The sequence below is a fragment of the Paraburkholderia sp. GAS32 genome, from assembly GCF_050434225.1.
GTDB lineage: Bacteria > Pseudomonadota > Gammaproteobacteria > Burkholderiales > Burkholderiaceae > Paraburkholderia > Paraburkholderia madseniana.
Genome location: NZ_JBNPVS010000052.1, coordinates 1 through 57,671, shown reverse-complemented (window position 1 = coordinate 57,671; position 57,671 = coordinate 1). Strand labels below are relative to the sequence as shown.

Below are 57,671 nucleotides of genomic sequence, written 5' to 3'. Positions count from 1 at the left end.
CCGAAATTGGCAGTCGCCTGGATCCTGGCGAACCCGGCAATTACGTCCGTCATTCTCGGTGCGAGCCGAACCGAGCAATTGACCGACACGCTCGCTGGCGCTGACTATAACGTCCTACCGGAACTTAAGACGAAGCTCGACGACCTCTCTGCAGAGTACGGTCGCGGCGACGCAGCGCGTTAGAGGACTACGCAAGAGGGACGAAATTGGTCCGGGTTGGGAGGTCTTCGACTTCCTATTTTCCTCAAAGTAAAGGATTCCATTCATGGGAACGTATATCAAATTGACTGCCGACGACGGCCACGAGTTGGGTGCCTATCGCGCCGATCCAGCGGGGGTGCCCAAGGGCGGCATCGTTGTCATTCAGGAAATCTTCGGCGTCAATCACCACATTCGCTCAGTCGCCGACCGCTTTGCTGCGCTCGGTTACGTCGCGATTGCGCCGGCCCTGTTCGATCGCATTGAAGCGGGGTTCGAATGCGGCTATTCGCCGGAGGAAGTGCAGGGCGCAATGCGCTTTGTCGCCAATCCACCGATCCAGGCCTGGATGTTAGACGTCGCTGCCGCACGTAATGCGATTGCCGACGTCGGCAAGATCGCGGTCACCGGCTTCTGCCTTGGGGGAACGCTGACCTATGGCGCGGCGGTCAATCTGCCGGGCTTCTCGGTGGCAGTCGGTTATTATGGCGGCCAGATCGTTAGGATGGCAGATCAGTCCCCGAAAGTCCCGACTATGCTGCATTTCGGTGAGTTGGACGCGCACATTCCAATGAGTGACGTCGAGACGATCAAGTCGAAGCAACCGACGGTCGACGTCTACACTTATAACGCTGATCACGGCTTCCAGTGCGATGAACGCGATAGCTTTGCCCCCGAAGCAGCTCAAATCGCTTGGGGGCGCACCGTACGCTTCATCGACAGTCATATGTAAGATCGACGTCCTTCTCCTCGTAAAGAGATCATCACATCTGCTTCAGCGCATGGATCATCTTGAGGGCGACGTGATCGGTGTGAGGTCCAAACACGGCGCAGTAGGAATTCGACCACTTGGCCGCCCAGCTTGCCAGTTGCTCCCGTGACGAGGATTGTGGTCATCGGGGCTTTCCAGGCAACGGATTCCGCTGGCGCGTCGACCTGCTCAAGCTTGCCGCCGGGAAGCCCTGTCGGGTCTTCGGAGCATTGAGTATTGTGTAAGGGAAAACTGGTGGAATCGCGCTCACCCCGTCGAGTAATCCCGTCTACTCCTGCGGGCTAACTTTCACTGCTCTCGCATAGTATCTAGGCTAGCAATTTGGTGACGGCGTCGACGAGGTCGTCTTGCAGATCATCCGGTTGTTCCATCAGGCCGGTGACATACGCACCATTGATGATCAGCATTATCTGAGATGCAATGCGGCCGGGATTGTCGACGCCAATCCGGGCAACTATGGTTGCAAGCTTCGCACGCATTTCCTCCTTGTTGCCGCGGGCAACGACGCGGCCAGGATGGTCATTGTCGGGAAACTCCGTTGCTAGGTTAAGGAAGGGACAACCACGATACGTCCGGTGCGCGATCCGTTTCGCGATACCGGATAGCAGTGCGTCCAACAACGCGCGCGGGTCATCCGCGTGTTGCTTTTCAATGCGATCCCACCATGTCCAGAACGACCGATCCTGTTCGGCGGCGACCGCCGCGATTAAGGCGTCTTTGGATTCAAACAGGCGATATAGGCTTGTTTTTGATACCCCGGATCGCTCGACAACTGTGTCAATGCCGATGGCGCGGATGCCCTCGCGGTAAAACAACTGGCTTGCTGTCGCCAGGATGCGCTCGCGAGCACTGACTTCGCCCTTTAGCGGTGCTCCCCTGCGGGGGCGCGCTCGTGCCTCCATATCCACATCCTTTTCCTGTTCCGATATCTCGCTTCACAAAGTAACAGACCGGTGCCAACTAAGCAAAGTTGCGTACAGGTACGTTACATTATAGCACAATGCCACCAGCCGCGACAGGCTGCCGCTACATTTCGCCCTTGCGCCGATAGTTCTTGCCTCGACTGATACGACAATCTGCAATCGTTAAAACTAATTGCGGGATGTCGTACTAGGCGTCTGGCGGTCGAAGTCTGGCAACTACCGAGCCGAGCAACGGGCCATTCTGCAACGAGCGCGCACTCAACGAATATCTGGTCGGTTAGTGTGGTTCGACCGTCCGCCGCTTGTACGACAACGCTCGCCATTGCCCAGGCGTAACCCCGAATGCGTTTTTGAACTGGCGGTTCATGTGGCTCTGATCGGAAAATCCACAGCGTATGGCTGTCGCCATCAGCGGCTCACCATCGGCAATCATGGCTCGGGCTTCGCCCAGACGTCGGCTGACGAGATAACGATAAGGACTCGTTCCGCACAGGGAGCGAAAGTGTCTTGCCACCGTATATCGATCCAGGCCGGTCGCATCTTCGAGCATTTCCGACGACACGACTTCCGACCAGCGAGCATCCAGCAGTTCTCGCGCCCGATTCACTGCAACTTTGCATGTTGCAGTGACAGGGCGCTTACGGACGCTCCTATCGTAACTTGCGAGTGTTTCTGCCAGCGATATCATGAGCTGGTCCGTCTGAAGGTCTTCCAGCCGCGAATCGAGGTCGCTTAGTGCGGTGGTGAGCGCAATGCGTATCCTGGAGTCGTCCAGAACGGCTTTCCTGATTACTGGTAGGTGACCTTGTCTATCCTCTAGCGCGTCAAGGACGAGCCTCGGTTCCAGATACATCATCCGGTACAGGAAACCTGCCTCGGTCCCTGCACGGCCGTTATGCGGCTCATCCGGATGGATGATCATCACATTCCCCGGGACGCTATCGGCCCGACTTCCGCGGTAGTCGAAACACTGAACTCCGTGGAGAGTCACCCCCATTGCATACGTGTCGTGACGATGCAGTTCATATGCGTGACCTGAAAAAAAGGCCTCGATTCTCTCGATTCCCGCCCGGCTCTGTCCCACGCGCACCCAGTCTCGTCTTTCGAAAGTGCACGATTTTTCAAGGTTTCCCATGTCTGCTCCGGGAGATTATTGCTTGTACCGTAGCATACAAAGATTTGCCGCGAAGTGCAGGAAGGTCTCTTCTGGGCACCAAACATCGCGGAGGTTTCCTAGCTGTGATTGCTTGCCCGACGGTCAGATTTTACGTAGGTATTGATCCGACCAACGGCCTCTCTCAAGCGTTGCGTATCGGTACAAAAGCTGAAGCGAAGGTAGGTGGGAAAGTCTCCAAAATCAATGCCGGGTGCGACTGACACGTGTGTTTCTTCCAGGAGTTCTTGACAGAACGCATAGCTATCCATAGTAAATCGTGACGCATCTGCGAAAACATAGAAGCCGCCCTGAGGCGGATGCGGAACGAGGAAGCCGGCTTCCTGCAGTGCAGACAAGAGCGTATCGCGCCGTTCTTTTAGTATTTCGCGACGTGACTCACAGATGGATAAAGTTTCCGGGGTGAAACACGCCATCGCCGCTTGCTGGGAAATCTCTGGCGGCGATAGGTACAAGTGCTGCGCGAGGACGTCGATAGCATCGACAAATGCCGGAGGAACGATTACCCAGCCAAGACGCCAGCCAGTCATCGAAAAATATTTCGAAAAGCTATTGATGACGAATGCGTCGTCTCGGTATTCCAAAGCGGTATGGTCAGCCTCTTCGAAATGCAGGCCATGATAAAGCTCGTCGCTGATATAGCTGCCACCACGACTTGCTGCGAGGTCCATCAAGGCCTTCGCGTGTTCCCATGGAATGACTGCGCTTGTCGGATTCGAAGGGGACGCGATCAGGATACCTCTGGTTTCTGGAGTCCATGCCGCACCGCACTGCGACACGCTGGGCCATATCTCGTCTGCCGTTTCTGATTTCAGGGTGATAAGCGTACCGTTTGCAACGTTCGCAAAGACTCGGTGCGACGGATATCCGGGAAAAACAGACAACATATTTTGTCCCTGGTCGAGCAGTGCGGCTATAACCAGCCACAGGCCCGCTGAAGACCCTGTGGTGACAATGATTCTCGAAGGGTCAATAGACACTCCATAGCGCGACTTGTAAAAGCTCGAAATTGCCTGACGTAACTCTGGTTTGCCGGCGGGTTCAGTGTATCGCCCTGATTGCCCGGATAACGCCGCACGCGCGGCGGCTAGCACAGGTTCTGGCGTTCCGAAGTCGGGCTCACCGACATCGAGGCGAATGACGTCTTTACCCGAGGCAATGAGCGATTTGGCCCGACTCAAAAGGGAGAGGGTCCTGAACGGCTCGATGGTGGTTGCACGGGAAGCTAGTTTGGGGTCGCGATTCATTGTCTTCTGAGTTCCGGATGGCAGCGAAGTCGACGGCAGCGTGAACGTCGTCTTCAGATTTCAGGGCATCGTAAGAGAGTCTAGCGATCATCGTTCTCACGGGTCAAAGGTGACTGAATCGACGTGTTGTTTCACGCACGATCGTTCAAGACTGGGCTGCCCTGTTTGAGTAAAGTATGGCGACTATTGGTTCCGTCCAAAACACCCACGCGGCGTTGTGTATATCGGTCGGGCAAGCTGAATTTGACTGAGGAATACCGCGAGACCTGACAAGCCAGTTATAGTCTGGGCAACACACTTTGCCATCCTTGTAGGTGCTGGCGCCGACAGTTTCAGTCGGTAGCGATCGAAGAGCTGTTCTGGGTTCGCGGCGCACAGATTGATGCTCTGCCGGAAGGCGGATTCGCTGACTTGGCCGATATAGTCAGATATCTGGTGACCATCTACACCGGCTCACGTGGCCAATGCACCCGTTTCGTTTCGATTGCATGTTTGACGCCAGTCGACTGTCGCGCATCGTGCCCGTCATTGAGTCTAATTCCGAATATGTACTCAGGGAACCATAAAAGTTTGTCATGCTGTCACACATCGTGTCTGTGTCTTTGTTCGAGCGGGCAGCGAGGGAGGGCTGCTTAGTGGCCAATCGCTTTACATAGGGTGGCCTTTGAGGAACGGTTGGCGTCTCGATCAGTTTTCTAGCGCCTACATTCTGATGTCTCGACGCTGCCACGTCGCTCGCTATGTTCCGGTTCAGAATGAATCCGTGGACGACCAGCCTGATGATGCCGGTACCTCGTTTTGACCTACGAAGTGAATTGCCCGAAACTCTCTTGTACTCACCTCTAATTCAAGGGGAAACTGATGGATCTGAAAATTGCAGGACGTACCGCATTGGTCTGTGGTGCAAGCAAAGGTTTGGGGAAGGGTTGCGCGCTCAGCCTCGCTATGGAAGGCGTCAATCTTGTCATTGCAGCAAGAGGAAGAGATGCGCTCGAGTCGACGGCTGAGGAGATTCGCAAGCGGACTGGAGTAACTGTCCATACAGTTGTTTGCGACATTACGACACCTGAAGGACGCGAAGTCGCATTGAAGGCCACGCCGCACGTCGACATTCTCGTAACGAATGCAGGCGGCCCGCCGCCTGGGGATTTCCACGATTGGCGGCGCGACGACTGGATCAAGGCCGTCGATTCGAACATGATCGCTCCGATCGAACTCATCCGGCAGAGCATCGACGGTATGATCGACCGGCGCTTCGGACGTATCATTAACATTACTTCTAGTGCCGTCAAGGCACCGATCGCGTTTCTGGGCTTGTCGAACGGCGCCCGGGCCGGGCTCACAGGGTTCGTGGCAGGACTGTCGCGGCAGGTTGTGAAGCACAACGTCACTATCAATAATCTGCTGCCAGGTCCTCACGCTACTGATCGGCTCGGGGCTGCGTCGCAATCAATCGCCACGTCGACTGGCAAAAGTATCGAGGAGGCAGAGCAATATCTTCTCGCACAGATTCCCGCGGGACGGTTTGGGCTGCCCGATGAGTTCGGCCTAGCATGTGCTTTCCTGTGTGGAGCCGGAGCCGGATATATAACGGGCCAAAACCTGCTTCTGGATGGTGGTGCGTATGGCGGAACCTTTGGTTAGTGCCTCGGCCTCGACTTTGGTCACCATCGATAGATCAGCACCATCTTGCATGGGAGCGGAGTAAGTGCACTGCGTGGGACCAAGGTAATGCGCTGAAGCGCGAACTTCGATCAATACGATACGAGCGGTCGCCGATGATGGGGCGCGCTTCGCGATCTGGCTCGGACCACCCGGCGTGCGTAGATTTACAGTGACTTTCGGCGTGTCCGCCGGGCGCCCACGGATCTTGATGGGAATTGCGTGCGCTGACCTTTCTCGGCTGCTGGAGTGAATAAGTAGCTTATTTCCGGCCTTCGAGCATGCAGGCGCGTTGACGCGCGTTCTATGCCTCTGTACTTATCACCGGGCGGTCTTACCGCCATCGACAGTGACGATCTGGCCAGTCACGGACGCCGCCGCGTCGGACACGAGAAACAAGATGGCGCGGGCGACATCGTCGGGCTTGCCGATCCGGCTAGGCGGGAGCGTCGACACGAGCAACGCCTTGCGCTCCGCCGTGCCGGTGAAACGATCGAGCATGCCGGTGTCGGTCGGACCTGGCGCGACTGCATTGACGCGAACGCCCATCGCAGCTCCTTCGAGCGCTGCCGACTTGGTCATCCCGTCGACCGCATGCTTGCTGCCGACGTAGACCGATGTGTGAGCCGCGCCCTCGTGCACATAAGTTGACGACACATTGACGATGCTACCGCGCTTCAGTGGCTGCATTGCGCGCAGTTCGTGTTTCATGCTGAGCAGCGTGCCCAACATGGTATCGAAGGTCACTGCATAGCTTTCCGCCGTCTGCTCGACCATGAGACCTGGCTGGCCTTCAGTGCTGGCGTTATTGATCGCCGCGTCGATGCGGCCGAAGCGCGAAACGGTCTGGTCGATGAGGTTTCGGGCATCGTCGTCATGACGGACGTCGGCACGGATAAATGTGGCGTCCAAGCGACGTTCGCGCAGCTCGGCTTCGAATGCCTTGCCTTCCGCTTCGCGACGGCCCGAAACGACGAGACGCGCCCCGCTGTCAACGAAAGCGAGGGCAGTAGCGTGACCGATACTTGTAAGCGCGCCGACGATCAAAATAATTGACTTGTCCATTTTCGATGCCGCCCAAATACGGGTTATGAACATTAGCGAAATTAACGAAAGCGATCTCAGACCGATGCGGTGATGGGGCGGAGTCGCGGCGCTGCCCAGTCGCCGATCAAGTGGCGTCTGTTTCGATTTCTTGCTTGACAAAGTAACAGGTCAGTACTTACCATTAATGTAACGTACAGGTCTGTCACGTTATAGGATAAATGACAATGTGGGTGATTGAGGCGGAAACTTTTTCGGGATATGACGCGTTGCGGAAGATCGACTTACCTAAGCCGCAACCGGCGAAGGACCGGGTGTTAGTTCGCGTGACTGCCGCCGGCGTCACGCCGCTCGAGTACACGGTCCTGTCAGGTGGACACCCTCGGGCCAAGGCACCGCTGGTGCTCGGCAATGAGGGCGTCGGTGTCATTGAGGATGCAGGTGACTCCGGGCTCAAAGTGGGAAGCCGCGTGATGTTCACTGGACCCTACGGCGTTGGTGAAAATGGCACATGGCAGGAATGGCTGTTGGTGAAACCGGAACATCTGGCGTCGCCTGATACGATCGCGGACGTCGTGGCGGCTAGCATTCCAGTGGCCTATCTGACGGCGCAGATCACGCTGGGGCAAGCCGGATTCAAACCGGGCATGACGGTGCTGGCTCCGGGAATTGGTGGCTCGGTCGGCAACGCAACCTATCAGCTCGCGCGGGCGCAGGGTGCCGGTAAGGTGATCTCGACGGCTGGCAGCCCAGAGAAAGCCGCGAGAGCACGCGAACTCGGCTTCGAGGACGTGATTGACCTCAGCGCGGAAGGTCTTGCTGATGGCGTTCGCAGGATCACGGGCGACAAGGGCGCCGATATCGTCATCGAGAGCATCGGTAGCACCGTGACGAGTGAGGCGTTGAGCAGCCTGGGCCTTGGCGGTGTACTGATCACACTGGGCTATTCCGCTGGGCGCAAAACCACCATCGACGTGACAGACCTGATCTGGAAACGCGCGCGGATGGCAGGTTTCTCTCTGTTTGCCCAGTCACCGGCTACGATCGCCGATGCGTGGCGCGAGATCATCCCGCTGGTCGTCAGTGGATCCGTCAAGCCAATCGTGGATCGGATCTACCCCTTCGCGGAAGCGGGCGAAGCTTTGCGCCATCTAATCGAGGATCGGCCTTTTGGCAAAGTCGTTCTGATGGGGTGATCGGCACGGCGGCAACACATCGTGCAATGAAATGATGATCGCGGGAGCCATCGGCGCGCACCACTACGAATGCGCGGTCATAGCAGCATTTGCGTGAACTTTCGGTAACTTGTCATCGGATGCAGTCTAGCGGCTTTGTGGCTGCCTGTTGTATCCGCTGACAGGGCGATTCACGAATGCCGCGCACCAAGTTCGGGCGATGCTCGCTGCAGCATGGCTGCGAGTTTCGCTCGCCGTTACTGCAACTTACGGTCGATTCGAAAGTCGTCAACGCGGAGAGCCCGGCCGACTCGTCAGTGGGACCTGCGTCCGGCGCGAGCCACTGCCGGTCGTAGTGGTCATCGACGGAAACAAAGGGGCAATCAATGAGTGACATCCTGGTAGATAAGAAATCGGGCTTGCTGACGATCACGTTCAATCGTCCCGACAGGAAGAACTCGATGACGGCGGCGATGTATGAGGTGCTCGTGCGAACGCTAAGCGAAGCTGCGGACGACGCACAGATTCGTGTTGTTGTCTTGAGTGGCAATGAGCAGAGCTTTTCCGCAGGGAACGACCTGGGCGATTTCGTGACGAATCCTCCCAATACCGCCGATGCGCCTGTATGGAAGTTTCTGCGTGCGCTCAGCGTCTTTCCGAAGCCTGTGATTGCCGCAGTGTGCGGCGCAGCTGTGGGAATCGGCACGACGATGTTATTGCATTGCGATCTCGTGTTTGTCGGCGATAACGCGAAGTTCAGCTTGCCGTTTGCTAGCCTCGGCGTTTGTCCAGAAGGTGCGTCGACCCTGCTGTTGCCGAAGCTTTTCGGCTATCAGCGTGCAGCACGTGCACTTTTGATGGGTGAACCGTTCGATGCGCAGTTCGCACTGGAAATGGGACTCGCGAACCAGGTCCTGCCAGCGGCCGAAACGCTGGCGTTCGCACAGTCTGAGGCCGCGAAACTAATTGCGAAGCCGCTGTTTTCGGTAGTAGAGACCAAGCGATTGATGAAAATGAGCGAGCGCGCCGCAATCGAGGCTCAAATGAGTGAAGAAACGGCAGTGTTCGGTCGAATGATTACCGCCGGCGCAGCGAAAGAGGCAATCGCCGCATTCAGTGAGAAACGCAAGCCCGACTTCAATGAGTTCTGAAACAGTGCAAGAGATCATGACTTCGAATCCCACATCCCCTCTCTATCTCGAGGATCTCTCAGTCGGAGATCTGTTTACGAGCGGTAAGTATCGCGTAAGCGTTGATGAAATCAAAAGCTTCGCCCGGCAGTATGACCCTCAGCCTTTCCACCTCGACGAGGAAGCGGCCGAACATACTTTCTTTGCCGGATTGGCAGCAAGTGGCTGGCACACCGCGGCCATTACGATGAAGCTGCTCGTCGGCAGCCTGCCTATCGCGAATGGACTGATCGGAGCGGGAATGGAGATCAGTTTTCCAAAACCCACTCGACCCGACGACGAACTTCGTGTGGAAGTCAGAATCATCGCCATCAAACCCTCGCGCTCCAAACCCGACATGGGTATCGTTACGATGCAATCTGACACGCTCAATCAACACGGTGAACTAGTACAGAAAACCGAGGCGAAAATGGTTGTCTTTCGTCGCAAGTCTGTCTAGCCGACTGTGTCGTAACGGGCTACTTCCGCGACAGCTTTTACGGCGCCAAGAAACGGGCAGGCAAAGGCGGCGCTGCAGGAAATTCCGTCACCGCCCGCCGCTCAAGCATGCGTCGATTCGCAGGTCGAGGTGGTGACGTAGTCGGTGACGAACTCGGGCATGTACCGGGGGCAAGACCACTAGTCTGGTGGTCCAAGAATATGATCGACGAACTCAGTGGCCAGAGGAATATCGAGAAAACGTGCGATTTGTACGATCTGCCCGTACAACATCCATTGCCCGTGATGGATACCGCAGCCGCGTTCCTTCGCCGCCTTGAGCAGGGGGGTGTCGTCATCCCGGATGACTGCCTCGCAAACGAGCATGCCCGGACGCAGTCCATCTGGAGATAGGGGCAGGGCGTCTGTGTCACGAAGGCCAAGCGATGTCGCATTGACGACAACATCGAAGCCTTCAGGGTTGTCGTCTCCCATGCGTATGGGAGTCGTCGGAAATGCGCTCGTCAGCGTGTCGACGAGCTCCGCGGCCCTGTCTGGCGAGCGGTTAAAAACGACGAATTCAGCAGGGCGTTCGGCGGCGATCGCATGGGCCATCGCCTTGCCGGCGCCCCCGGCGCCGATCTGCAGTACATGTTTGCCCACCAGCGAATGGCCGCGGTCCTGCAAGCCGGCTATAAAGCCGTCGCCATCAAAATTGCCCCCTACCCACCAACCCTTGGCATGATCGAAGCGCATGGCATTGACGGACCCGATCAGATGGGCTGCGTCGGTGAGCTTGTGGCAGGCGGCCGCCACAGCTTCCTTGTGCGGAATGGTGACGATGAGGCCACGCAGGTTTTGTAGCGTAGATACACCATTGAGCCATGCCTTCAGTTGGGGTGGCTTGACGTGAAATGGCACGCAGACGGCATTCAGGCCTTGATTGGCTGCTGAGGCGTTGAAGAGCTGCGGCGTGCGCACATGCGAGACAGGGTGGGCGATGAGGCCGACAAGATGGGTGTTGCCGTCGATCTGCATGCTCGGCTCCGGGCGTGTAGTGGTGGGCAAGGGCAGGTCGGAAGACTAGATGCCTGCCATACAGGTGTACTTGATCACCAGATATTCGTCGATCCCGAAATGCGAGCCTTCGCGACCTACACCGGATTGCTTGACCCCGCCGAAAGGCACCACTTCATTGGAAATTAGGCCAGTGTTTACGCCGACCATGCCGTATTCGAGCCGTTCGGATATGCGCCAGACGCGTCCTAGGTCGCGTGCGTAGAAATAGCTCGCTAGACCGAACTCGGTGTCGTTCGCCATCGCCACGACTTCATCTTCGGTCTCGAAGCGAAACAGCGGGGCCAGAGGACCAAAGGTCTCCTCCCGCGCCACCAGCATGCCGGGTGTCACGTCGGCGAGCACAGTCGGTTCAAAAAACGATTCGCCGAGCGCATGACGCTGTCCCCCACTGAGCAGCCGCGCACCTTTGCCGAGCGCGTCAGAGATGTGTTCCTCAACTTTGGCCACGGCTTTCTGATCAATAAGCGGGCCGATATTTACCCCCTCTTCCATGCCGTTGCCAATCTTCAACGCCCGCACGGCGGCGACGAGTTTAGAGGCGAACTCGTCGTAGACCTTGGTATGGACATACAGCCGGTTGGCACAGACACATGTCTGGCCGGCGTTGCGGTACTTCGACACCATTGCGCCTTCAACGGCAGCGTCGAGATCTGCGTCGTCGAACACGATGAAGGGCGCGTTACCGCCCAGTTCCATCGACACTTTCTTGATGGTAGCGGCGCTCTGTGCCATCAGCGTGCGTCCCACTTCGGTGGAGCCCGTGAAGCTGAGCTTGCGTACGAGCGGGTTCGTAGTCAATTCCCCCCCGATCGCCTGCGCCCCGCCGGTGACGACAGATAGCACGCCCGCTGGTATCCCGGCGCGCTCGGCGAGCATTGCCAATGCGAGGGAGGTGAGCGGGGTTTGCGATGCTGGCTTGACGACCATCGTACACCCGGCCGCGAGCGCGGGAGCCGCTTTGCGGGTAATCATCGCCGCAGGAAAATTCCACGGAGTTACAGCGGCGCACACGCCAATGGGCTCCTTTGTGACCACGATTCGTTGATCGCTGAGCGGCGCGGGAATGGTTTCGCCATAGACGCGCTTGCCTTCCTCCGCGAACCATTCAATGAACGATGCCGCGTAGGCGATTTCGCCCTTGGCCTCGGTGAAGGGTTTGCCTTGCTCAGCCGTCATGATTCGCGCCAGGTCGTCTTGGTTCTCGAGCACCAGTTCGAACCACTTGCGCAGCAACGCTGCCCGTTCTTTGGCTGTGCGTGCTCGCCACGCGGGGAGCGCGCGGTTGGCGGCTTCGATGGCCAGGCGAGTCTCGGCTGCGCCGAGCGACGGCACAATGCTGACGCGTTCACCGGTTGCGGGATTGGTGATTTCGATATGCCGCTCGCTGTCGATCCATCGACCGTCGATGTAGCATTGCTGACGTAGTAGGGAAGAGTCTTTCAGGTTGAGCATGGTAAGTGTCCGATGCAAGGGGCCGAACTGGCCCGTTAAGGAAATAATGCGCCACAAGCGATGCGGGCTCAGCCGGCGATATAGAGGCCGCCATTAACGTGTAGCACCTCACCGGTGATGAAGCTCGCCGCATCACTGCACATGAAGCCAACCGCCGCCGCGACTTCGCGTGGATAGCCGAGACGCTTGAGCGGTGTCTGCTCGACCGAATCGGTGCCGCGCGTTGCGATTAGTGCCGTGGTCATCGGGGTGTCGATGATGCCGGGTGATACGGCATTGACGCGTGTACCTGGACCCAGTTCGCGGGCCAGGCTCCGTGTCAAGCTGAGCAAGCCGCCCTTGGAAGCCGAGTAATGCGCGTTGTAAAAGGCCCCTCGATGCGCGGCGACAGAGGTAAGGTTGACAATCGCGCTGTTCGCGCGCAAAGCCGGAATTGCTCGACGACACAGATAGAACACGCTATCGAGGTTGATCGACAGTGTCCGGCGCCACTGTTCGTCAGTCATTTGGTCGACGGGTTGTGTTTCATAGACGCCTGCCGACGGCACCAGGAAATCGATGCCACCGAAACATCGTTGCGCGAGCTCGACAGCTTGAGCAGCGTCGTCGGGTTCGGTCGCGTCCATGCGCAGCGTGACGACGCGTGCGGTATCCGATCCAAGCTCGGCGGCGAACGCGTTTAAGCCGGCCCCGTCGAGATCGGTGAGGACCAGGTTCGCGCCATTTGCGTGAAACAGCTTCGCGATTTCGCGGCCGATACCGCCGTTCGCGCCTGTCAGCAGCAGAGTGCGTTTGTCGAAGTTATACATGCGCATCCAATGACGTTGGATTAAACCAGGCGAGTCGAACTTCAGATATGCAGCGCGCGTTCGTACGCCGCCAGCACCGCCTCATGCATCGCCTCGGACATCGTCGGATGCGGCAGAATTGACGCCATCAATTCTGCCTCGGTTGTTTCGAGCGTTCGCCCGATGACGAAGCCCTGGATCATTTCGGTGACTTCGTCGCCGACCATATGCGCGCCGAGTAGCTCGCCGCTGGCATCGTCGAAAACGACTTTCACGAAGCCGGTGGTCGAACCCATAGCAATCGCTTTACCGTTCGCAGCGAAGGGGAACTTGCCCACCTTGAGCTGGTAGCCGCTCGCCTTGGCCTGTGCTTCGGTAAGACCCACGCTGGCCACTTGCGGGTGGCTGTATGTGCAGGCGGCGATCTGTTTCGGTTCGAGCGCATGCGGCTTGAGTCCAGCGATTGCCTCAACACAGATCACACCTTCATGGCTGGCTTTGTGCGCAAGCCATGGCGGACCCGCGACATCGCCGATTGCATAAACCCCCCGTTCGTCGGTGCGACTGAATGCGTCGGTAACGATATGGGTCTTCTCAACCTTCACCGCGGTGTTCTCCAGACCTAGGTCTTCTACATTGCCGACAATGCCTGCGGCGACCAGCACCACGTCGACCAGGACGTGCTCGGGCGGCTTGCCCTGAGCGCCTTGCAACTCGATGTCCCAAGCCATGTTTTGGCGCTCAGCTCGCTTTACGGCGGTGCCCGTGCGCAACGCAATGCCGTCCCGGCTCAGTCGAATGGCCACCTCGGCAGAAACTTCGGAGTCTTCCACCGGAAGGATCCGCTCGGCCATCTCCACGACGGTCACTTCGACACCGATCGCATGATAGAAGCTCGCGAACTCGATCCCAATTGCTCCAGCGCCGACAATCAGCATGCGCTTTGGGACACTGGGCGGCGCTAGTGCATCGCGATACGTCCAGACTGTTTTGCCGTCTGACTCAAGTCCTGGCACTTGACGGGATCGCGCACCGGTGGCGAGGATGATGTTGCGCGCCGTTAGCTTTGCCACCGAACCGTCCTGGTCGGTGACCTCTATTGAACCTCCACCCGTCAGTCGGCCGTGACCGGCCAGGACTGTGACGCCGTTTTTCTTCATCAGGTGCGCCACACCCTTGTTGAGCTGGCCTGCGACCGCACGCGAGCGAGCCACCATTGCAGGCAAGTCGGCCTGAGCCGTGCCAACCCTGACGCCAAATGCTTCGGCGTTCCTGGCCTGGCGGAGCACGTCGGCAGAGCGCAGCAACGCCTTAGTTGGAATGCAGCCCCAGTTTAGGCAGATGCCGCCAAGCTGCGCTTTCTCGACAAGCGCCGTTTTCATGCCGAGTTGCGTTGCGCGGATAGCGGCGACGTAGCCGCCTGGTCCACCGCCGATGACAATTAGATCAAATGGGGGATAGTTCACGTCGTTTTCCTCAGATCAACATCGACAGCGGGTTTTCGATCGACCGCTTGAAGGCCGCCAGCCATTGTGCGGCGAGTGCGCCGTCAATCGCGCGATGGTCGACAGACAAAGTGCAGCGCATGACTTGAGCTCCCTGGACGACGCCGTCTTCGATCACTGCCACGGCCTGAGTGGCGCCCACGGCAAGAATCGCCGCCTGCGGCGGGTTAATGATCGCGGAGAATTCCGCCACCCCATGCATGCCGAGGTTGCTGACGCTGAAGCTGCCACCCTGATACTCATCAGGTCGCAGCCGCGTGGCACGCGCCCGCGCGGCCAGATCGGCGATCTCGGCGCTGATGACGGCAAGTGACTTCGTTTCGGCCGCGCGTACGATTGGTGTGATTAGGCCGGCGTCAGTCGACACGGCGACGGCAACGTCCGCGTGGTGGTACCGGCGCATTGCGGCGTCGGTCCAGCCTACATTGGCTTCAGGTACGTCGCGCAGCGTAACAGCTACCGCGCGCACAATGAAATCGTTGACTGAAATCTTGCGCGGTGCAGTAGCGTTAATCTCGGCACGCAGGGCGAGTAGCCGTTCCATCCGGCAGTCCACCGTCAGGTAGAAGTGCGGAATGGTGGACTTGCTCTCCGTGAGACGCTGCGCAATGGTTCGGCGCATGCCGCTATGCGGCACTTCGGTGAAGTCTCCCGCCGGCTGAAGTGCTGATGTCGTTGGCCGGACCGGCGGTGCAGGTGCTGCTGTCGAGTGGGCCAGATCGATGTCGCGTTTAACGATGCGTCCATTAGGACCGCTGCCCTTCAGCGTACCGAGATCCAGCCCCCGCTCAGAGGCAAGACGGCGTGCGACGGGGCTGGCGAACACGCGTGCCGGGGACGTTTGTGCGGCCGGCGCTGCCGCCCCGGAGACCAACGCTGAAGAGGGCGTGACCTCAGCCGACACTTCGCCGACGGCGGCGGGGGCATTAGACGCATTTGGGGCCGCCGAGGCGATCAGCGCGTCAATGTCGACATGAGTTTCGCCGTTCACCAGAAGCACGCCGATCGCCGCACCGACTTCCACGTCCTGACCGGCCCGGATTAACTGGCGGCCCATCACGCCGGCAGTATCCGCGTTGAGTTCGACCACGGCCTTGTCGGTTTCTATCTCGGCGATGCAATCGCCAATCGCGACCGGATCGCCTTCGCTCTTGGTCCACGCCTGCAGCGTGGCATGGGTGGCATTAGCCGCCACCTCGGGCATACGCAAAAGGGTGGCCATCTCAGTCATGCCTCGCAACGATAGTGGACAACTCTAGATCCGACCGGTAGGCCGCGATATCCGTGTACTGGACGAGTTCGAGCACGTTTCCTTCCGGGTCGCGGCAGAATGCTAGGTAGACTCCCTCGCGGACGCCGACGCTCCGTGGACCGGTCATGAATTCGACACCCGCACCGATCAACCGGTCAACCACGGCCTGGATATCATCCAGGATGAAAGTCAGGTACATCGTGTTGGGCTTGTCGAGGATGTAGCCGGTTACCGTTTCGGCAGCGGGCGCTTCGTTCGGGGCGAGCAGCTTGATACGTTCGCCATAGGTGGTCTGCAGGCGCACGACTGTGTAGCCGCTCGCATGCATGGCCGCCTGAATGGCTTGCTGGGGTGACACCACGGTTTCGCTGACGAACGCGAAGCCCAGCACGTGTTCGTAGAAGTGCCGCATGCGCGAGAGGTCGCGAATCGCAATGCCGACTTCGAGGGGAACGAGCATGTTAATAATCATAAGCAATCCTTAGTTTGTTTGATTGGGTGAGGTCAGGCCGCACCCTTGTCGCGCATCACGAGTCGCAATCCTTCGACGACTTCCTCGGTGCGCGCGGCCGCTGCACGTTCCAGTACTTTCGAGATGCTGGGCGACGCTTCTGCACCCGTGACGCGTTGCACCGGCTGATCCAGCCAGTCGAAATAGCGACGCTGGATTTCGTCAGCAAGCCACCCGCCATATGATGTGCCACGGGCGCCTTGCTCGACGATCAATACGTTGTTGGTCTTCTGAAGGCTTCGTTCGATTGTGTCCCAATCGAGGCTCGCTCGGTCCAGCCAGCGCAAGTCGATCACGTCGGCATCGATACCGGTCTGTTCTACGGCTTCGAGCGAATGACTGACCATCGACAGATAGGTAATTAGCGTGAGCTCCTTGCCGCTGCGCCGCACGGCGGCCCGGCCGACCGGCAGGTGATAGTCAAAATCTTCCGTCGGCCCGACGCCGGCGGCGTTGTAGAGATCTACATGCTCTATTACGAGCACCGGGTCCTTGCAGGCAAGGGCGGTGTTCAGCAGGCCGACGTAATCGAACGGAGTCGAGGGGGCGACGATGCGCCAGCCCGGGTTCGTGGCAAAAACGCCGGCCGGGTCCATCGAGTGCTGCGAGCCGTAGCCGGTACCCATGGCGACCTTGGTGCGCAGCACCAGCGGGACGTCGCTCTCTCCGCCAAACATATGACGCGCCTTGCCAATCTGGTTGAATACCTGGTCGGCGGCCACCCACATGAAGTCCGGATACATGAACTCCACTACCGGCTTGAACCGGCCATCCAGCGCCATGCCACCGCCCAGGCCGACAAACGCGTTCTCGCTGATTGGTGTTCCAAGCACACGCTCGGGGAAGCGCTCACGCAGACCCCGCGTCGCGCCATTGGTGCCACCCTTGAGCCGATGCACGTCTTCTCCCATTACGACGACGGCCGCATCCGTTTCCATCCGGCGACCCATCACATCGGCGACCACGTCGATGAACTTGCGTTCCGCCAGTTTGCCTGTGAACGTGTCCGTGTCTTCGAAGCGCAGTGTCTCCAGTTCGTGGAGCTCGCTGCGGATACCCACGTCGCGGAAGTCGGGGCTCGGCCAGAGTTCCGGACGGATACGGCGCTTGCCTGCCTTGCCTGACGGATCGGCCTCGGTTAGTGCGGCCGTCGCCGCGCGCATCGCCTCCTTGACGCGCTCGCGGAGCGCCGTCACTTCCTCGGAGCTAATCAATCCGCGCTCCTGCATGCGGCGTGCGACTAGGTCCAGCGGGTCGCGGGCACGCCACTGCTGTTCTTCTTCCTTGGTGCGGTAGCCGAAGGCGCTTCCAGGGAAGGGACCATTCTGATGGAAGAAGCGATACACGTCCGCTTCGATTAAGGCGGGCCCTTTGCCTGAGCGCATATGAGCAAGTGCCTGCTGCATCGCCAGATAGACGGCGAGCGGATCCATGCCATCGACCTTCCAGCTAACGATGTTGAACCCCAATCCGCGTGCCGAAAGACGTGGCTCTGCGGTGGCCTCTTCTACTGTGGTTGAGACCGCATAACGGTTATTTTCGATGAAGAAGCACAGCGGCAGCTTCCAGGCGGCGGCGAGATTCATCGTCTCGAGCACAGAGCCAATATTGACTGCGCCGTCGCCGAAGTACGTTACCGCAACGGCATCAGTGCCAGCATGCTTGTGTGCCCATGCGGCGCCGGCAGCGAGCGGCACGCCGCCGCCGACGATTGCATTGGTGCCCAGCGCGCCCGCTTCGGCCCACTGAAGGTGCATCGAACCGCCTCGTCCTTTGCAGTATCCCTGTGCAAGTCCAAGAATCTCGGCGAGCGTGCGTTGCAGCAGCGTTTGGATGTCCGGCGCGAACGATGCGAGCGGATCGATGCCGTGGGGTGCCAGATAGCCGAGCGCTTTGGACAGGAATTGGTGGTGGCCGCGATGCGAGCCATTGATGTGGTCAGCGCCGCTCAATCCGAGAATGGACCCGGCTGCGGCACCTTCCTGGCCAATGCTGGAGTGCGCCGGGCCATGGACCAGGCCCTCAGCTGCAAGTTCCAGAACGGCTTCTTCGAAACCACGGATCAGGCACAGGTGGCTCAGCAGAGTGCCGAGGAGGATTGGGTCGGCGTTGGCCCAGTCCTCCTCGGTCGTACGCAGTTCGACCCATTCGGCAGCGGGGCGGAGGGCAGTGCATTCAGACATTGGAAAGTCCTTGATTAGCAATCACAGTTCGGGGTAGTGGAGAGCGGTTCAGAATCCGTCGGCAGCCCAGCCGCCGTCCGAAACGAGCGCGTGGCCAGTAATAAACGCAGCCGAATCGGATGCGAGAAACAGCGCGACTTCGGCCATCTCGTCGGGTGTACCGAGGCGCCGCAAGGGGGTGCGCTCGAGCAGAGTGGCATCGTCGAGCGCGTGCGTTGTGATCAACGTGTCGACCAGCGCAGTGCGTGTGTAGCCTGGGCAAACTGCATTGACGCGGATGTTGTGTTCGGCCCATTCGACCGCGAGACTTTTTGTCAGCGAGACCACACCGGCTTTCGCCGCGCAGTAGGCCAGTCGGTTGCGCGCGGACAGCAGGCCCCACATCGACGCGGTACTCAGGATCACGCCGCCGCCTTGCCTGACCATGCGGCGTGCCGCTGCTTGCGTCGTATAGAACACGCCGGACAGGTCGATGTCGAGCGCACTGCGCCACTCCGCGGGCGTCAGTTCTAGCGACGGCTTGTTCATCGAGATGCCCGCGTTGTTGAGCAGAATGTCGATTCGCCCGAAGCGCGCTTCTGTCGCAACGCAGGCTTGCTCCACGGCAACATCGTCGGTGACGGATGCTCGGATTGTCTCCACCTCGAGTTCTGGATAGGCCGCCTTCAGTTCAGCGCGGGTCGCAGCCAAGGCGTCCACATCCAGATCGAGCAACATCAGGCGAGCGCCATGCCGCGCAAAGCCTTGGGCCATCGCACGGCCGATGCCACTTGCCCCGCCCGTATTCAACACGACTTTGCCGGCGAGCCCGGGATAGTGTGCCGCGGCAAAGGGCTGCGCGCTCGGATGTCCGTTTGTGAAAGCAATATTCATACGGCTAACCAGTCCTTGAGCAGTTGTGTGTTGGAGGTAACTTGGTCGGGGGTACCTTCGAAGACGACACGGCCGTGACCCATCACGCAGACGCGGCTCGCCACTTTCAGCGCAATCGCAAGTTTTTGTTCGACCAGCACAACCGAAGCGCCGCGGCGGTGAATGTCCGCGATGGCTTCGCCGACCACGGCGACAATCTTTGGCGCCAACCCCTCGGTGGGCTCGTCGATCAGAATGACAAGTGGATTGCCGAGCAGCGAGCGGCACATGGTCAGCATCTGCTGCTCGCCGCCGGACAGGTTGCCGGCTTTCGTGTTGCGCCGCTCCTTCAGGCGCGGGAAGTAGTCGAACATCTGCTCGACGGTCCACTTGGGGGCGTCTACGGTTCCGCGCTGCTCGCCCATGCGCAGGTTCTCGTCGACAGTCAGGTTGACGAAGATCTCACGCTCCTCGGGTACATAGGCGATACCGTTACGGCAAATCGTGCTGGGGCGGGCACCCGCGATATCGCGGTTAAGGAGGCGGACCCGTCCGCGCGTCGGCGGCACTATTCCCATGATCGCTTTGAGAGTTGTCGAGCGGCCAGAACCGTTGCGGCCGAGCAGGCTCACCACTTCGTTGTGAGTCACCTGGAAATCGACACCATGCAGGATGTGGCTTTTGCCATAGTGTGCGTGCAGTCCCTCGACCGAGAGAAGCTCGTTCTGCCCACTCATGCGCCAATCTCCTCGCCCAGATAGGCTTCCTTCACCTGTGCGTTGTTGCGAATTTGATCCGGTGTACCGGTGGCGAGAATCTCGCCATAGACGAGCACACTGATGCGGTCGCATAGCGAAAACACCACGTCCATATCGTGTTCGACGATCAGCACCGTGCGTCCTTGCGCGATCTCGCGGATGAGTCCCGTCGTGTAACTGGTTTCCTCGTGCGACATGCCCGCCATCGGCTCGTCGAGCAGGATGACCTTGGGATCGGATGCCAGTGTCATGGCGATTTCGAGCGAGCGTTGTTCCGAGTAGGGCAGTTCGCCCGCGATGGTGTCGCTGCGGGCGGCAAGGCGCACCTGTTCCAGCAGGTGCATGGTTTCGTCATGCACTTCACGTAGCCGGTGTGCGAATTTCCAGACTGTGTACTGCAATCCGCGGCGTTGCATGATGGCGAGGCGCAGGTTCTCGAACACGCTCAGGCCTGCGAAGATGTTGGTGATCTGGAACGAACGCGCGAGACCCCTGCGGTTGATCTGGTGGGGGGGGAGGCCGTGAATCGCCTCGCCCTCGAACAGGATCTCGCCCTGCGTGAGCGGGAGCCGGCCGGAGATCAGGTGGAACAGTGTCGACTTGCCGGCCCCGTTAGGTCCAATCAACGCATGTTTTTCGCCAGGGGCCACGTCGAGGTTCACGCCGCGGATGATGGCGATGTCGCCGAACGATTTGTGTAGCCCGCGCAGCGAGAGAATGGATTGACCGTTCATGCTGGATTCCTCCGAGCTTGAGCGGATGTGCTCGCAGTGGCGGCGTGGGGCAAAGCCAAGGCGTTTTTCACGCACAGCCAACGGCGTTTACCGACCCGCGCGGCGAGAACGCCAAGCGCGATCAGCAGCAACGGGACAATCCAGGTTAGCGGGGAAAGTGGTGCCCAAGCGCGGCCAAACACCGCGATGGGGGGCCAACCACCGCCGTTCAACGCGGCCAACGAGCGGTAGTCCTGGGAGAAACAACGCTGCAGCAGCTCGACCACGAAGATCGTCGCGGTGGCGATGGAGGTCGCTCCCAAAACGAACAATCCGCCAACCGGCAACGACGCGCGCGTGCCGTAAGTTTTACGGTTAGCTGACCAGAGCTTGATAAGCCCGGCGATGCCGGTCGGCGTGAACAGCATCACCGCCACGAACATGATGCCCTGATAGAGCAGCCATGAACGTGTCAGGTCGGACACTGCGTAACCGAAGAAGGTCATTGCCGCGGCGCCTAGTGCTGGACCCAGGAAGATCGTGACGCCGCCGATATAGCAATTCAGGACCGCTGCCGCCGAGACACCCGAATCGAATACCACATAGTTGGCGCCTTCCATATTGATTGCCTGCAGGGCGCCGGCAAGGCCGGCGAAAGTTGTGGATACTGCGAAAATGACAACCGTCAGGCGATGAACGTTGTATCCGAGAAAGCGCAGGCGGTTTGCGTTTTCACGCACGCCGAGCGTCAGGCGTCCAAGCGGGGTGAGTGTGAACAGGTACAGTAGCGCGACTGAAAGGAACACCCATCCGAGGGTGAGGTAGTAGATCTGGTTGCTCGTGCCGAAGCTCAAGCCCCACGCAGGCAATCGCGTGGTCGACAGTCCCGACTCACCGCCAAAATAACTCGTCAGGTGCGGTGCGAGCGAGTGCAGAAGTTCAGCAAGCGCTAGCGTCATCATTGCGAAATACACACCGGAGCGCTTGGTGGCGAACCAGCCGACCACGATGCCAGCAATCAGACCCATTGCGGCACCCGCCAACGGCAACAAGGGCGTTGGCAGCAGGCCTTCCCCTCCGAGGGCATTCATGGCGTGCACCGTCGCAAAGGCGCCTAAGCCGAAATAGGCTGCATGGCCGAACGAAAGCAAGCCACCTTGGCCGCTCAATACATTGAACGCGCAGGCGAAAAGCACGGCGATCAGCATCTGGATCGACGCGTTGACGAGCGACTGCGACACTGCTAGTGGTAGTGCGAGCAAGACAACAATACCGAGCAGTAAAAGGAATCTTTGAAGTCCAGTCATGCTTATTCCTTTTCGCCCAGGAGTCCGGACGGGCGCAACAGTAAAATCAACAACATCAGCGCGAACGGAATGGTCGCGGCCATGCTGGAGAGTTTCAGCGTTAGGAGTCCGCCGACGCCCTCAGCCCAGACACGCACATCGACAAGGGCTAACAGATCAGCCAGACTGCTATCGACGCCGACTGAGAGGGAGGTGACCAGACCAATCAGCAGCGAGGCAAGCATCGCGCCTTCCAGCGAGCCGAGCCCCCCCACGACCACAACGACAAACACCATCACACCGAGCTCGAGTGCCATGTTCGGACTGGTCGTATAGAACGCGCCGGCGACCGCCCCCGCGAGTCCGGCTAGTGCCGCGCCCACGACGAACACGCTCATGAACACCAGTGGAACGTTGTGCCCAAGTGCCTCCGCCATGCGCGGCTTGTGCATCGCGGCGCGCACGACGATGCCGACGCGGGTGCGAGTCAGCAACAGGTAGATAAGCGTGAACATCGCGATTGCAACGATGCCCATGAACACGCGATAGAAGGGATAGGAGATAGCGCCGACGCTAAACGCGGCGAAGTCGAGCGATGATGGGATGCGGTAGTCGACCGGGAAGTTGCCGAAGAACAGCTTGATCAATTCGGCGATGATAAAAGACAGGCCAAAGGTGAGTAGCAATTCGTGTGCGTGGCCGAGATGATGCACGCGTCGTAGGAAAAAACGCTCGACGACCACCCCGACGAGTCCTACCAGCAAAGGCGAAATCGCGAGCGCGCCCCAGAAGCCGATAGAGCCCTGCAGCGTGTAGGCAAAGTAGGCACCGAGCATGTAGAACGACGCGTGCGCGAAGTTCAGCACGCCCATCATGCCGAAAATCAGTGTGAGCCCGGCCGCCAGCATGAAAAGCAGCAGGCCGTAGATCGTGCCATTCAGCAGTGAGATGATGAATTGATCCATGAGAGATTCCTTGAGACGAGCCGGCACATTGCGTGTGATGCCCCTCAGTCAGGACGCGGCATTTTGCAGCTTGCTTGGGTTGACGTGGCGGCTTCGGTGGCGGTGAAGGTCCTGATGGGTTGGAAACCCATGTCGGTACCGTCTACCTTGTACTTTGCATTCTTGCTGACGATGGACACGACCATAGGGAGCAGCACTTGGTGGTCCGCTGCACGCATGGTCATCTCGCCGAGCGGCGTCTCGAGCGTGGTCTTTTCGAGCGCTTTGGCCAGCGCGGTGGTGTTGAGCTTGCCGTCTTGTGGTTTCACAGTCTTGAGCGCTTCGCCCAGAAACTCGACGCCGAAGACGGCTTGGGGCTCGATGAACACGGGCATATGGCCTTCCCTCGCCTTGAAGTCGCTGGCTAGTCGCTCGCCTGCGGCGCCGCCGGCTTCGGCGTTGAAGGGATGAGCGACATAGTCGCCGAGCGCGACTTCACCGGCGTTGCCGAGATTGCCTGGTTGGTCGAGAAAGACGGTCGCAAAGCGCACCTTCAACCCCGACGCCTTGCTCGACTTCATCAACAGAAGTAGATCGCCCGACCAGTTTCCGGTGATGACGGTGTCGGCTTTGGAAGCCACGATTTTCGTGACATAGGGCGAAAAGTCCTGGATCTTGTTCACTTCATGCAAGGTCTTCCCGACGACCTCGTAGCCTCCCAAGGTGGCGTACTGATCGATCGCCTTCTCCATGTCGTCGCCCCAGGAGTAATCCTGGTTGATAGAGTAAACGTGGGTACCAAGCGCGTTTAGCGGCTTCATTGCTTTCACCAGCGCTTTGACACGAATCTGTGCGTTGCTGGCGAACTTGAAGCTATAAAAATTACATTTCCCTCCGGTCAACTCCATCGCTTCCCCACCGAGATTCAGGAAGATGATTTCCTTGCCTGGGCTGCGCAGGTTGAACTTACGGACATCTTCTGTGAGCTGCCCAGACACGGCGGATGACGCTCCCTGCAAAACAATCTGCGAGCCATCAGTGATGGCCGACTTCAATTTGTCCGATGCGCCTGCGGGGCCGCCTTGGTTGTCGTACTCAACGAGCGTGAGCTGTTCGCCGCTCCATCCCCCTGACGAGTTGATCTGTTCGATTGCGTAACGGGCAGCCGAACGGAACATCAGGCCGGTGGAGGCCTGGGGACCAGACAACGTTTCTACCAATGCGATCTTCAATGGCGCAGGCCAGGCCTCGCCCGCCAGCAGCGGGAGCGCTATGCATGTGGCTAGGTGAAGGGAGGTACGGAGACCACTCATCTATTTCTCCTGGGTTCGGGGAGTGGGTGGAAAGTTTCAGATCAACTGGTACGACAGGAGGTAAAAGTGGTCGGACAGGTGAAATATAAGTATCCGAGGGGGGCGACGTCAACCTCATCTGTCTGCTCTTAGGGTAAACCATGAACCTTGATTTAAGTTACTGGTAAGGATCTCCGACTGAAGCGCGGCAGTGCGATCAATCCTGTGTGGGGAGGGCGCTCCGTTCATGATCTGCCTTACGTCGGTCAGGAACGGTTAGTTTTGTCAGGACAGGAAAGTCGTGCTACATTGACCTGTAAGACCAATTTGGCGAGCTCAGCGGCGGTGTTCTCGGTGAATACCGATGGAGCCCATAGTGATGTCAAGGACGATCTCAGTGGCACTCAAAAATCTAAAGCAAATCGAACAGGGTTCATTTCGGGTCGAACCGAAACACCTGCCTGACGAGGTCGCCGCACGGCTGACCCAGGCAATTCAGACGGGCGAGTTTGCCGTCGGTGATCGACTACCGAGCGAACGTCTATTGTGCGAACAATTCTCGGTAAGCCGTGCCGTGGTGCGGGAGGCGCTGTCTCAACTGAAGTCTGAGGGGCTTGTTGCATCGAAGGTAGGCAGTGGCGTGTTCGTGACGGAGAGAAATCAACGTCAAGCGTTTCGGATGCAGGATGTTGCAATTGATGAAAAGGACTCTCTCGCAATGGTGATGGAACTGCTCGTCACCATTGAAGTAGCATCGACGCGCTTGGCTGCGGTACGTCGCACACCCGAGGATCTCAAACGCATCCGGCGCGCGTTGATTGGGATGGAATACGAAATCGCCAATGACCGTCTAGGCGACAACGAAGATTTTGCCTTTCATCAGGCGATCGTCGAGGCGACCCACAATCCGCATTTCCAGGCGCTGAGCGAACACCTGGAGCACGGCGCACGTCACGTGATCCGTCAGGCACGCAGCAATACAAAGAGTCATCATGCGGATCTTGTGGAGGCAGTGCAGCAGGAGCACAAAGCAATATTCGATTCGATCAGTGCAGGCGACGCAGATCAGGCTGAACTGGCTGCTGAGACGCATCTACGTAATGCTGCCAAGCGGATGAACATTTACCTGAAGGGCTGACCGAGTAGGAGTAGCAAGCACCGCTCATGGCGACTGGTTCTGACCAATGTTTTCTGGCGTCCTGTTACCGCTCTTTCGTCGGAGGGGGAGCTTCGGGTTGAGGGTGCAAGTCTTGTTACGTGAGAAGGTTGGTAGTTGAAGTACTGCTCCGCTGGAGCATGAAGATCGTTGCGGCGTTGGGGACCTTTCATAGGTCGTCATGGAGAAGAAGGCACTTTGCGTACGGTGGGTTGAGTAAACCGATTGATGAGCGACCGAGCCTCGACGTCTAGCCGTAGCGGGCCTGCGATGCATGAACGAAGTCGCGATACCTTGTTGTCTGTCGTGCGGGAATGTCGTAGAGGAGAGAGGAATGGACCTTCGGCAGCTTGAGTGTTTTTTTGTTGTTGCCCAGGAACTTCACTTCGGTCGTGCCGCGGAGCGGCTGTATATGGGCCAGTCGTCTGTGTCGGAGGCGATTCGCAGTCTTGAAAAAACTGTCGGCGGCCCGCTGTTTGAGCGGAGCAGTCGGCGTGTTGCCTTGACGCCGTTGGGGGAAGTTCTGCAAGAGGGCGCCGAATCGGCGTTTATTTCAATCAAGACGTCGATAAAGGATTGTAAGCGTCTGGCCGCCGGCGAGCTGCGAAAGCTCAAGTTTGGCTTTCTCGGAGGTGGGCTCTACGAGCTTCATCAGCCATTGGTCGCCGAGTTCGCCGCCTTGTTTCCCGGTGTTGAACTGGACTTTGTTGAGCTATCTTTCGTCGACCATTTCTCGGCAGTGGCGTATGGGTCCGTCGACGTGGCGTTTTGCCGCTTGCCCTTGGGTGCGCCTGGTTTGACCCATGGCCCTGTTTTGATGGAAGACCGCAGGATGTTGTGCCTGCCAAACGACCACCCGCTTGCCTCACGCGAATTCGTTGACGGAGAAGCGCTGGCAGGTGAGCGCCTGGTGAAGATGGTCCCCGGCGCCGTAAGCCAGGAATGGCGGGACTTTCACCTTCCGCATCGTACGCCTGCAGGCGCGCCGATAGGCGAAGGTCCGGTCGTGCGAACACTCCGTGAAGCCATGGCAGCTGTTACTGGCAAGCAGGCGCTCATGATGTTGACCAAGCGAGCCGCAAGCTACTACCCCACCCCCGGTATTAGCCTTGTCGAGATAGATCTGCCTTCCATCTCATCCTCTCTCGTATGGAGAAGAGACGATAACAGGCCGATCATCGGAAAGCTCGATGCGCTTTTGGCGAAGCTGGCCAGGATTTACTGCCCGGTGACAGAACCGTTGGTTCAATGAACGTCCCCCGTTTTATGTAACTGGCGCAGTTCTCTTTTTTATGTACGCCCATAAAAAAGCTGCGGAAAATCTTGCTTTGACAAAACTTGTCCTAGTGCCGATCGATCGGAAAGTACGATCGATCGCGATAAAAAAGACGCTTGTTCTAAATTGCCCACGCTCGGAAACTACGCAGTAAGCAGGCCGCACGCTTTGGATTGTCACGGCGGGGCACCGGTGCCCGTAGAGCGTTACGTTCTCCTCGTTCACAGAACCCGAAGTCGTTGAGACAGGGGGCAGCGAAGTGGCCGTAGCCGCCGTAAGGGAAAGCATTCAGATTGAGTTTTCCAATCAAAGGAGACGACATGCCAGAACTGTTTGACCCGATCCAGCTGGGCGATATCAAGGCTCCAAGCCGCATCATCATGGCTCCGCTGACCCGCAGTCGTGCGTCGCGCGAACACGTGCCGACAAAGATCATGGCGGACTACTACGCACAACGCGCGTCCGCCGGTCTGATCATCGCCGAGGCAACCGGGATCAGTCGGGAAGGATTGGGATTTCCGTATGCGCCGGGGATCTGGACGAGCGCCCAGGTCGACGGATGGAAGACCGTCACCGACGCGGTCCATCAGGCAGGTGGGCGCATCATGTCCCAGCTATGGCACATGGGTCGCTTGGCACACCCGAGCTTTCTCGGCGGAGCACAGGCGATTTCGGCGTCGGCGACCGTGGTGGCCGGGGCCGCTTACACGTACGAGGGGAAGCAGCCTCAGGAGTACGCGCGCGCGCTCGAGATAAGCGAAATACCCCGCCTTCTCGACGATTACCGGGCAGCAGCGGAGAACGCATTGAAAGCCGGATTCGATGGCGTCGAAGTGCATGCGGGAAATGGCTATCTGCTGGATCAGTTCCTGCGCGACAGCTCAAATCTGCGTACGGATGCCTATGGTGGAAGTATCGAGAATCGCATCCGTTTGCTAAGAGAGGTAACAGCCGCGGTGATCGAAGTGGCGGGTGCGGGTCGGACTGCTGTGCGATTTTCGCCTAACGGGGAGATACTCGGCGTCAACGACAGCGACCCGCATGCGCTATTTTCTGCGGCAGCCGAAGCGGTCTCGGAACTCGGTATTGCCTTCCTCGAACTTCGTGAGCCTCCGCCTGCGGAACTGCTCCCCAACCCGACGGCCGGCGCGTTGCGGACCGCTGCGGAAGTGCCGCCAGTGGCGCCGGCAATCCGGGCAGCATTCAAGGGCACACTTGTGCTTAATTCCGACTATGACCAGGCTCGGGCGGAAGCGACGCTTGAGAGCGGGGAGGCGGATGCGATTAGCTTTGGTCGCGGCTTCATCGCGAATCCGGATCTGCCTCGTCGACTGCGCGAAAACATTCCCCTGAGTGCTCTCGATCCCAAGACGCTGTACACGAATGGTGCCGAGGGATACTCCGACTATCCGTTCGCTCTTGAGGATGTCCGCGCGTAGGAGGTTGAGCGAGGATCACCGTGTCCCCAATGTGACCGCTAATTTCGGGTTACTTTGCCGCCGGTAAGCTTCCGTTCAAAGTATCTCGTTCCGCTTTCATGGATGAAAAATTTGCAGACCCGTTCGTAGCAACAAGGCGACTTACAGGTTCATTGCCAGGTAATGCCAAAAAACCTAGGAGATATGGTTATGACTGCCCTCGACAGCTGGCGCGACTTCATCATGGGATCCCACGACCATAGTGCGCTGGGAGACCTGTTGCATCCCGACGCGGTGTTCGAAAGCCCCGTCGTGCACACGCCGCAGCGCGGACGCGATATTGTGTTCAAGTACCTGACGACTGCGGACAAGGTAATGGGCGGCCCGGGTTTCAAATACCTCAACGAGTGGCGTAACGATAAAGGAGTGGTGCTGGAGTTCGAGGCTGAGATCGAAGGCATCAAGATCAACGGCGTCGACATCGTGACCTTCAACGACGATGGAAGCCTAATCACGCATTTCAAGGTCATGGTTCGCCCCCTCAAGGCGATCAATGTACTGCACCGGGTGATGGGCGAGGAACTGGCGAAGTTGTGAGGCGAGAAGCGCGCCGCACGCAGTGCCAGAGGTGGGACGCACTTGCTCATCCCGCCGTCTGCAAACCGTGCGCCGGACTAACGGACGTATCAACTAGGGGCCCAAATGGGAGCTGTGAATAACATGGTCGATCTCACTATCGAGGATGGGATTGCGATCATCACCGCCGACAATCCGCCGGTGAACGCGCTTGGTCATACGCTGCGCGAGGGGCTGATGATGGCCCTTGGGGTGGTGACCGCCTCCCCTGCCGCAAAGGCGATCGTGCTTTCTTGCAAGGGACGCACCTTTTTCGCCGGCGCGGATATTACCGAGTTCGGCAAACCACCCAGGGAACCCAGCCTCGAAACCGTGATCACGGCGTTCGAGGCGAGTCAGAAGCCGGTGGTCGCTGGAATTTTCGGCACTGCACTGGGCGGTGGCCTCGAACTGGCGCTTGGCTGCCATTTCCGAGTCGCCGTGGCTGGCGCGCGAATGGGCCTGCCGGAAGTCAAGCTCGGCATCCTCCCCGGCGGTGGTGGCACTCAACGCCTGCCGCGGTTGATCGGACCAGAAAAGGCGATCGGGATGATCGTCTCTGGCAAGCCGTTGTCGGCCAACGAGGCATATGCGGACGGCGTGATCGACGAGATCGTGGCCGGTCCTGTCGAAGGCGCAGTCGCGTTTGCGAAGAAGGTTCTGCGGGAGAGGCGCGCGCTGGTACGGGTGCGCGACATTGAGGAAAAGATTGTTGCGACACGCGTTCAACCGGCGGCCTTTGAGCAGGCAGCAAAAGAAGCCACCCGACGACTGAAAGGGGTCGATGCCCCAGCAGCCTGCGTGGTGTCCGTCCGCAATGCGTTTACGCTTCCTTTCGACGAAGGCATCAAGGAAGAGCACGCTCTGTTCATGAAGCTGGTCGCTGGTGTTCAGAGCCGGGCACAGATGCATATTTTCTTCTCGGAGCGCGAGGCAACGAAAGTTCCGGGTATTGGCCCCGACGTGAAACCCGCAAAGATCTTCTGCGCTGCGGTGATCGGAGCCGGCACGATGGGTGGCGGAATCGCGATGAATTTCGCCAATGCCGGCATTTCTGTCTCGCTGATTGAGACAGACGAGGATGCGCTCACCAAAGGTGTCGAACGCATCAAAGGTATATATGACGCGTCCGTGCAACGCGGTTCCTTGCCCGTCGGCGCCACAGAAAAGCGTATGGCGCTGATCACCGGCAGCACGGATTGGGCCGTGATTTCCGATGCCGATGTCGTCATCGAGGCGGTCTTTGAGGAGATGAATCTTAAGAAGGACATCTTCGCGAGGATTGATACCTTGGCCAAGCCGGGCGCGCTCCTCGCTTCCAATACATCTACTCTCGACGTCGACGCGATCGCGCATGCGACGAATCGGCCAGGCGATGTCGTCGGCATGCATTTCTTTTCGCCAGCGAACGTAATGAAGCTGCTTGAGATCGTGCGCGGTAAAGAGAGCAGCCCCCAAGCCATCGCGACCGCGATCGCGGTAGGCAAGACGATTTCGAAAATCCCGGTTGTGGTCGGCAATTGTTATGGTTTCGTCGGCAACCGGATGCTGCACAAGCGTACGATCGAGTGCGAACGCCTGATGCTCGAAGGTGCGCTGCCGCACGAGATCGATGCGGTGGTGACGAAGTTCGGCTTTCCAATGGGCCCCTTCGCCATGGGCGACCTCGCCGGACTGGATGTCGACTGGCGCATCCGCAAGGGTCGGGGCCTGAGCGCACCGGTCAGCGATGCGCTCGCTGAGCGGGGCCGCTTTGGCCAGAAGGTAGGGCGTGGTTACTATCTCTACGAGAGCGGCTCCCGAATTCCGGTTCCAGACCCCGAAACCGAGACCCTGATCAAGGAAACCGCGGTGAAACTCGGCATCGTCCGGCGGAAGATCACCGAGCAAGAAATTCTCGAGCGGATGATCTATCCGATGATCAACGAGGCCGCCCGAATCCTGGAGGAAGGCATCGCGACCCGTCACTCGGATATCGATGTTATCTGGGTATATGGCTATGGCTGGCCGGTATGGCGCGGTGGCCCGTGCTTCTACGCAGATCTGGTCGGGATCAAGATCATCTCAGAACGACTAGATCATTATGCAGAACTTATCAAAGACGAAAGTCTGAAACCCGCCAAGCTGCTTCGCGAGCTCGCCGATCGCAACGAGGGATTCATATCCTTCGCCGAACGAGCCAAAGCGGTCGCCTAATGAAATCGCCAGTCGACTGGCAGGCCGGATTTTTGGGAGAAGGTGTATCCGACTGGCCTGTTCCGGGGTGATGTGCCGCTCATTGGCATGGGTCAAGGAGGCGCGTCCTTTGAAAGCAGTCCAGATTGTGTCGTTCGGAAACGCTGTCCGAGTGTTCGTTGTGTCGATATTTCGAAGCTTGGTGTTCACGGGGCCGGACAAGTACCCACGCGTGTTTCGCCGATGGACTCAAGGAATCGCTCAAACCGGAGATCGTCGAAGTAATTCCGAAGACGGTGAAGTAGGAGGGCAATATTTCGTGAAAGAATTTGCACTTAGCGCGCAGGGTACGTTTGCGGCATTGAAGGATGACTTGTCAACAGCTCAACTCGTTTCTTAAACGCGAAGATCTGTCGTAGTAAACCAATGAACGGAGAAAAAATGGCTAATTTGACACTCGAAATCGACGATGGCCTTGGAATCGTCACTATTTCAAGACCTTCGCTTAACCTGTTCACATGGGAGATGCTCGAGGAATTGGGCGACATTATCGACGAGATCGCCGCAGCTCCCGTACGCGCCCTGTTGTTAAAGGCGAGCGGAGCGCACTTCAGCGCCGGGGCCGATGTTCCAGAGATGTTCGGAGGCCTGTCGTCGCACGCTGCCGAAGCTCTGCTTGCCAAGCATATTCCGATCATGGTGCGTTTGCGAGATCTTCCAATTCCCACGATCGCTTCCGTCCGCGGAATGTGCCTGACCGCTGGACTGGAGATTGTGCTCCGCTGCGATGTATTGTGGGCCAGCGAAACGGCAAAGTTTGCTCAATTGGAAGCCGCGATAGGCGCTACGACGGTGCTTGGAGGTGCACAGATTCTATGCGAGCGTGCCGGTCCTGCGCGTGCAACGGAGATTTGCTATTCCGCTTCCATTTACGGTGCTGCTGACTTCGAGAAGTGGGGAATTGTTACCAAGTTGCTTCCAGACGCTGAACTTGACGATGCCGCAATGACTTTCGCGAGGCAGTTGGCTAAAGGTCCGACACAAGCATTCAAAGCGACAAAGAGACTGATAAGGACTGCTGCTGAGAGTGGTGTTTCTGCTGCTGATCGCATTGTCGACTTGGTCTCCTCACCCCTATTGGAAACGCACGATATGCAGGCTGGAGTGCAAGCGGTCGCAGAGCATGGCTCACGAAACTTTCGAGACAAATTCACCTTTCAGGGTAAATAACGCGACGGATTTTATCGCGAGTTAAATGATTTCGTATGCGGACGATAAACGCATTGGTCGGATCTGGTTGACACCGAAATGAAAGACGTTGATGGGCAAGCTGAACATCACCGCTCTGCGGCACGAAACCTGCCTGGTGGCCAGCTTCTCAAAGAGTAAAACGTTTTTTCGGCTTGCGCGACGTGCCGTGTCGAACTTAAGTCAAAACGCCACTGAGATTGGTGGAGTGGCTTGAGCTTTAGCGGTCGCCACGGATCCGGACAGGGAATCGAAGACTCGCGGCGATTGTTGATGCGTGGCTGCGAGATTGCCCCCCACGAAATGACGACGAGCCGCACCAGAAAAAGCAAATGGAGACATCACAATGAGTTTGAAAATCGGTAGCGTTCGGTCCGCGTCTTCGGCCTCGACTGTGTATGAACTCCTAAGCCGGGCGAGCGCAGCCAATCCGACTGGAACGGCGATTACATATCTTGAGGATGCCGACACACTCTCGCCGACCAAGCTGACGCATTCGGAATTCATTGAGCGCCTTCATCAGATGGCGCATCTCTTCCGTGAACTGGGCGTCGGGCGCCATGACATTGTCAGTATTTTTTCGCCAAGCGTGACGGACGCGCCGCTCGCATTTTTCGCCGCCGAGACGGTCGGGATCGCCAATCCGATCAATTTTCTACTTCGTTCCGATGAAGTCGAGGCGATGATGCGCGCGGTCGGATCCAAGGTGCTGGCAACACTCGGCCCCGAGGCCCCCGATCTGTGGAGCAAGGTAGAACATATGCGGGGTCGGGTACCGTCGCTTGTGCAGATCGTCACAATGGGGGCTGCTTCGGGTGACGCGATCTCGCTTCGCACCGCACTACGGGGCCGTCCGACCACGCCGCCGTCAACGGACTTACTCCCTTCTGCGGAAGACGTTGCTGCGTACTTTTATACAGGCGGTACGACAGGCTTTCCAAAAGTCGCGCAGCTTTTGCATCGGAATCAAGCTTTCTCGGCGCAAGCACTGGCAGACTCCTGGCAGTTCGACAGCACGACGCGTGCGTTCAACGGTTTGCCGACCTTTCATGTCGCGGGTGCTTTGCTGCTCGGATTGACGCCGCTCGGAAGCGGGGGGGAAGTGATCTTGCCGACTGTGACAGGCTTCCGAAATCCGCGTGTGATCGCCAATTATTGGAGATTGGTTGAAGGCCTGAAGGTAACAATCGGTGGCGGTACCCCAAATACGCTTGCGTCGCTGCTCGATGTACCGATCGGCAACGCCGACATCTCATCCTTGAAGTTTTTTATGACCGGCGGGACGCACATGCCCGTTGCCATTGCGAAGTCCCTGAAAGAGCGCCTCTCAATTGATGTCCGGCACCTGTACGGCATGACGGAAACGGCTGGACTGATTGCGGCATGTCACCACTCCGGTGTTCCCCATCCCTTTTCGATCGGCGAAGTGGTTGCAGGAGCTCAAATCGAAGCACGAGAGGTCCTGGGCGATGGTGGCGTCGGTGGGTCTGTCGCAAAGGGCAAGCCCGGCGCGCCGGTGACCAAGGGGCCTCACGTCTTTCCTGGCTATCTTTTCAACGGCGACAAGCCTAGGCCCTTCACGGACGACGGCTGGTTTATCACTGGGGATCTCGGTTTTTGCGGACCCGATGGACGACTTGTCGTAACGGGCCGAGCAAATGACGTGATCATTCGCAGCGGGCATAACATCGATCCTACCGTCATCGAAGAGATCGCAGGGAAACGCGCGGGAGTTGGCATTTCTGCCGTTGTCGGAATGCCGGACGCCTATGCAGGTGAAGTGCCTGTCGTCTATCTGACCGCTGCGACCGGATCAAACGTTTCGTCTGAATCGCTTATGGCTCAGCTCACGGAGAACGTGCCTGAACCGCCCGCGCGCCCAGGCCACGTATTCACCCTTGACGAGATGCCGACGACAGCGGCGCAGAAGATTGACAAGGCTGCGTTGCGACGCGATGGGACGCGTCGCGCTGTACATGCGGCGCTAGCGTCACTTTCCTTCCTTGATGGCGAAAATACCGACATTGTGGTGCGTGACGGTGAAGTCGGCCGATTGATGGTCACTGTCCGTACATCTCAAATCCATCGCGGGCTGTCTGCGTTAACACAATCGATTTTCGAAGTGCTCGGTCGCTTCGGTTTTGCGCATGAAGTCATTGGCGCTTAGCTGACGATCGAATGTATAGATATGCGCAGCGAAGCGCGATTAGTTCGTATCCGAGGCGGCATTTACGGTCGCATCCAACCAAGTCCAACCAGAGGTGAGAAAAATGATTGATGCAGTAATTGTCTCCACGGCCCGCACGCCCATCGGCAAGGCCTACAAAGGCGCGCTCAACAACACCGAAGGCGCAACCATGCTGGGTCATGCGATTTCGGCTGCTCTCTCTAAGGCGAGCATCGAAGGTGCCGAGGTGGAGGACGTGGTGATGGGTTGCGGCATGCAACAGGGCACTACCGGCGGCAACATCGCGCGCAGAGCGCTGCTACGTGCGGGATTGCCGGTAACGGTGGCGGGTACGACGATCGATCGCCAATGCGCGTCCGGCCTCCAAGCGATCGCGTTAGCGGCGCGCTCGGTGATGTTCGATGGTGTGGAAATTGCCGTGGGCGGCGGGGGCGAATCCATCAGCTTGGTGCAGAACAGTCATATGAATACATTTCACGAGGTCGATCCGGAACTCCTCCTCATCAAAGGAGACGCCTATATGGCGATGCTGGATACTGCCGAAGTTGTGGCTAAGCGATACGGTATCTCTCGAGAGCGCCAGGATGAGTATAGCCTTGAAAGTCAACGTCGGACGGCATGCGCCCAGCGGAACGGCCGCTTTGACGACGAACTTGCCGCGATTCAAACCACGATGGCGGTTACGGATAAGGCGACCGGCGCGGTGTCGTACCAGCAGGTGACCCTTTCGGCAGATGAAGGCCCGCGTCCCGAGACGACAGCCGATGGCCTCGCCGCTGTCAAGCCGGCAAAGGGACCCGGCTTTAGCATCACCGGCGGCAATGCGAGTCAGCTCTCCGATGGCGCAAGCGCGGCTGTGGTCATGAGCGACAAGCTCGCAGCACAAAAAGGCCTAAAACCGCTCGGCATTTTCCGGGGTTTTGTCACTGCTGGTTGTGAACCTGACGAGATGGGGGTGGGACCGGTCTACGCGGTACCGCGCCTTCTCAAACGTCACGGCCTCACGATCGACGATATCGATCTTTGGGAACTGAACGAGGCATTCGCCGTACAGGTGATTTATTGCCGCGACAAACTTGGGATCGATCCGATGAAGCTCAACGTCAACGGCGGGTCGATCGCGGTAGGTCACCCATACGGCATGACTGGTGCACGATTGACCGGCCATGCCTTGATCGAAGGCCGACGCCGTAAGGCGAAATATGCCGTTGTCACCATGTGCGTGGGAGGGGGGATGGGGGCTGCAGCGCTTCTGGAAATTGTCCACTAGCGCTACACCACACTCACCAAGCAATCCGTGCGGCTTGGAAAGCCGGTGAAAGGCGCCATCATGGCGACGATGGAAAGAGGAATGCCTGTGTGTACGCAGATCTATCTCCGGCGTCCCTGGGATCCGGGCAGGCTGTTAAAGGAACTCGCGAAATTTTCCGGCACCTCCGTGCCTGGACATGGTCGGAACAGGGACTGGATACGCACATGAAAACAGCCATCACCGAGTTATTCGATATCGAGCATCCGATCATCCAGGGCGGGATGCACTATGTCGGTTTTGCCGAACTCGCGGCTGCCGTATCGAACGCCGGAGGCCTCGGGATCATCACCGGTTTGACGCAAAAGACGCCGGAGTTGCTGGCCAAGGAAATCGCGCGCTGTCGTGATATGACGGACAAGCCGTTCGGCGTCAATCTGACGTTCCTGCCGGCGTTCTCGGCGCCGCCCTATCCGGAATACATCGCCGCCATCAGGGAGGGCGGAATCAAGATTGTCGAGACCGCGGGGCGTAGTCCAGAACCATACATGCCTACACTGAAGGCAGCCGGTATAAAGGTCATTCACAAATGCACGTCAGTTCGGCATTCGCTGAAGGCCGAACAAATCGGCTGCGATGCGGTCAGCGTCGACGGCTTCGAATGCGGTGGCCATCCCGGCGAAGACGACATACCTAACATGATCCTGCTCCCTCGTGCCGCGGAGGAGTTGAAAATCCCATTTGTGGCATCCGGTGGCATGGCGGATGCGCGCAGCCTGGTCGCGGCCCTTGCTATGGGAGCGGCGGGCATGAACATGGGTACCCGGTTTATTGCGACAAAGGAAGCCCCAGTGCATCACAACGTGAAAAAGGCTCTCGTAGCAGCGTCAGAGTTAGATACACGTCTGGTCATGCGTGGGCTTCGCAACACAGAGCGCGTTCTCAAGAATAAAGGGGTTGATCGGCTGCTAGAGATCGAGCGCGAGAAGGGTGCCAAACTCAAGATCGAGGATATCCACAGCGAGGTCGCCGGTGTCTTCCCCAAGATCATGATCGATGGCGACATGGATGCCGGGGCCTGGAGTTGCGGCATGGTAGTCGGCCTCATCCACGACGTCCCCACCGTCAGGGAATTGATCGACCGCATTATGCGGGAGGCCGAACGCATCATCCGGGGCCGGCTGACGGGATTCCTTGACGCCTATAGCAAAGCATCTCTGAAAAATCCTTAGGCCGCTCTTATCGAGTATGTGCCGCGAGCGGGAAGATGAAGGCGCGAAGCAATCTCGGCACAAAGTTAGAGAGTCGGCCTACGGCCGACAAAAAAGAGCAAGATCAGGCGCAATCATTGCGAGATCGCGGATGGCCCGGAGTTCTTTGCACAGGTCATTTTCCAGAGCGAGGAAGCGGGCTGGACGGCTGCACTTTCCGCATCGGATCGCGAATCCATGCAACCGATCGACCAGTAGCGATTTCGCCTACGGGGTCGGCACTTCAGTGGGGGAAAGATGGGAATGATTCGAATGGAAGATGATCGGATTGAAGTCGACACCGGTACGAGCGAGCTACTGTGCGAAATTCGGAACCGCGTTGCGCTGATTACGCTTAACCGTCCGGAAGCGCGCAACGCATTCTCCGATAAGCTGGCGGCAGCGCTGTGGCACGTAATCAAGCAGTACGGCGGCGATCCAAGGGTCGGCGCCCTGCTGATTAGCGGCGCGGAGAATGCCTTTTGCGCCGGAGAGGACGTCAAAGGCATGGGGGCCAATTCGACAAAGGCCGAGGAGCCGATCGAGGAACAGGTCGCCTACTTGCGAGTGAAGCAGCGCGCCCTGACTGGTGCTCTAGTAGCGGTGCGAAAGCCGACGATCGCGGCGCTTCCGGGGCCTGCCGCGGGTGCAGGGCTCGCGCTGGCCCTCGCTTGCGATATCCGCATTGCTTCCGAATCCACGATCATGGCGACCGCTTATGCCCGTATCGCACTGACCGGAGACTATGGCATTGCGTGGTTACTGACGCGGCTTGCGGGCACGTCACGGGCTCGGGAACTCATGTTCCTGTCGGAACGGATCGACGCACGTCGCTGCGAAGCGCTCGGTCTCATCAATCGCGTCGTGCCCGACGCCGAGCTTCGCGAGACCGCTTTCGCGGTTGCTAAGTCATTGGCCGAGGGCCCTTCATTCGCGCTTGCACGGATGAAGGACAACCTCGACCATGCGCTGACGTCGGGCATCCTGGAGTCGATGGATCGGGAAGCGGAAAGCATAGTCCATGCCGCACAAACGACCGATCACAAAGAAGCCGTGCGTGCTTTCGTCGACAAGCGTCAACCGGTATTCGGCGGTTACTAGAGCTGGGAGAGCTTGAGATTTCGTTCGAAGGGTCACTTGCGGATCAGAGAACGACCGCAGCGATCGCGGGGACGTCACCGTTTACGATGCTCAGCGCCGGAATACCTCGCTTAGAATAGTGCGCTCCGAGCACGTGTAGCAGCGTGACGATAGGGCGCGCGCTGGCGAGATTCTGGTGCGTGTCTACATCAACGTCAAAATCGCCGACGAGAGAATTAATTAGTAATACATATTGAAATTTGCGGTGCATTGCATGATCGAAATGGGTTCGTATGGTGCCGGTAAGTATGCGTTGAGGGGAGAGTCTCTTGACCATACCGCCGGTGCGGCAATGTCGCCTCGTGAACTGGACATTTGTTTCGGTCTGGTGAGTGGCGGCGCGCGCGCCGGCACAGGCCTGAAGCTTGGCATCGGCAGCAACGCCGTCATTACCTACAGCCGACGATCGTACACCAAGCCTGGTGTCGCGTGGGCTCGAGAACCGCGTGATCTGCTATTCGTCGCGGCGAGAGGGCCGCCGCGTGCCGATTGCGGGGAGATTTCCGATCTGTTCTGGAGGCTGACTTGATGGTGTGAATCGGTGCACGACAACGAGGAAATGAGACAACTTGATCCAGCTTCAAAAAACATTAAAGGAGACGTATATGAAAAGGATTGGCTTGGGAATGTTATCTGTACTTTGCGCGACTACGGCTTATGCACAAAGTAGTGTTACCTTATACGGCATCATCACCGTCGGCGTTACCGCCGTGAATAATGCGGGCGGATCCTCGAATTACTCGGTGGTCGGCGGTGCGCTTCAGCCAAGCCGATTCGGCTTCAAAATCAGGGAAGACATTGGCGCAGGAAGCGCTGTCGTCGCCGTCCTGGAAAATGGGTACGACAATGCTAACGGTGCTCTTGGTCAAGGTGGAAGATTGTTTGGCCGGCAAGCGTGGGTTGGACTGACGAACCCGGACTGGGGGACGTTGACGTTGGGGCGGCAATACGACGCGTTCTGGGACTACTTTACGACGATGGCAACATCTGTCGGATATGTCGGACTAGCGGACCATCCGGGCGACGCCGACAATCTTATCGGGACCTGGCGTTACAGCAATTCGGTCAAGTACGTCACTCCCACATACCGTGGATTCAATGCGGAAGGCTTATACGCGTTTAGCGATGACGCAGGGGCGTTCAACCTCAATCGTGCATATAGCTTGGGCGCCGGTTACCAGGTCGGCCGCTTCAGGATCGCAGTCGGCTATGTCCAGCTCGATTACCCGGGCACGACAAATGCCAATGGTGCCGTTACCAACGATTATTCCGGCGCGCCATTCCTGCTGTTTCGCTCAAGCCCATTGAATCCGTCCGTGGGCGTGAGAAGTCAGCGCAATTATGGCATCGGGGGGTACTACGACTTTGGCAACGGATTGCGCTGGACTGCGCTGATCGACCAGGTGCGCTTCACCTATAGGGATCATTCGAGCTTCACTCTAACTAACTACGACACATCGTTTGTCTACAATTTCACGCCCTTCTTTGAAGTGGTCGGTGGCTATATTTATTCGCACGGCCAATACGGAGGACTCGACGCGAGCTCCCACTGGAACACTGTCGTCGCGAGTCTCGGATACTACTTGTCGAAGCGCACGGATATTCGTTTGATCGAGGAGGTCCAACGCGGCTCGGGAAGTCGTGCGCTTGCGGCATTCTATGGAAACGCCCCGTCGACGAGCGGCACGCAGAACCTGGTGATACTTGGGTTGCGTCACAAGTTCTAAACAACCCAATGCCATGCTTCCGGCGCCACGTCATGGATGTGCTCGTGATGTGGTCCGGATCTCACGCTGTGCAGTCAGGATGGTGTTCACGACGTTTCCAGCTGTTCACGACGTTTCCAGCATCTAAATCTTCTTGATCGGACAAGAAAGTCGACGCTGGTACGGTCTGCGTAGAGTCCTCTTGAAAAATGTGGATTTCACGCATAAGCTACAACTCTACTCGCAGTTTGAACCGTTTGGCAAGGGCGACACTCAGCCACCGGTCAGCTACTGACAGGAGAACAGCATGCTCAGTGATAGCAGTGTCACGACGGGCGGGATCTATCTGGAAGACTTGACAACGGGAGACACGTTTGCCAGCGGCGAACATACAGTCGACGTCCAGCAGATACGTGAATTCGCAAGGCGATTCGACCCTCAGCCATTTCATCTGGACGAGGATGTTGCTCGCCAAACTCTTTTTGCGGGGCTGGCTGCGAGTGGATGGCAAATTGCGGCGATCACCCAGAAGTTGCTCGTCCAGAGCGTTCCACTCGCAGGCGGACTTATTGTCACGGACGGCAAGGTGACGTTGCCGCGGCCAACCCGGCCGGGCGACGTGTTGCATGTAGTCAGCACCGTGATCGACATTAGGCCATCAAAATCTAAACCTGATCGGGGAATTGTGATCCTGCAAATCAACACCCTGAACCAGGAGGACGAGTCGTGTCTGGAGTCAGTTACTCGGGGCCTTGCCTTCTGGAGAAATTCGGGAATTGAGCCGGCGTTTAATTGATTCGGTTTTCGTATCAATTGATGTCGATGGCCTCGCCGTTCGAACGATGTCTATCCGGATTGTCGAAGGCGTCCCACGGGTTAATGAAGTCGACCATAACGGTGCCCCGTTCTTTTGCGAGGCGAAGTTCGGCGTCAGCAAGGTGGCGCCAACGCACCGGCGCCGACCAATCGGGAAGTACGATCGATCGCGATAAAAAAGACGCTTGTTCTAAATTGCCCACGCTCGGAAACTACGCAGTAAGCAGGCCGCACGCTTTGGATTGTCACGGCGGGGCACCGGTGCCCGTAGAGCGTTACGTTCTCCTCGTTCACAGAACCCGAAGTCGTTGAGACAGGGGGCAGCGAAGTGGCCGTAGCCGCCGTAAGGGAAAGCATTCAGATTGAGTTTTCCAATCAAAGGAGACGACATGCCAGAACTGTTTGACCCGATCCAGCTGGGCGATATCAAGGCTCCAAGCCGCATCATCATGGCTCCGCTGACCCGCAGTCGTGCGTCGCGCGAACACGTGCCGACAAAGATCATGGCGGACTACTACGCACAACGCGCGTCCGCCGGTCTGATCATCGCCGAGGCAACCGGGATCAGTCGGGAAGGATTGGGATTTCCGTATGCGCCGGGGATCTGGACGAGCGCCCAGGTCGACGGATGGAAGACCGTCACCGACGCGGTCCATCAGGCAGGTGGGCGCATCATGTCCCAGCTATGGCACATGGGTCGCTTGGCACACCCGAGCTTTCTCGGCGGAGCACAGGCGATTTCGGCGTCGGCGACCGTGGTGGCCGGGGCCGCTTACACGTACGAGGGGAAGCAGCCTCAGGAGTACGCGCGCGCGCTCGAGATAAGCGAAATACCCCGCCTTCTCGACGATTACCGGGCAGCAGCGGAGAACGCATTGAAAGCCGGATTCGATGGCGTCGAAGTGCATGCGGGAAATGGCTATCTGCTGGATCAGTTCCTGCGCGACAGCTCAAATCTGCGTACGGATGCCTATGGTGGAAGTATCGAGAATCGCATCCGTTTGCTAAGAGAGGTAACAGCCGCGGTGATCGAAGTGGCGGGTGCGGGTCGGACTGCTGTGCGATTTTCGCCTAACGGGGAGATACTCGGCGTCAACGACAGCGACCCGCATGCGCTATTTTCTGCGGCAGCCGAAGCGGTCTCGGAACTCGGTATTGCCTTCCTCGAACTTCGTGAGCCTCCGCCTGCGGAACTGCTCCCCAACCCGACGGCCGGCGCGTTGCGGACCGCTGCGGAAGTGCCGCCAGTGGCGCCGGCAATCCGGGCAGCATTCAAGGGCACACTTGTGCTTAATTCCGACTATGACCAGGCTCGGGCGGAAGCGACGCTTGAGAGCGGGGAGGCGGATGCGATTAGCTTTGGTCGCGGCTTCATCGCGAATCCGGATCTGCCTCGTCGACTGCGCGAAAACATTCCCCTGAGTGCTCTCGATCCCAAGACGCTGTACACGAATGGTGCCGAGGGATACTCCGACTATCCGTTCGCTCTTGAGGATGTCCGCGCGTAGGAGGTTGAGCGAGGATCACCGTGTCCCCAATGTGACCGCTAATTTCGGGTTACTTTGCCGCCGGTAAGCTTCCGCTCGAAGGATCGCTCACACGATCAAGCGACGCTGGGAGGCGGAATTCGACAAATTTCGATCGTGGCCTTCCGGCGCGGGCGGCGAGACCAAATCGCTGCGCGTACATATTAATCGCGCGCTTACCGGGCGTTCTGAGGAATATCACTCATTCGCCTTTTCGACGGAAGGAGAATCTCTTGAAGCTGTTGAGAACACCGGACCTGAGGTTCGTGAACATGCCGGACTACGGATTCGAACCCGTTTACACCACGATCAAGGATGCGGACGGAACGGAAATTCGCATTCATTCGGTTGACTGTGGCCCCCGTGAAGCAGCGCCCATTCTGCTGCTTCACGGGGAGCCATCGTGGTCCTTCCTCTATCGTCATATGATCGACGGACTGGTTAAACGTGGGCACAGAGTCGTCGCTCCGGACCTGGTTGGATTTGGAAAGTCCGACAAGCCAGTCGAGCAATCGGACTATACATTCGAACGTCATGTCGATTGGATGAGCAAATGGCTAGACGCGAACGACTTTCGCGAAGCTACCATGTTCGCCCAGGATTGGGGAGGCTTGATCGGTCTGCGACTGCTGGCGAGATTTCCCGATCGATTTTCTCGGGTCGTGATGGGTAACACTAGCCTGCCGATCGGAACGGGATCCAACGAAGCGTTCAGACGTTGGCTGGAGTTCAGCCGGTCGACGCCAACGCTAAAAGTAGGGAATATCGTTAGCAGTGGGACTGTCCGTGGTCTGACGGCCGAGGAGATTGCTGCTTATGACGCGCCTTTCCCCGACGAGACTTATAAGGCCGGGGCGCGGAGATTCCCGGAACTCGTTCCCATCACACCCGAACATCCTTCGGTCGCGGAAAACAAGGCGGCATGGGAGATTCTCAAGACGTTCGAGAAGCCATTCCTCACTACCTTCAGTGACAGGGATCCCATCATGGAAGGCGGCGAGATGATCTTCCGGGAACTCATCCCCGGCGCTAGCGGCCAGCCTCACGTCACGATCAGCGGTGCGGGGCACTTCCTTCAGGAAGACAAGCCGAATCAACTTGTCGAAGTGATCCATAGTTTCATCGAGAATACAAGATAGGGGTGTGAATAGAGGATCCCTGTGGATCCTTTTCCATGACTATCGCAACCTCAAGGGGCGCCCGTCCCGCGTGCTCCGACCCGAACTGAAGACGACACAAACCGATCACCGGACGTCGTCTGATGAAATTGCAATCGCATCGAGGTCCCGAATCGTGAGCTCGACTTAAGAAGCGGAGAAAGAAATGACTGAAGCAACGGCTGCCATCGGCACTATCCGAACCGAAGTGCACGGACATGTGTTCAAGATCATCATCGATAACGCCTCCAAAAGGAATTCGATCAATCCGGAGATGATGGAGAAACTTCACGAGGCGATGACAGTACTCGACGAGACTGATGACTATTGGGTAGGCGTTTTATGTGCGGAAGGGCGCGATTTCACGGCAGGTCTCGATTTGCCGAAGTTTTTTGACCAGAACGCAAAACGGACGGGGACCTGGGCACCAAAGGAAGGGAAGATCGATGTATTGGGCCTCGAAAGTCGGTGCAGCAAACCGGTTGTTACAGCTGTGCAGGGGTTGGTGTACGCGATCGGTCTCGAACTCATGCTGGCGGGAGACATTGTCGTCGCCGCTGACGATTCTCGATTCTGTCAAATGGAATCTGCGCGCGGCCTGGCGCCGCTTGGCGGCGCCCACTTTCGGTATCTGTCGCGTACGGGGTGGGGCGACGCAATGTACCACCTGTTTCTCTGCGATGTGTTTAACGCCGAGAGAGCCCACAAAATCGGATTCGCACAGGAGGTTGTTCCCGTTGGGCAGCAGATCGAGCGCGCGATGGAAATCGCGCAGTTGATCGCGAAGAACGCTCCCATCGGCATTCAGGCCACAAAGGAAGCCGCGCTGAAGTACGTCGAAGGTGGTGAAAAAGCGGCGCTAGCGTTCCTTCCGGAGATGGCAAACCGGGTTCTTGAATCGGAAGACGTTAAGGAAGGAATCCTTTCATTCATCCAGCGTCGGCAGGCAGAATTTCGGGGTTGCTAGGTAAGATGGCGTGATCTTCCCGGTGGATTCCGTCCGATGGTTCGAGTCGACGCTTAGACTTTTACATCGATACGCCGTCGGGTTGCGCAATATGGACGTAGGTAGGCAAAACGTCCTTCGCATGAGATTCGACCAGGGGACGGTCGTCACACTCGGGAGCACTTCGAGTGTGGCGACACCGAAATTTCTCAACAGTGAGACGGAGCTGTCGCTCACGACTGAATAAACACCATTAAAACGGTCTCTGCGCTTTCCCGCGGAGCAGGGTTTATCTCCGGTCGTGAAAGTACGAACACACTCCTCCACGACTGAGAGGAGTACCGAGGTAAGAAAATGGCTAATGAATTCTCGACGATCGCTTCCGTCGCCGATTTTACAAGGCTTCATGCGGACCGTAGTCCGGACCGCATTGCGCTGGATTTCGAAGGGCGGCAAACAAGCTTTCGGCAGCTTGAGGAAGCCTCGAACCGGGTTGCAAACGGGCTACGGCGCCAAACGCGCCCAGGGACACGCGTGGCCGTTCTGGACAAGAACAACAACCGTTATATCGAGGTTATTGTCGGGGCTCTTAAGGCCGAAACAGTCGTGGTTCCAATCAATTCACGACTCGCAGCGGCCGAAATTGCATTCATACTCAATGATTCAGGGGCCGAGGTCCTATTCGTTGGTGAAAATGCTCTCGAGGCCATAAGGAGCATTCTCGACCAAATCGGTTCCGTTCGTAGAATAATCGTCCTCGATAACGAATATGACGAATGGCGCGACGTTCAATCCGGCATCGTCCCCGAGAGGAGCACCGGCACCGATGAGACGTTTGTCCAGCTCTACACCAGCGGCACCACTGGATCTCCGAAGGGAGTTCAGCTTACGGACAGCAGTTTCGTTACAGCGACTTCGAGACTCCTCAAAGTATACGGGAACTGTTTATATGAGAAGAATGCGCTGCTGATCACTCCACTGTTTCACGTCACTGGTATTCAGTTTGCGTTGATGGCCTTGCGCGCAGGGATGAAGATCGTCGCACTTCGTGATTTCGACCCGCGCCGGATCTTGGAAGTCATCGAACGGGAACGCATTCATGTATCTTTCCTCGTTCCTACGATGTTGCAGGCCCTTGTGGTCGAATCCAGGAACTGCAACTTCGACCTTTCCACGCTCGAAGGCGTTGTCTACGGCGCGTCCCCCATGCCGATCGAGCTACTCAAGGCCGCTGCAATTCCGTTCAAAGATACACGCTTTATCCACGCGTACGGAATGACCGAAACCACCGGTACGATCACGGCGGTTCTCCCCGAATCGGAGGTGTCTGAGTCGGTCCTGTTGAAGTCCTGCGGAACGCCGCTCGACGGGGTCGAAATTCGCATCGTCGACCCGGCCGATTCTGACCTTCCTATTGGGCAGGTCGGTGAAATCATCTGCAGAACCAGAACCAATATGAAGGGTTATTGGAATCGCGCCGACGAAAGCGCGAAGTCCTTGAAAAATGGATGGCTCTATACCGGGGATGCAGGTTACGTGGACAGCGAGGGGTATCTTTATATCACTGATCGCGTAAAAGACATGATCATATCAGGGGGTGAAAACATCTATCCGGCGGAAGTCGAGAACGTCCTGTACGGACATCCCGATGTGGCCGAGGCGGCGGTAATAGGCGTACCTGACGAGCACTGGGGCGAATCGGTCAAAGCGCTGATTGTTCTGAAATTGAACATCACGCCCGATCCCCAGGCAATCTTCACACACGTCCGGCAGTTTCTGGGCGGATTCAAAGTCCCGAAGACGATCGAGTTCGTCGAGGTACTACCCAGAAGTTCGGCCGGAAAGGTCTTGAAGCGCGAGCTGCGTGAGCGTTACGCAGTAGCCGCGGCGCGAAGCTCAGCGTCCGGATCGTAGGAGTTCATATTGCGACAGGACTTGACCTGTTTATCGACAGGCGCATCGCAACCAAGAGAAGGAATGCAGCAGTTGAGCAAGGCAGCGGGCATGAAGACACACAGAAGCCGCAGCTTCCCTCAGGATTCGTGTGACGGATTGTCGGCATAACTGCACTTCGCGGTTTGATCATCGCCCCGTCGACCGCCGCACCCGTGTATCCGCGGTTGACGATGGCGTGTAATGGTTCGCAGGCCGATATTCGCTCGCTAAAACGCGTGACGTATACCGACGTTGACTCCGGTATGTTTCGCGAAGACAGGAATCAGAATGGACAACATTGGGCAGAGACATTTGGACGCAAGACCTTGGATAGCCAGCTACGGCAATATTCCATCGGAGATCGACGCCGACACGTATCGCTCGGTCACGCACATGCTTGAGCACGCGATGCACGTGTTCGCAGATCGCCCTGCTTTCCGCGCTTTTGGTCATACGCTGACTTATGCGGATGTCGATCGGTTGTCGCGTGACTTCGCCGCCTTTCTGCAGAACGTGGTCGGGATCGAAAAAGGTGATCGGGTCGCAGTGATGATGCCGAATCTGCTCGCGTTTCCGATTTCCTTTCTCGGTATCATTCGTGTGGGCGCGGTACAGGTGAATATCAATCCGCTGTATACGCCCCGTGAACTAGAGCATCAGCTCAGGGACGCGGGCGTCGACGTCATCGTCGCGTATACCGGAAGCACGGGGGTTGTTGCCGATGTCGCGGAGAAAGTCGCGCTTAGGCACATCGTAACGATTGGCCCGGGGGACGGTACGCAGAGCGACCTACCCACCCCCCCAGTCGATTCCCGACTGCGCGTGACCGTCTCGTTTCGCGAAGCGCTCGCGGCGGGTGCCGGGCTGCCGCTCGAACCGGTCGACCTGACTGGCGATGATTTGCTGTTGCTGCAATACACGGGGGGAACGACAGGGCTCTCCAAAGGGGCCGCGCTTACGCATCGCAACCTCGTGGCGAATGCCGAGCAGTTCAAGGCGTTCATGCCGACCTCCACGCGGCCTGGGAGAGAAGTGATCGTCACGGTGTTGCCGCTCTATCATATCTATGCGCTGATGTTTAACTTCATCACCTATTTCTCGATCGGAGCAGACAATTGGCTGGTCGTCAATCCGCGCGATACAGGTGCACTTGTCGAGACCCTGCGGTTGTCCAGGCCGACCTGCTTCATGGGCGTCAACACGCTCTATGCAGCCCTTGCGATGCATCCTGGTCTGAAAGACGTGGATTTCTCGAACCTGCGTCTCGCGGGCGGCGGCGGCGCGGCGATCGTCCCCGCTACATCGGCTCGTTGGCAGGAAGTCACAGGCGTCTTCATTCACGAAGGCTACGGATTGTCGGAAACCAGCCCGGCCCTGACGTTTAATCCGGAATACATTCCGGCGTTTAGCGGAACCGCGGGCCTGCCACTGCCGTCCACCGATATCCGGCTGCTGACTGCCAACGGCTGGTCGACGACGCCCGGTGAAACGGGGGAGATTTGCGCGAAGGGACCCCAAGTAATGCCTGGATATTGGAATCAGCCGGAAGCGACCCGAGCGGCCTTCACAGCCGATGGCTATTTCCGCACCGGAGACGTCGGTATGTTCGACGAGAAGGGATTTCTCAAGATCGTCGATCGACTCAAGGACATGATCATCGTCTCCGGATTCAACGTCTATCCGAACGAAGTCGAGGCTGTTGCAGCCGCTTGCGCGGGCGTGTCCGTATGTGCATGCGTCGGCGAGCCGGACGAGAGGACCGGGGAAGCGCTGCGGCTCTTTGTTGTGAGAGAACCCGGCGTTACCCTGGCGGAGGAGCAGATCATCGAATACTGTCGGCGTGAACTTGCAGCCTACAAGGTGCCGAAGTCGGTCACGTTTGTCGAAATGCTTCCGACATCGGCAGTAGGAAAGGTTCTGAGGCGCAAGCTTCGGCACGCGTAAGCCAGCGAGTTTTGGACCCGCTGCATCAAGCTCGCAGGCGAGCCAATTCATACGTCACGGGCGCAGACGTTGTGGTGGATCGAACGACAGGCCTTCGGGTACTCAGGGCGCGATTCCAGTCCGGACGCGCATGGTTTTCTCAAAGGACTGCTTGAATAGATGGATCGGATGCATTTTCCCAACCGGGAGCCGAACGATACCGCGAGAGTGAGGCGGGTGCGACAACGGAGAAAGAAGGTGAAAAATCAAGATATCCTTTTATGCAGTCCGGTACGAACTGCTATAGGCGCTTTCAACGGAGCGCTTAAGAGTATCCCGGCTACAGAGCTCGGCGCGACTGTTGTTCGGGAGGTTGTGAACAGGTCTTGCATTAGTCCTGAGCGGATCGCGGCCGTGATCATGGGCAACGTCGTCCAGGCCGGAACCGGCATGAATCCTGCGCGCCAGGCATCAATCGGCGCCGGCGTGCCTGTCTCCGTTCCCGCCATGACGGTGAACAGGGTGTGTGGCTCGGGAGCACAGGCCATTGTCAGCGCCGCGCAACAGATCGCCATGGGCGACGGCGATCTGTTGATTGCCGGTGGCATGGAAAACATGGAGCGGGCCCCTTATCTCCTTGATGGCGGCCGCTGGGGTTATCGGATGGGAGCTGCGGAGATTCACGACAGCATGCTACGCGATGGTCTTGACGATGCGTTCTCCGGCATGCATTCGGGGTGGCATACAGAAGATCTGGTCAGTATGTTCGGACTCGGCAGGAACGAGCTGGACGCGTTTTCGGTTGAGTCTCAGCAGCGCTTTGTTAACGCTCAACGGAACGGTAAATTCAAGGACGAAATCGTCACCGTGATGCTTCGGCAGAAGAAGGATGTTGTGCCTTTCGACGTTGATGAGGCGCCACGGCCCGACACGACTATGGAGGGGCTTGCTGCGCTCAGGCCCGCGTTCCGGCCTGACGGACACATTACAGCTGGCAATTCGCCGGGCCTTAACAGCGGCGCTGCCGCCGTAGCCGTCGCGAGCCGGGCATTTGCCGATGCGAATGGTCTCGAGCCGGTTGCACGGCTTGTCGCCTATGGTGTCGCCGCGGTCGAGCCGGGAATGTTTGGTCTCGGACCGGTGCCAGCCATTCGGATCGCCTTGGAGCGTGCAAATTGGACGCTGCCTGATGTCGAGCGATTCGAAATCAACGAGGCGTTTGCGGCGGTGCCGCTCGCCGTCGCGAAATCGCTCGAAATCCCGCGAGACGTGCTGAATATCGAAGGTGGCGCGGTTGCACACGGTCATCCCATCGGTGCGACTGGTGCGATCCTGACTGTACGTCTGTTGCACTCGATGCGTCGTGATGGTCTGCGCCGAGGCATCGTCTCGCTTTGCATCGGTGGGGGACAAGGCATCGCATTGGCGCTGGAAATGCTCTAGCACCCGTTCGCCGGATCGTTCGCCGTCTCGTCTGCTTCGCTCCGGATGTAGCAGGCGAGAAAGAGAACGCCTGAAGCACGCGCCGTCGTTGTTCGAATCTACATATGCGGTGAGGGCGGTTTGGAGTTCAGCCGAAGCGTCCTCCTGCGCTGCGAATATTCGATTGAGACCACGACTCCCGAAGATGCCTTGGACATACTCGGATTCAAGGGTAAAGGCTTGGTGAAGCACTAGCCGTGCTTCGCGGCACAGTTCGGAGTAAGTGTATGACGTTTGTCATCCGCCATCGCGAACCGCTATACAAAATATTACCTTCAAAGTTATGTAGGACCGTCTATGACTTCGCATTCCACATCTCCTCTCTATCTGGAGGATCTCTCTGTCGGGGACCTGTTTACGAGCGGCAAGTATCGCGTAAGCGTTGATGAAATCAAAAGCTTCGCCCGGCAGTATGACCCTCAGCCTTTCCACCTCGACGAGGAAGCGGCCGCACATACTTTTTTTGCCGGATTGGCAGCAAGTGGCTGGCACACCGCGGCCATTACGATGAAGCTGCTCGTCGGCAGCCTGCCTATCGCGAATGGACTGATCGGAGCGGGAATGGAGATCAGCTTTCCAAAACCCACTCGACCTGACGACGAAGTTCGTGTGGAAGTCAGAATCGTCGCCATAAAGCCCTCTCGCTCCAAACCGGACATGGGTATCGTCACGATGCAATTTGACACGCGCAATCAACACGGTGAACTAGTACAGAAAACCGAGGCGAAAATGGTCGTCTTTCGTCGCGAGCCTGCCTAGCAGGCTGTTGTAAGGGGCCATTTCCGCGACAGCTTTTACGGCGAATGGCCCGGCAAGGGCGCCGAGGCGCGCCACGAGAAATCTCCCATCACTAAAGTCAGCGCAAGACGTGAATCAGGGAGTGCCTAGGAACGACCGGCCCGGGCGCAAACTTAACGAAAAATTAGATATTGTCGAGAGAAAATATATTGCGAATTTCGCAATAAACTAAAACGTACTATGTGCCGATATACATTGGTCGGTCTCATGCCGAATGTTTTCTCGATAGCGTGAGACGTCGTAGGATTGCGCGTTCCTCCGACTGTCTGCATTTTATGAATCAGCTCTGTTGAGCGGACGGGGTGCGTTCAACCGGTTCGAACTAAGTGCAAGACACGCACGTCAATAGGCTCCGCGACACCTGGTTGTCGGGCGTCAGCAGCTGCCGCAGATACAGGCAGACTCTCGGTCTATATACCTCGGTGATTTTCGTGCTGCCGTCGCGGCTACCCATGCTCTATATTTCCGGAGGCGTCCCGTCGCACGTAGAGGGCAAAGGCGCGTTCTAGGACGGTACGCTGGGCGGTATATTCGAAAGTGGTGTGGTGAAGGCACTGGTGGAAGATGTCGTGGAACCAAAACACAGGGAGAATCTTCAAGCCGAAATGCGCCGTGCGACGGAAGGGTTGAACTGGATACGTCGGGCACAGTCTTTCATGAGCATTCCTCTTGACGTTCAACAGCAGGAAGATATGCCCGGTCATGACATCGCACGGAAACCGTACGATCATGTTGAGTTCAACGCATACGAGGTCCCCGCGGATTGCCCGGCATTGGACGCCTTGTGCGACCGGTATCTGCTCCTGTCGCGACCACATTATCTGGAAAGGGTGCGTTTCCTGAGGATCATATCCTTTCGCTCGGCGTTTACGGATTCTCGAGCCACTCGCGGGCCGCTCGCGTAATCAACTCAGACGAACTAGACGCGTTGGTCGTATTTGGCAGCGACCTGAATCAACGCGACAGTATGAATTGGAATAAGAAGCTAACGGCAGGAAAGGAACTGATCATCTTCGACGATACTTTCGACGCGCCTACGATGGGGCATATCGCGCACGGAAGGATTTTGTCCGGAATTGGCGCTACATTCGGTTTTCCGTCCCAGCGCGAAACGAACGGGGCTGCAGACTTTTTACCTGTACTGGAAATGAGAAGAGCTTGGGTTGCGGAGGTCAATCAAACACCATTGTACGACCATCGATTCGAGCAAATCGGTGTTCGGAGTTCGGGCGACGATCTATCGCTTCATCCGGGAGACGTGGTCAAGCGCTTGTGCCAACTCCTGCCGAAGGATAGCAACGTCGTCGTGGATTCCGGCGCCCACCGGATCTTCATGGCGCATTACTGGCTTTCGTCGGGTATCGGAAACTACTTTTCATCCAGTTCCCTCGCGCCGATGGGTTGGGCAATCGCCGCCGGCATCGGCGTTAAGCTCGCGGCCCCGGAGCGGCCGTGTGTGGTAGTGACCGGTGACGGATGCATGCTGATTCACGGAATGGCCGCGGCCCGCTATCGGATCAAGATAATTTACATCGTGTTGAACAATTCCACGCATGGTGCGATCCATATCGACGCGATCAGCATCGGCTCCATTTCGGAGCAATTCAGCAAGCTGCCGCTTCATGACTGGGCGGCTTTTGCAATGTCGCTCGGTGTGGCGGCGCGCGTGGTCGAGCGCCTTGATGATCTTGAAGACGTGCTGAGCGAGGCGTCGCGATACGATGGTCTATTCCTGGTCGAAATGGCGACTGGAGTCTTTCCCGCACCGAACCGGTACTATGCGGAATGCGCGACTTGTTCGTGAGAACGCGCATTGGGTTCTACTGCAATAAGGCGGTCCGCATCATGCTCTAAACAAGATGAAGGACTGAAAGCTTGAAGGCGACATCGTAGATGCTATCGGGTGCTGTCGAAGTCGGTCCGCTGGAGTAGTGAAGGTTCGCCGACTCGCTTTCTCTGAGGAGGCACGCAAAATCGATGTGCGTGATGTGGCCATCCGAAGGTAGAAGAGGGCGATAGGTGGCCGGCAGTATCAGCTCTTGTCGGCGGGCCTGGACGGCTTCATTGAATTTCCGGGCGTCAGGTTTTTCGGCATCCTGATCATACTCGCCGAACACGAGTTGTTATACGTGTCATAGTTCGCCAAAATGGGGCATTGTCCGTCCCTTTTGAGAGCGTTTACGCACTAGATGGAGCGATATTGCACTCGCACGGAGAATGTTAGTTAACTTCTAAACTAATCGATATTTGCGCCGATATTCCCTTAGACCCTACAGTCTTTACGAGTTCTGCGGCCGTATCTCGTCTCCGCGTTGTTCTTTGGAGTACCTTGTGGAAAATTTGGTGCATTACCATGCGTTAGATGAAGGACCGCGTGTGAGCAGATCTTGCGGCTCACGAGGAGTTTATACGTGTGGCAAGCTCGCAAGCACCTCGGCAGCGAAGTCGGACATCCTATGAAGCAAAATATTTTCGTCCGCTCGCTCGCGCGCTTGCGAGTTGGCCGCAAACTGTTGCTCATCTATCTGCTCGATCTGAGTGCAGTCCTTTACATAAGCAGCATTTTGATTCGCGAACAATACATCGCTATCGATTTCTCGAATAAGGAAATCGTAGGGAATACCTACGTCAAGGCTGTAAGCGAGGCGCTGGTGGAGGTCGCGCTAGTCGGCGCGGGGCAGAACCCTTCATCTGCCGATCTCCAGGGAACGGTAGCTCGTCTCGGTGATGCCGAACGGCGCTATGGCACGAAGATGCAAAGTGCGACGATCAATGCGCGGGTGCGCGCAGCGCTCATAGTTCTCGCCAGGCAAGCGAACCCCACACCTACTACAGTGACCGATGCCCTTGAAGCCTGCCGCGAACTAGTCACGCGAGTCGGCAACCATTCTAATCTGATTCTCGACACTGATCTCGATAGCTATTACTTGGTGTCATTGTCGATTCTGCGCTATCCCGCGTTGCTGGACTCAGTCAACGGAATGGGCAAGCAGTTGCGCAGCAGGCCACTCGGTCCAATGTCGCGAGATGAAATGCGCGCTCGGCACCTGGTGCTTGAGGGGCAACTCGACTCGGTTCTTCAGGGGCTGCAGAGTGACTATTCCGAAGCGACTTCGGCAAACCACAGTCTCGACGTGTCGCTCGGGCTATCCGTCGCGGCAATGCGCTCTGCAATCGAGTCTTATCGAAGAGCGGCGCAGGCAGTGGTCGACGGTGACGGCTCCGATCCAGCCACGCTCGAGGCGGCAGACGCGGCGCAGCAAAGACTCGTTGCTCGGGTGCAGAAGGTGTGGAGCGACACAGGGGTTCAACTGGACGGCCTGTTACATTCTCGAGTGCAGGCGTTGTTTTCCCGGTTATGGCTGCATATCGGTACCGCGCTATTCCTTCTTGGCGCAATTCTCAGCATGGTGTATTTCGTCGCCCGGCAGATCTCGCATCCGTTGCGGCAGCTTGCCCGTGTGATGGATACGGTGCGCCGTACAAGCGACCATTCACTACGCGCAAGCTGGCATAGCCAGGACGAGATTGGCCAACTGGTGACCGGCTTTAACGAAATGCTGGAGCAACTGGACCGCGAACGCGATGTGCAGAAGGAGCTGGCCGCGACGGCGCGCGCCTCGGCAGCGCAGTACGCGCTTGTTGAAGCAACGCCGGTGCCAATGATGGTCACTGCAATTCCCGGTCACGAAGTACTGCATGCCAACCAGCCGGCGCTTCACTGGTTGAATGGCTGCACGGCGGATCCTTGGGCCGTCGCGCTGGATTCCGCAGTCCGCGCGAAGTTTTTCCAGCAACTTTCGGATCAGGGGGCTGTCGACGAGTTCGAAGTGCACTGGGAGGCCTCTGCAGTACATATGTGGGCGACGCTGTCAGCGCGACGCGTGCATTTCCAGGGGCGGGATGCTGTGCTCACCGCGTTTACTCCGATCAACCAGATCAAGATGATGGAGCAGCGACTCAAGCTGTGGGGCAAGGTTTTTGAAGCGTCGCATGAAGCCATTGTGATACTGGACCACGATCGCCAACTGCTGACGGCCAATGCGTCATTCTATCGCGATACGGGCTACGGCGCCGACGACGTCGTGGGTAAGCTCCCTGCGTTCATCGTAGGAGGTAGCGTTGGCGACGGTGCGATCGGGAGCATTACTACGCTGGTCGATCGTTTGAGTACGTGGCACGGCGAAGCCCATGTGCGCCGTCGTCAAGGCGGCGACTATCCAGCGTGGCTTATGGTCAGTGCGGTCCGCGACAAGCGCGGGAGCACTTCTCACTACATCTGCACATTGATCGATATCACTGACAGGAAGAAAGACGAAGCGCGCATAAAGTTCCTCGCCGAACACGACGTTCTCACTGAGTTACCGAATAGGGCGCTCTTTGCCGAGCGTCTGCGGGTCGAACTGGATAGCGCGAAACGTACTGGGCAGCGGGTCGCAGTACTGTTCATCGATCTGGACCACTTCAAGAACATCAACGATTCGCTTGGCCATCATATCGGAGACGGTCTGCTGAAGTCGGTGTCACGACGTTTGCTGCAGGCGGTGCGTCACAACGACACCGTTAGCCGCTTGGGTGGTGACGAGTTCACGGTAATCCTGAACGGACTTACCCATATTGAGGATATCGCACACACGGTCGAGGAGCGGCTGGTTCCGCTTGTACGTGAACCGTACGAGATTGGCGGCGTTACGCTACATGTTTCATGCAGCGTCGGTGTGGCGTTGTATCCGGATGACGGACGTGACATTGACACGCTGATGCAAAATGCGGACGCTGCTATGTATCAAGCAAAGGCAGCCGGACGCAATGTGGTCAAATTCTTTTCTCCGGACATGGCCGAACGAGCACGCCGTCGTCTTGCATTGGAAGTCTGTCTGCGTACAGCGATTGAGCGACAGGAACTGCGACTCGCGTTCCAGCCTTGTATAGACGCACGCACAGGTTCAATGGTTGCTGTCGAAGGATTACTACGATGGAACAGCTCGGAACTGGGTGAAATTGCGCCGTCGCAGTTCATCCCGATTGCCGAGGAAACCCGTCTCATCGTTCCGATCGGCGCCTGGGTAATCGACGAAGCATGCCGCCAGATGGCGCAGTGGCGTGAGCTCAATCTACCGGACATCCGGATGTCCATTAACCTGTCGGCTGTTCAGCTGAGTGACCCGGGGTTTATAGCGACGCTGCGCCATAGTCTAGTCACGCGTCAGATTCCAGCAGACAGACTCGAGCTTGAAATCACTGAAACCGCGCTGATGGACGACGCGGAAAACTCCCTCGGTGCAATCAACGAAATCCGCGCACTGGGCATTAAGCTATCGCTCGACGATTTTGGTACCGGCTATTCGAGTCTCAGTTATCTGAACCGCTTTTCGCTTGATCGCTTGAAGATCGACCGGACATTCGTACAGACTATGCTTGATGAGCCGACTGATCTTGCGATCGTGAAGGCCATCGTTGAGCTAGGTCATGAGTTTGGTCTACCAGTCGTTGCGGAAGGCGTGGAAAGTGAACGCGAGGCCCAGATTTTGCGTCGAATCGGCTGTGATGAACTGCAGGGCTTTCTGTTCGCCAAACCGCTTTGGCCAAGTGAACTCTGGCCTTGGGCTAATGAGCGGGAGGCAGCCCGGATCGCGTCGGAGGTTGGCACGTGACCTTTACTTGTCCTTCTTGAGAAAGCTTATAAAGATCTGTCGATCAGACCACCTCTACGCAGCCGTGGCCGGTGACGCCCCGCCGTTTTGGCGGCATCAACTCCAATCGTCGTAAGTTTATTCTCCAACTCACCACTAGTCGGGTGGTCCAAGAATATGATCGACGAACTCGGGGGCCAGAGGAATATCCAGAAAACGAGCGATTTTTACGATCTGCCCGTACAACATCCATTGTCCGTGATGGATACCGCAGCCGCGTTCGCTCGCCGCCTTGAGCAGGGGGGGTGTCGCCATCGCGGATGACTGCCTCGCAAACGAGCATGCCCGGGCGCAATCCATCTTGCGATAAGAGCAGGGCGTCTGTGTCACGCAGGCCAAGCGATGTCGCGTTGACAACAACATCGAAGCCTTCAGGGTTGTCGTCTCCCATGCGTATGGGAGTCGTCGGAAATGCGCTCGTCAGCGTGTCGACGAGCTCCGCGGCCCTGTCTGGCGAGCGGTTAAAAACGACGAATTCAGCAGGGCGTTCGGCGGCGATCGCATGGGCCATCGCCTTGCCGGCGCCCCCGGCGCCGATCTGCAGTACATGTTTGCCCACCAGCGAATGACCCCGGTCCTGCAAGCCGGCTATAAAGCCGTCGCCATCGAAATTGGCCCCTACCCACCAACCCTTGGCATGATCGAAGCGCATGGCATTGACGGACCCGATCAGATGGGCTGCGTCGGTAAGCTTGTGGCAGGCGGCTGCCACGGCCTCCTTGTGCGGAATGGTGACGATGAGGCCACGCAGGTTTTGTAGCGTAGATACACCATTGAGCCATGCCTTCAGTTGGGGCGGCTTGACGTGAAATGGCACGCAGACGGCATTCAGGCCTTGCTTTGCTGCTGAGGCGTTGAAGAACTGCGGTGTGCGCACATGCGAGACGGGGTGGGCGATGAGGCCGACAAGATGGGTGTTGCCGTCGATCTGCATGCTCGGCTCCGGGCTTGTAGTGGTGGGCAAGGGTAGGTTGGAGGACTAGATGCCTGCCATACAGGTGTACCTGATCACCAGATATTCGTCGATCCCGAAATGCGAGCCTTCGCGGCCCACACCGGATTGCTTGACCCCGCCGAAAGGCGCCACTTCATTGGAGATTAGTCCGGTGTTCATCGGGCGCAGACCCGCGCGGACAGAATCCCGACATAGCCACCATAATTGCCGAGCCGCAGCGCTAGAACTTCACTTATGAACGAGGGAAAGAAATGTCGTGATGCGTCTCGCCGCACGTTGAGGCTGTTGCTACGTAAACCAAGCATTTAGGCGAGCACTTGAAGATTATAAATGAGCGCCAGAATGCGAATCACACCGTCGGTCGCACAATTTTTGCGATGTTGTTGAGTCGCAACAATGCTAACGAGCACCGCGCCGCGCCCGGCATCCTGGACGCGGCTATCCGGCAGCGGACGAGTTGCAAATAAAAGTCCGCGAACGAGCGCTCGCGGAGCTGGTACAGCAACCAATCAGGCGGGCGAAGTCAGAAACCTCGCCCTGAAAGCCTGATGACGGCCTTCGGCGTTTTAAGCCGCCGTCACCGAAACCGCCTTGGTAACCA

General features: G+C 57.8%; 47 protein-coding genes and 1 pseudogene (1 of these 48 running past the window's edge). 29 read left to right on the top strand and 19 right to left on the bottom strand.

The features are described 5' to 3' along the window. Both P3T25_RS39990 and P3T25_RS39985 read left to right on the top strand, forming a co-directional pair. Positions 1-183, top strand: the 3' end of a protein-coding gene (locus P3T25_RS39990) for an aldo/keto reductase (protein ID WP_429362748.1). The gene continues 813 nt to the left of window position 1, outside the view; the window shows 183 of its 996 coding nt (coding positions 814-996); the start codon falls outside the window, past its left edge; its stop codon occupies positions 181-183. Between the two features lie 82 nt (positions 184-265). After that, positions 266-931 (top strand): dienelactone hydrolase family protein, encoded by a 666-nt coding sequence (locus tag P3T25_RS39985; RefSeq protein WP_429362746.1) that lies wholly within the window; start codon positions 266-268, stop codon positions 929-931. Between the two features lie 347 nt (positions 932-1,278). Here the strand turns inward: P3T25_RS39985 and P3T25_RS39980 are convergent, their stop codons facing one another. The 3 genes from P3T25_RS39980 to P3T25_RS39970 form a co-directional block, all read right to left on the bottom strand. Continuing rightward, the gene (locus P3T25_RS39980) at positions 1,279-1,872 is read right to left on the bottom strand and encodes a TetR/AcrR family transcriptional regulator (RefSeq protein ID WP_429362770.1); all 594 of its coding nucleotides are present in this window, start codon (positions 1,870-1,872) and stop codon (positions 1,279-1,281) included. A 298-nt stretch (positions 1,873-2,170) separates the two neighbouring features. Beyond that, positions 2,171-3,028, bottom strand: a complete 858-nt coding sequence (locus P3T25_RS39975; protein ID WP_429362744.1) for an AraC family transcriptional regulator — start codon at positions 3,026-3,028, stop codon at positions 2,171-2,173. Between the two features lie 98 nt (positions 3,029-3,126). Continuing rightward, a complete protein-coding gene (locus P3T25_RS39970) occupies positions 3,127-4,314 on the bottom strand; it encodes an aminotransferase class I/II-fold pyridoxal phosphate-dependent enzyme (protein WP_429362742.1) in 1,188 nt (395 codons plus the stop codon). 861 nt (positions 4,315-5,175) lie between these two features. Here P3T25_RS39970 and P3T25_RS39965 point away from each other — a divergent pair. Next, positions 5,176-5,958, top strand: a complete 783-nt coding sequence (locus tag P3T25_RS39965; RefSeq protein WP_429362740.1) for an SDR family oxidoreductase — start codon at positions 5,176-5,178, stop codon at positions 5,956-5,958. Between the two features lie 339 nt (positions 5,959-6,297). Here the strand turns inward: P3T25_RS39965 and P3T25_RS39960 are convergent, their stop codons facing one another. Next, positions 6,298-7,041: an SDR family NAD(P)-dependent oxidoreductase gene (locus P3T25_RS39960; protein WP_429362738.1), complete on the bottom strand. Its 744-nt coding sequence runs from the start codon at positions 7,039-7,041 to the stop codon at positions 6,298-6,300. A gap of 206 nt (positions 7,042-7,247) precedes the next feature. Between P3T25_RS39960 and P3T25_RS39955 the strand changes: the two genes are divergently transcribed. The 3 genes from P3T25_RS39955 (at position 7,248) to P3T25_RS39945 (ending at position 9,824) form a co-directional block, all read left to right on the top strand. Then, entirely contained in the window at positions 7,248-8,216 is a 969-nt protein-coding gene (locus P3T25_RS39955) for a quinone oxidoreductase family protein (protein ID WP_429362736.1), read from the top strand. A gap of 365 nt (positions 8,217-8,581) precedes the next feature. Beyond that, positions 8,582-9,346 (top strand): enoyl-CoA hydratase, encoded by a 765-nt coding sequence (locus P3T25_RS39950; protein WP_429362734.1) that lies wholly within the window; start codon positions 8,582-8,584, stop codon positions 9,344-9,346. Positions 9,347-9,362: 16 nt separating this feature from the next. Next, positions 9,363-9,824, top strand: coding sequence for a MaoC family dehydratase (locus tag P3T25_RS39945; RefSeq protein ID WP_429362732.1), 462 nt, complete (start codon positions 9,363-9,365; stop codon positions 9,822-9,824). A gap of 179 nt (positions 9,825-10,003) precedes the next feature. On the opposite strand, the gene P3T25_RS39940 is transcribed toward P3T25_RS39945, so the two are convergent. The 13 genes from P3T25_RS39940 to P3T25_RS39880 form a co-directional block, all read right to left on the bottom strand. Further along, on the bottom strand, positions 10,004-10,840 hold the full coding sequence (locus P3T25_RS39940; RefSeq protein ID WP_429362730.1) for a shikimate dehydrogenase family protein: 837 nt from the start codon (positions 10,838-10,840) through the stop codon (positions 10,004-10,006). Positions 10,841-10,885: 45 nt separating this feature from the next. Next, positions 10,886-12,334: an NADP-dependent succinate-semialdehyde dehydrogenase gene (gene gabD, locus P3T25_RS39935; RefSeq protein ID WP_429362728.1), complete on the bottom strand. Its 1,449-nt coding sequence runs from the start codon at positions 12,332-12,334 to the stop codon at positions 10,886-10,888. A 68-nt stretch (positions 12,335-12,402) separates the two neighbouring features. Beyond that, positions 12,403-13,143, bottom strand: a complete 741-nt coding sequence (locus tag P3T25_RS39930; protein ID WP_429362726.1) for an SDR family NAD(P)-dependent oxidoreductase — start codon at positions 13,141-13,143, stop codon at positions 12,403-12,405. A gap of 41 nt (positions 13,144-13,184) precedes the next feature. Continuing rightward, on the bottom strand, positions 13,185-14,588 hold the full coding sequence (gene lpdA, locus P3T25_RS39925; RefSeq protein ID WP_429362724.1) for a dihydrolipoyl dehydrogenase: 1,404 nt from the start codon (positions 14,586-14,588) through the stop codon (positions 13,185-13,187). A gap of 10 nt (positions 14,589-14,598) precedes the next feature. Continuing rightward, positions 14,599-15,849, bottom strand: a complete 1,251-nt coding sequence (locus P3T25_RS39920; protein WP_429362722.1) for a pyruvate dehydrogenase complex dihydrolipoamide acetyltransferase — start codon at positions 15,847-15,849, stop codon at positions 14,599-14,601. Between the two features lies 1 nt (position 15,850). Continuing rightward, positions 15,851-16,339, bottom strand: a complete 489-nt coding sequence (locus P3T25_RS39915) for a VOC family protein (protein WP_429362720.1) — start codon at positions 16,337-16,339, stop codon at positions 15,851-15,853. A 44-nt stretch (positions 16,340-16,383) separates the two neighbouring features. Next, a complete protein-coding gene (locus tag P3T25_RS39910) occupies positions 16,384-18,573 on the bottom strand; it encodes an alpha-ketoacid dehydrogenase subunit alpha/beta (RefSeq protein ID WP_429362718.1) in 2,190 nt (729 codons plus the stop codon). A 48-nt stretch (positions 18,574-18,621) separates the two neighbouring features. Beyond that, on the bottom strand, positions 18,622-19,446 hold the full coding sequence (locus P3T25_RS39905) for an SDR family NAD(P)-dependent oxidoreductase (protein WP_429362716.1): 825 nt from the start codon (positions 19,444-19,446) through the stop codon (positions 18,622-18,624). Then, a complete protein-coding gene (locus P3T25_RS39900) occupies positions 19,443-20,162 on the bottom strand; it encodes an ABC transporter ATP-binding protein (protein ID WP_429362714.1) in 720 nt (239 codons plus the stop codon). Before P3T25_RS39900 ends, P3T25_RS39905 begins: the two co-directional genes overlap by 4 nt. Further along, on the bottom strand, positions 20,159-20,917 hold the full coding sequence (locus P3T25_RS39895; RefSeq protein WP_429362712.1) for an ABC transporter ATP-binding protein: 759 nt from the start codon (positions 20,915-20,917) through the stop codon (positions 20,159-20,161). Before P3T25_RS39895 ends, P3T25_RS39900 begins: the two co-directional genes overlap by 4 nt. Next, positions 20,914-22,203 (bottom strand): branched-chain amino acid ABC transporter permease, encoded by a 1,290-nt coding sequence (locus P3T25_RS39890; protein WP_429362710.1) that lies wholly within the window; start codon positions 22,201-22,203, stop codon positions 20,914-20,916. The genes P3T25_RS39895 and P3T25_RS39890 overlap by 4 nt, the downstream gene beginning before the upstream one ends. A 2-nt stretch (positions 22,204-22,205) precedes the next feature. Beyond that, on the bottom strand, positions 22,206-23,147 hold the full coding sequence (locus P3T25_RS39885) for a branched-chain amino acid ABC transporter permease (RefSeq protein WP_429362708.1): 942 nt from the start codon (positions 23,145-23,147) through the stop codon (positions 22,206-22,208). Positions 23,148-23,191: 44 nt separating this feature from the next. Next, positions 23,192-24,439 (bottom strand): branched-chain amino acid ABC transporter substrate-binding protein, encoded by a 1,248-nt coding sequence (locus P3T25_RS39880; protein ID WP_429362706.1) that lies wholly within the window; start codon positions 24,437-24,439, stop codon positions 23,192-23,194. Positions 24,440-24,815: 376 nt separating this feature from the next. On the opposite strand from P3T25_RS39880, the gene P3T25_RS39875 reads away from it, so the two are divergent. The 23 genes from P3T25_RS39875 to P3T25_RS39765 all read left to right on the top strand — a co-directional run bounded on the left by P3T25_RS39875 (position 24,816) and on the right by P3T25_RS39765 (position 56,076). Next, positions 24,816-25,556, top strand: a complete 741-nt coding sequence (locus P3T25_RS39875; RefSeq protein ID WP_429362704.1) for a FadR/GntR family transcriptional regulator — start codon at positions 24,816-24,818, stop codon at positions 25,554-25,556. 352 nt (positions 25,557-25,908) lie between these two features. Beyond that, positions 25,909-26,826, top strand: a complete 918-nt coding sequence (locus tag P3T25_RS39870) for a LysR family transcriptional regulator (protein ID WP_429362702.1) — start codon at positions 25,909-25,911, stop codon at positions 26,824-26,826. Positions 26,827-27,170: 344 nt separating this feature from the next. Continuing rightward, the gene (locus tag P3T25_RS39865; RefSeq protein WP_429362678.1) at positions 27,171-28,289 is read left to right on the top strand and encodes an alkene reductase; all 1,119 of its coding nucleotides are present in this window, start codon (positions 27,171-27,173) and stop codon (positions 28,287-28,289) included. A 189-nt stretch (positions 28,290-28,478) separates the two neighbouring features. After that, positions 28,479-28,865, top strand: a complete 387-nt coding sequence (locus P3T25_RS39860; RefSeq protein WP_429362700.1) for a nuclear transport factor 2 family protein — start codon at positions 28,479-28,481, stop codon at positions 28,863-28,865. A gap of 123 nt (positions 28,866-28,988) precedes the next feature. After that, on the top strand, positions 28,989-31,079 hold the full coding sequence (locus P3T25_RS39855; protein ID WP_429362698.1) for a 3-hydroxyacyl-CoA dehydrogenase NAD-binding domain-containing protein: 2,091 nt from the start codon (positions 28,989-28,991) through the stop codon (positions 31,077-31,079). Between the two features lie 420 nt (positions 31,080-31,499). Then, on the top strand, positions 31,500-32,288 hold the full coding sequence (locus P3T25_RS39850; RefSeq protein ID WP_429362696.1) for an enoyl-CoA hydratase/isomerase family protein: 789 nt from the start codon (positions 31,500-31,502) through the stop codon (positions 32,286-32,288). 91 nt (positions 32,289-32,379) lie between these two features. Next, positions 32,380-32,523 (top strand): hypothetical protein, encoded by a 144-nt coding sequence (locus P3T25_RS39845; RefSeq protein WP_429362694.1) that lies wholly within the window; start codon positions 32,380-32,382, stop codon positions 32,521-32,523. A gap of 129 nt (positions 32,524-32,652) precedes the next feature. Then, positions 32,653-34,473, top strand: a complete 1,821-nt coding sequence (locus P3T25_RS39840; protein ID WP_429362692.1) for an AMP-binding protein — start codon at positions 32,653-32,655, stop codon at positions 34,471-34,473. A gap of 103 nt (positions 34,474-34,576) precedes the next feature. Next, positions 34,577-35,764, top strand: coding sequence for an acetyl-CoA C-acyltransferase (locus P3T25_RS39835; RefSeq protein ID WP_429362690.1), 1,188 nt, complete (start codon positions 34,577-34,579; stop codon positions 35,762-35,764). A 206-nt stretch (positions 35,765-35,970) separates the two neighbouring features. Continuing rightward, positions 35,971-36,975 (top strand): NAD(P)H-dependent flavin oxidoreductase, encoded by a 1,005-nt coding sequence (locus tag P3T25_RS39830; protein ID WP_429362688.1) that lies wholly within the window; start codon positions 35,971-35,973, stop codon positions 36,973-36,975. Between the two features lie 282 nt (positions 36,976-37,257). Further along, positions 37,258-38,094 carry an enoyl-CoA hydratase-related protein gene (locus P3T25_RS39825; RefSeq protein ID WP_429362686.1) on the top strand — a complete coding sequence of 279 codons (837 nt, stop codon included), beginning with the start codon at positions 37,258-37,260 and terminating at the stop codon, positions 38,092-38,094. 253 nt (positions 38,095-38,347) lie between these two features. Continuing rightward, complete coding sequence (locus P3T25_RS39820) at positions 38,348-38,662, top strand: hypothetical protein (protein ID WP_429362684.1); 315 nt, start codon at positions 38,348-38,350, stop codon at positions 38,660-38,662. Positions 38,663-38,738: 76 nt separating this feature from the next. Beyond that, entirely contained in the window at positions 38,739-39,860 is a 1,122-nt protein-coding gene (locus P3T25_RS39815) for a porin (RefSeq protein ID WP_429362682.1), read from the top strand. A gap of 286 nt (positions 39,861-40,146) precedes the next feature. Further along, the gene (locus tag P3T25_RS39810) at positions 40,147-40,635 is read left to right on the top strand and encodes a MaoC family dehydratase (RefSeq protein ID WP_429362680.1); all 489 of its coding nucleotides are present in this window, start codon (positions 40,147-40,149) and stop codon (positions 40,633-40,635) included. A gap of 409 nt (positions 40,636-41,044) precedes the next feature. Continuing rightward, positions 41,045-42,163, top strand: a complete 1,119-nt coding sequence (locus P3T25_RS39805) for an alkene reductase (RefSeq protein WP_429362678.1) — start codon at positions 41,045-41,047, stop codon at positions 42,161-42,163. Between the two features lie 251 nt (positions 42,164-42,414). Beyond that, positions 42,415-43,320 carry a haloalkane dehalogenase gene (locus tag P3T25_RS39800; protein ID WP_429362676.1) on the top strand — a complete coding sequence of 302 codons (906 nt, stop codon included), beginning with the start codon at positions 42,415-42,417 and terminating at the stop codon, positions 43,318-43,320. Positions 43,321-43,504: 184 nt separating this feature from the next. Continuing rightward, complete coding sequence (locus P3T25_RS39795) at positions 43,505-44,305, top strand: crotonase/enoyl-CoA hydratase family protein (RefSeq protein ID WP_429362674.1); 801 nt, start codon at positions 43,505-43,507, stop codon at positions 44,303-44,305. A 333-nt stretch (positions 44,306-44,638) separates the two neighbouring features. Then, positions 44,639-46,198 (top strand): long-chain-fatty-acid--CoA ligase, encoded by a 1,560-nt coding sequence (locus P3T25_RS39790; RefSeq protein ID WP_429362672.1) that lies wholly within the window; start codon positions 44,639-44,641, stop codon positions 46,196-46,198. 333 nt (positions 46,199-46,531) lie between these two features. Further along, positions 46,532-48,163: an AMP-binding protein gene (locus P3T25_RS39785; protein ID WP_429362670.1), complete on the top strand. Its 1,632-nt coding sequence runs from the start codon at positions 46,532-46,534 to the stop codon at positions 48,161-48,163. Between the two features lie 237 nt (positions 48,164-48,400). After that, positions 48,401-49,585 carry a thiolase family protein gene (locus tag P3T25_RS39780; protein ID WP_429362768.1) on the top strand — a complete coding sequence of 395 codons (1,185 nt, stop codon included), beginning with the start codon at positions 48,401-48,403 and terminating at the stop codon, positions 49,583-49,585. 336 nt (positions 49,586-49,921) lie between these two features. Beyond that, complete coding sequence (locus P3T25_RS39775; protein WP_429362668.1) at positions 49,922-50,383, top strand: MaoC family dehydratase; 462 nt, start codon at positions 49,922-49,924, stop codon at positions 50,381-50,383. 823 nt (positions 50,384-51,206) lie between these two features. Then, entirely contained in the window at positions 51,207-52,226 is a 1,020-nt protein-coding gene (locus P3T25_RS39770) for a thiamine pyrophosphate-dependent enzyme (RefSeq protein WP_429362766.1), read from the top strand. 652 nt (positions 52,227-52,878) lie between these two features. Continuing rightward, positions 52,879-56,076, top strand: a complete 3,198-nt coding sequence (locus tag P3T25_RS39765; protein ID WP_429362666.1) for an EAL domain-containing protein — start codon at positions 52,879-52,881, stop codon at positions 56,074-56,076. Between the two features lie 43 nt (positions 56,077-56,119). On the opposite strand, the gene P3T25_RS39760 is transcribed toward P3T25_RS39765, so the two are convergent. Next, positions 56,120-57,049 carry a shikimate dehydrogenase family protein gene (locus tag P3T25_RS39760; RefSeq protein ID WP_429362664.1) on the bottom strand — a complete coding sequence of 310 codons (930 nt, stop codon included), beginning with the start codon at positions 57,047-57,049 and terminating at the stop codon, positions 56,120-56,122. A 45-nt stretch (positions 57,050-57,094) separates the two neighbouring features. Beyond that, a pseudogene (locus P3T25_RS39755) lies at positions 57,095-57,268 on the bottom strand (aldehyde dehydrogenase family protein); the annotation flags it as partial. Between the last annotated feature and the right edge of the window lie 403 nt (positions 57,269-57,671).

Coding starts and splice junctions, on each gene's coding strand:
- P3T25_RS39985 (WP_429362746.1), top strand. CDS start 266: ATGGGAACGTATATCAAATTGACTGCCGACGACGGCCACGAGTTGGGT.
- P3T25_RS39980 (WP_429362770.1), bottom strand. CDS start 1,872: ATGGAGGCACGAGCGCGCCCCCGCAGGGGAGCACCGCTAAAGGGCGAA.
- P3T25_RS39975 (WP_429362744.1), bottom strand. CDS start 3,028: ATGGGAAACCTTGAAAAATCGTGCACTTTCGAAAGACGAGACTGGGTG.
- P3T25_RS39970 (WP_429362742.1), bottom strand. CDS start 4,314: ATGAATCGCGACCCCAAACTAGCTTCCCGTGCAACCACCATCGAGCCG.
- P3T25_RS39965 (WP_429362740.1), top strand. CDS start 5,176: ATGGATCTGAAAATTGCAGGACGTACCGCATTGGTCTGTGGTGCAAGC.
- P3T25_RS39960 (WP_429362738.1), bottom strand. CDS start 7,041: ATGGACAAGTCAATTATTTTGATCGTCGGCGCGCTTACAAGTATCGGT.
- P3T25_RS39955 (WP_429362736.1), top strand. CDS start 7,248: ATGTGGGTGATTGAGGCGGAAACTTTTTCGGGATATGACGCGTTGCGG.
- P3T25_RS39950 (WP_429362734.1), top strand. CDS start 8,582: ATGAGTGACATCCTGGTAGATAAGAAATCGGGCTTGCTGACGATCACG.
- P3T25_RS39945 (WP_429362732.1), top strand. CDS start 9,363: ATGACTTCGAATCCCACATCCCCTCTCTATCTCGAGGATCTCTCAGTC.
- P3T25_RS39940 (WP_429362730.1), bottom strand. CDS start 10,840: ATGCAGATCGACGGCAACACCCATCTTGTCGGCCTCATCGCCCACCCT.
- gabD (WP_429362728.1), bottom strand. CDS start 12,334: ATGCTCAACCTGAAAGACTCTTCCCTACTACGTCAGCAATGCTACATC.
- P3T25_RS39930 (WP_429362726.1), bottom strand. CDS start 13,143: ATGTATAACTTCGACAAACGCACTCTGCTGCTGACAGGCGCGAACGGC.
- P3T25_RS39920 (WP_429362722.1), bottom strand. CDS start 15,849: ATGGCCACCCTTTTGCGTATGCCCGAGGTGGCGGCTAATGCCACCCAT.
- P3T25_RS39915 (WP_429362720.1), bottom strand. CDS start 16,339: ATGCTCGTTCCCCTCGAAGTCGGCATTGCGATTCGCGACCTCTCGCGC.
- P3T25_RS39910 (WP_429362718.1), bottom strand. CDS start 18,573: ATGTCTGAATGCACTGCCCTCCGCCCCGCTGCCGAATGGGTCGAACTG.
- P3T25_RS39905 (WP_429362716.1), bottom strand. CDS start 19,446: ATGAATATTGCTTTCACAAACGGACATCCGAGCGCGCAGCCCTTTGCC.
- P3T25_RS39900 (WP_429362714.1), bottom strand. CDS start 20,162: ATGAGTGGGCAGAACGAGCTTCTCTCGGTCGAGGGACTGCACGCACAC.
- P3T25_RS39895 (WP_429362712.1), bottom strand. CDS start 20,917: ATGAACGGTCAATCCATTCTCTCGCTGCGCGGGCTACACAAATCGTTC.
- P3T25_RS39890 (WP_429362710.1), bottom strand. CDS start 22,203: ATGACTGGACTTCAAAGATTCCTTTTACTGCTCGGTATTGTTGTCTTG.
- P3T25_RS39885 (WP_429362708.1), bottom strand. CDS start 23,147: ATGGATCAATTCATCATCTCACTGCTGAATGGCACGATCTACGGCCTG.
- P3T25_RS39880 (WP_429362706.1), bottom strand. CDS start 24,439: ATGAGTGGTCTCCGTACCTCCCTTCACCTAGCCACATGCATAGCGCTC.
- P3T25_RS39870 (WP_429362702.1), top strand. CDS start 25,909: ATGGACCTTCGGCAGCTTGAGTGTTTTTTTGTTGTTGCCCAGGAACTT.
- P3T25_RS39865 (WP_429362678.1), top strand. CDS start 27,171: ATGCCAGAACTGTTTGACCCGATCCAGCTGGGCGATATCAAGGCTCCA.
- P3T25_RS39860 (WP_429362700.1), top strand. CDS start 28,479: ATGACTGCCCTCGACAGCTGGCGCGACTTCATCATGGGATCCCACGAC.
- P3T25_RS39855 (WP_429362698.1), top strand. CDS start 28,989: ATGGTCGATCTCACTATCGAGGATGGGATTGCGATCATCACCGCCGAC.
- P3T25_RS39850 (WP_429362696.1), top strand. CDS start 31,500: ATGGCTAATTTGACACTCGAAATCGACGATGGCCTTGGAATCGTCACT.
- P3T25_RS39845 (WP_429362694.1), top strand. CDS start 32,380: ATGGGCAAGCTGAACATCACCGCTCTGCGGCACGAAACCTGCCTGGTG.
- P3T25_RS39840 (WP_429362692.1), top strand. CDS start 32,653: ATGAGTTTGAAAATCGGTAGCGTTCGGTCCGCGTCTTCGGCCTCGACT.
- P3T25_RS39835 (WP_429362690.1), top strand. CDS start 34,577: ATGATTGATGCAGTAATTGTCTCCACGGCCCGCACGCCCATCGGCAAG.
- P3T25_RS39830 (WP_429362688.1), top strand. CDS start 35,971: ATGAAAACAGCCATCACCGAGTTATTCGATATCGAGCATCCGATCATC.
- P3T25_RS39825 (WP_429362686.1), top strand. CDS start 37,258: ATGATTCGAATGGAAGATGATCGGATTGAAGTCGACACCGGTACGAGC.
- P3T25_RS39820 (WP_429362684.1), top strand. CDS start 38,348: ATGATCGAAATGGGTTCGTATGGTGCCGGTAAGTATGCGTTGAGGGGA.
- P3T25_RS39815 (WP_429362682.1), top strand. CDS start 38,739: ATGAAAAGGATTGGCTTGGGAATGTTATCTGTACTTTGCGCGACTACG.
- P3T25_RS39810 (WP_429362680.1), top strand. CDS start 40,147: ATGCTCAGTGATAGCAGTGTCACGACGGGCGGGATCTATCTGGAAGAC.
- P3T25_RS39805 (WP_429362678.1), top strand. CDS start 41,045: ATGCCAGAACTGTTTGACCCGATCCAGCTGGGCGATATCAAGGCTCCA.
- P3T25_RS39795 (WP_429362674.1), top strand. CDS start 43,505: ATGACTGAAGCAACGGCTGCCATCGGCACTATCCGAACCGAAGTGCAC.
- P3T25_RS39790 (WP_429362672.1), top strand. CDS start 44,639: ATGGCTAATGAATTCTCGACGATCGCTTCCGTCGCCGATTTTACAAGG.
- P3T25_RS39775 (WP_429362668.1), top strand. CDS start 49,922: ATGACTTCGCATTCCACATCTCCTCTCTATCTGGAGGATCTCTCTGTC.
- P3T25_RS39765 (WP_429362666.1), top strand. CDS start 52,879: ATGAAGCAAAATATTTTCGTCCGCTCGCTCGCGCGCTTGCGAGTTGGC.
- P3T25_RS39760 (WP_429362664.1), bottom strand. CDS start 57,049: ATGCAGATCGACGGCAACACCCATCTTGTCGGCCTCATCGCCCACCCC.